Raw genomic sequence first — 57,671 nt, forward strand, 5'->3', positions numbered from 1 at the left:
GTTAATAAGCCAACTAAACGACAAAACCGAAGAGGACATAAGAGAAACTGTCGTTAATAAGCCAACTAAACGACAAAACCGAAGAGGACATAGGAGAAACTGTCGTTAATAAGCTGTCTTAACGGCAAAACCATGGATGAAACAGGAAACTGTCGTTAATCTTTAAAACGGGACGTTGAAGAAACCCTCAAGGCAGCTTGCAGCTTGCAGCTTGCAGCAAATATTAGTTTAAAAATTGATTCCCATGGAGGATATAAAATGAGAGCGAATATTGGAATTAGAGCCCATGATGTGCCGAATCTTCCTATAGAAACATTAACGAAAGAAATCGCTGCCAAAGGTCTTACGGGTGTACAGTTGGCACTGGCCAAATCGTTTCCTGATATTAACACAGGACTGGGAAGTTTAAGTCCCGGTCTGGCGAGGCATATCGGAGATGCCTTCAGTAACGAAAACCTGCAAATTGCGGTGCTAGGCTGCTACATTAATATGATCCACCCAGATGTTGCGGAAAGAAGAAAAGTGCTGGACCGATTTAAAGAGCATATTCGCTATGCCCGGGATTTTGGCTGCAGCATTGTCGGAACCGAAACCGGAAATATCCATGCAGAAATCCATTATACGGAAGATAATTTTACCGAACAGCCATATCAATTAGTGGTAGAAAGTGTCCAGGAACTTGTCAGCGAAGCGGAAAAATTCGGTGTAATTGTCGGGATCGAAGGCGGCATCAATCATCCGATTCATACACCGCAGCGGATGAGGCGTTTGCTCGACGATATCCCGTCCAACAATCTGCAAGTCATTTTTGATCCGGCCAATTTTTTATCCATGGACAATTACCAACATCAGGAGCAAGTCTTCGAAGAAGCGTTTGAGCTGTTTGGTGATCGAATTGCAATCCTGCATGCCAAAGATATTGTAATCGAGGATAACTGGATAAAAATGGTCCCTGTCGGCAAAGGGCTCTTAAACTATGATGCGGTCTTTAAATATATTAAATATCAAAAGCCCTATATCAATATTTTATTAGAGGACACAAGGGAACCTTATATTAACGGCAGCATTGCTTATTTACAAGAAAAATTTGAGAAAGCATAAGCGTAGAGTCATAGGGTTTGCAGCCTCAGGCTAGATTATAAGCTTGGGGCTGTAAACGCTTTAAATTTATTTCAAATACGTATTGCGATTTTTAATCGGCCAATGTAAAATAAAGAAGAAAAGTTAATGTTAACGTTAACAAAACTTTTTTAAAAATAATTGTTAACGTGAACATTTTGTGAAAATAGTATTCCAATTTATTGAAAGCTGGTGCTTGAAATGAAGAAATTCATGGATGAGAACTTTCTTTTAGACAATGAAACTGCCATCCGCTTATACCACGACTACGCGAAAGATATGCCAATCATCGATTACCATTGCCATTTAAGTCCAAAGGAAATCTACGAAAACAAAACTTTTAAAAACATTACCGAGATTTGGTTATATGGTGACCATTATAAATGGCGGGCAATGCGTGCGAATGGTATTGAAGAAGAATATATTACCGGTAATGCAAGCGATTATGACAAGTTCCTTGCTTGGGCAAGAACCGTTCCAATGACAATCGGAAATCCTTTATATAACTGGACACATTTAGAACTGCAACGCTTCTTCGGTATTGAAGATATTTTAAACGAAAAAAGCGCCCCGCAAATTTGGGAAAAAGTAAATGCTCTGCTTAACAGCAATGGTTTTGGAGCAAGAGATCTAATCAAAAAGTCCAAGGTTGAAGTCGTTTGTACAACCGACGATCCAGTTGACAGCTTGGAATACCACTTAAAGTTAAAACAAGACGCTGATTTCGACGTATTGGTACTGCCAAGCTTCCGTCCGGATAAAGGCTTGGAAATTAACCGCGATGGTTACCAAGAATGGGTGCAAAAGCTCCAAGAAGCAGCTGGCATCGAAATTACTTCTTATGACCAATTCTTGAAGGCAATTGAACAGCGTATCCGCTTCTTCCATTCAGTAGGCGGCCGGGTTTCTGACCATGCAATCGATACAATGCTGTTTGCTGAAACAACAAAAGAAGAAGCTGCAGCGATCTTCGCAGAAGCTCTTAAAGGGAATAAAGTTTCACTCGAAGATGAGAAGAAATACAAAACTTTCACTATGAAATTTTTGGGAAGCTTGTACTCCGAACTAGGTTGGGCCATGCAGTTCCATATTAATGCACTGCGCAATAATAACACCAGAAGATTTAATCAGCTTGGACCAGATACCGGATACGATTCTATCAACGATGACCAAATCGCCAAACCGCTTGTTCGTTTATTGGATGCAATTGAGCAGGAAAGCGGCCTGCCAAGAACGATTATTTATTCATTAAATCCAAGCGACAACACCGTGATTGCAGCGATTATCGGTTCGTTCCAAGGCGGCGGCATCCCAGGGAAAATCCAATTTGGTACTGCTTGGTGGTTCAACGATAACAAAACGGGTATGCTCGAACAAATGCAAGCTCTCTCCAACTTAGGTTTATTCACCCGGTTTATCGGCATGCTGACTGATTCAAGAAGTTTCTTATCTTATACAAGACATGAATACTTCAGAAGACTGGTCTGCTCCTTAATCGGCGAATGGGTTGAAAACGGGGAAGTGCCATATGATCTTGAGTTCTTAGGTGAAGTCGTACAGGGCATTTCTTACAATAATGCGAAGCAATACTTTCAGTTTCAAGAAAAAGAATCAGCAGTGAAGTAAAATAATAGGCTGAGCGGCTATCAAATGTAGACCTTCCTGATATGATAAAATGTAGGACAGCTAATGTGCAAAGGGTGAAAACATGGTTACTATTAAAGACATAGCCAAAATCGCAAATGTTTCCCATACAACGGTGTCACGGGCGCTGAATGACAGCCCGCTTATCAAACCAGGGACCAAGAAAAAGATACTTGAGATAGCCACTCAGCTGAACTATACACCAAACTATAATGCCAAAAGTCTTGTCATGCAGAGATCTTATACGATTGGACTGTTTTTGACGAGCATTACTCAGGGTACTTCATCGAGCTTTTTTGTAGAGACGGTAAAAGGTGTTAATCAAATCATTAACCAGAATTATAACTTGTTTGTAAGAGGAATAGACGATATACACGACTACTCCATGATTCACAACAAACGGTTTGATGGCATTATTTTAATGAGCCAGAGCGAAGTGGATGATGATTTTATTGCCTACCTTAAAGAAAAGGACATTCCATGTGTGGTATTGAACCGAGATATTGCTGACCCGTCAATCATCAATATTCTGTCGAACGACCGGGAAGGTTCTACACAGGTGGTTAAGCACCTGCTGCAAAACGGTCATCGTGACATCGGCTTAATCGAAGGGATTAAAGGCTTCAAATCCACCATGGAGCGGAGAGAAGGATATTTGAAAGCCCTCATCGATTATAACGTTCCAATCAAAAACGAATATATCATTCAGGGAAATTATGATATGGAAAGCGGGTATAACGCGATGGAAAAATTATTGGCACTGGACAATCCGCCGACAGCCGTTTTTTGTTCCAACGATGATATGGCCATCGGTGCCATCAATGCTGCGTTTGCTCATGGCGTAAGAGTCCCGGAGGATATCTCCATTGTCGGGTTTGACGATATTGAATTCGCCCGCTATACCAATCCGTCTTTGACTACTGTAAAACGTCCGATTGAAAAAATAAGTGCCCTCGGCGCTAAGAAGATCTTAGAAATGATGAATACCGAAGATGATCATGCTGGTGAAAAAATCTTTGTGGAAACGGAACTTGTCATTCGGCAATCCGTAACACCAGTTGAACGGTGAAACCTGCTAACCAACTGGCAGGTAGACATGAATTTGTTAACGTGTGCATGCATAGATTGTATAAAACATTAGGGGGATTTACCAATGGAAAAGCTAACAAGAAATTTAGTAAAAGATGCTCCCACATATCCTGAAAGAGTGCTTCAATTTGGAGAAGGAAATTTCTTACGGGCGTTTGTTGACTGGCAGATTGATGTATTGAACAAAGAAGCAGATTTTAACGGCAGTGTGGTCATTGTGCAGCCACTAGGACAAGGGATGACAGAAAAACTGAATGAACAAGACGGACTTTATACACTTTTCTTGCAAGGCATGAAAGAAGGAAAAGCGGTTCGTGAGCATACAATCATTTCCAGTGTCAGCAGAGGTTTAAATCTTTATAAAGAGTACGACCAATACTTGGAGCTAGCCGCCAATCCAGATTTGCGGTTTATTTTTTCCAATACAACTGAAGCTGGAATTGCATTCGCTGAAAATGACCGCTTAGAGGATCGTCCGCAAAGCAGCTACCCAGGTAAATTGACTGCGTTCTTATATCAGCGTTATCAAGTGTTCAACGGTGATAAAGAAAAAGGTTTTATTATCATTCCATGTGAGTTAATTGACCGCAACGGTGAAAAATTAAAGCAAATCGTCTTGCAATACGCAACGCTTTGGAACCTTGGTGAAGGATTTGTTCAGTGGCTAGAAGAGGCAAACACGTTCTGCTGCAGCCTAGTAGACCGGATTGTCCCTGGATTCCCTCGTGATACGATTGAAGAGATTACCGAAGAAATTGGGTACAAAGATGACATGGTTGTTGTTGGTGAGCAGTTCCATTTATGGGTGATTGAGGGTCCGCAATGGATTCGCGAAGAATTCCCAGCACATAAAGCAGGGCTGAATACCTTGTTTGTTGACGACATGACTCCTTACCGTACGAGAAAAGTTCGGATTCTTAACGGAGCCCACACCGCTATGACACCAGTATCTTACTTATACGGCTTGGATACAGTGGCTGATGCAGTGGACCATGAAGTGGTTGGCCAATATATCAAAGAATTAATTTATGAAGAGATTATTCCTACCTTGGATCTGCCAATTGATGAATTAAACTCATTTGCTGATGCCGTGCTTGAAAGATTTAGAAATCCATTTATTCAGCACTTTTTAATGAGTATTGCTTTAAATTCAATGTCTAAATTTACAACTAGAGACCTGCCATCTTTACTGGAATATATCAACCGCAAACAAGAATTGCCTAGAAAACTCGTATTCTCCTTAGCTGCACTGATTGCATTCTATAAAGGCAAACGTGGGGAAGAAGAAATCAAGCTTGCTGATGACAAGGATATTCTAGAATTATTCGCTGAACAATGGAGCGGGTACGACGGAACAATCGAAAGCACAGAAGCTATTGTCAAAAATGTGTTAGGTTACGAGAAAAACTGGGAAATGGATTTAAATCAAGTGCCTGGATTAACAGCGGCTGTGACCAAGGATTTGTTTGACATTCAAACAAAGGGAATGCAACAGGCTGCTCAGGCTGTATTGGGACAAAAAACAGCAAACTAATAGGGGGGATTTTGATGTTGGATTTTACACAAATTAACGAGATTGATAATGTGGTTGTCGCGTTAAGAGATTTACCGGCTGGCCATGTTATTACTGTAAAAGGGGAAACCATTGAACTGAAGCAGGAGGTAAGCAGAGGCCATAAGATTGCGATTCAACCGATTGCCGTAAATGAGTATGTCATTAAGTACGGTTATCCAATCGGGCATGCGATTGCAGACATCTCTGTTGGGGAACATGTTCATACCCATAACACGAAAACAAACTTGGATGGAATAAAAGATTACCAGTACAATCAAAAGCTTAATAGCAACCCGTACCAAAAAGAAAACCTAACCTTCCAAGGCTTCCGCAGAAAGAATGGAGAAGTGGGGATCCGTAATGAGCTATGGATTGTACCGACAGTAGGCTGCGTAAATGGTATGGCAGAGCGAATGATCAAGCTTTTTGAAAAAGAAGTCGGTGATATTAGCCCGTTCGATAATGTCATGGTAGTGAAGCATAATCTCGGCTGCTCCCAATTAGGGGACGACCACGAAAATACGAGGAAAGTTTTACGGGATGCTGTGCTTCATCCAAATGCAGGCGGCGTGTTAGTACTAGGCCTTGGCTGTGAAAATAACAATTTGTATGAATTCCAGGAAAGCCTTGGCGAATATGACCAAGACCGCGTAAAGTTCTTGGTTTCCCAAGAAGTAAGCAATGAAATTGAAGCTGGCGTAGAGCTGCTTAAAGAAATCTATGAAGCTGCGAAAAATGATAAGCGTGAAACAGTACCATTGTCTGAATTAAAGGTTGGCTTGAAATGCGGCGGTTCCGACGGGTTTTCTGGGATCACTGCCAACCCACTTTTGGGTAGATTCTCAGATTTCCTTGTTGCACAGGGAGGAACGACTGTATTGACAGAGGTTCCGGAAATGTTCGGTGCGGAAACCATTCTAATGGAGCGGGCAGCAGATGAGGAAGTATTTGAGAAGACTGTTCATTTAATTAATGATTTCAAAGAGTACTTCCTAGAAAACAAGCAGCCTGTTTATGAGAATCCGTCTCCAGGAAACAAGGCCGGCGGGATTACGACATTAGAAGATAAATCGCTTGGCTGTACACAAAAAGCAGGTACTTCTACCGTAATTGATGTCGTTAAATATGGTGATCGTTTAGAGAAAAAAGGTTTAAATCTGTTGAGTGCGCCAGGAAATGACTTAATTGCTTCTTCGGCTTTGGCTGCTGCTGGCTGTCAATTGGTTCTATTTACGACAGGACGCGGAACTCCGTTTGGTTCGTTTGTGCCAACAATGAAGATTTCCACCAATACACCGTTGTATGAAAACAAGCCGCATTGGATCGATTTTAATGCTGGGGTATTACTGGAGCAAGAATCCGATGTTGTGCTAAAAGACTTTATTGATTACATCATTAGCGTGGCGAGCGGTGAACAAGTTAATAACGAGAAAAATGATTTTAGAGAGATTGCTATTTTTAAAACAGGAGTTACTTTATAAAAAGCAGTGTGGAATAGTTGATAAAACGATAGAACTTTGTTTCTATCGTTTTTCAACATTTTTGGCAGGTACTGTTAATATTGTGAACTTTGCCGGTAAAATTGTGAACATCGCCGGTATATAGGAGAGAAGTGCCGGTAAACTCGCCGGAAGAACCGGTAAATGAGAAAAAACGCCGGTAAACCTAATAAAACTGCCGGTACGAAGAAAAAGTGTTTTACGAAAAGAACAAATCGCCGAGCGTAATCTTTTATAAAGAACTGCAAGGGTAATATGGTTCCAGACTAAACAAAATCTATCAATGGAGATGTAAAAAATGAGAATTTCTCATGATGTGGGCAAGAGCGTCTACTTGAGATTGACTGTAGCTCAAGACAGTAGGGGTAACTTTCACACCGTTCAGCAAGCAATCGATAGCATCCCTGAAAATAATACCACTCCAGTCGAAATTTTTATAAAAAACGGCGTATATAAGGAAAGGATTACGATTCCAAAGGATAAACCATTTATTACGCTAATCGGAGAAAGTGTTGAGAGTACGATTCTAACATATGATAACCATGCCAAACTGCCAACCTCAGAAGGCGGCATCATCGGAACCGGCAAAAGTGCGAGTGTTTACCTGTATGCCAATGACTTTACAGCTAAAAACCTGACGATGGAAAATTCGTTTAATCCAAAACGACTGAGTGGGGAGACACAGGCTGTAGCTGTCTATGCCAGTGGTGAGCGGATGTCCTTTTATCATATCCGGTTTCTTGGGAATCAGGATACGCTTTACGTAGGGTCAGGAACTCAATATTTCAATCAATGCTATATTGAAGGGGATATCGACTTTATTTTTGGCGGGGCACGAGCCGTTTTTGAGGAGTGTGAGATATTTTCCTTAGACCGCGGATCCGATATTGATAATGGATACATCTCTGCTGCAAGTACACCTATCGATGAACCGTTTGGATTCCTGTTTATCAACAACCGATTTACCAGCTCAGCTCCGGCAGGAACCGTCTATTTGGGCAGACCATGGCATCCAGGCGGCGATCCCAATGCCATTGCCAGCGTTGTCTTTAAAAATAACTATCTTGGTCCCCACATCCACCCAGAAGGCTGGACAGATATGTCCGGATTCAGCGCCAAAGAGGCGAGATTCTATGAATATCAGAACGAAGGACCTGGAGCCAATCCTTCTCGGCCGCAGTTAACAGACGAGGAAGCTAAAGAATTTACTGTTGAACATGTATTAAAAGGCTGGATCCCCGAAGCCAATCGATAAACCTACTTTTAAAAATATTTAAAAAGGCGAATTAGACATTTGTTTTAGTAGGGCTCTTATAGTAATAAAAATCAGTTGCCCATTGAGAAAGGAATAGCAGCTGGTTTTTGAAGAAGCCGACAGTGCCCGTTAAACTGAAAAAATCAGTTAAACGGGCACTGAAGGGCAATCATGAACCGTTTAACTTAAATAACGAGCAAACGGTCAATGAGAGGGCCGTCAATTTTTCTATTAAACCATTTTTATTAAAAATACCCCACAGAGCATCAAAATAAGGCCTACTACTTGGATTGGCGTTATTGAATTCTTCACAGACCTTAATAATCCAAACTGTTCTACCAAAAGGCTGCCGGCGATTTGGCCAAATAGGGCAAGGACTACTGTCTGTCCGGTGCCGATTTGACCGACAAGATAGACGTTAATCAGCACGTAGAGTCCGCCAATTAGCCCGCCAAGCCACACCCACCAAGGAGCGGATTGTTTGATGGGCTCCTTGATGCGTGTGTAACTTCGCTCTTTTATGCCCACAACGATAATTAATGTCGCAGAACCAACAAAAAATGAGACGAAGGCAGCATGAGTTGGAGAATGGAGTACAGCACCTAACCGTCCATTGATAGCAGATTGGATGGACATTAACATTCCGGCCCCGATGCCAAGAAAACGCCATGGCCATGGGTTTCCCTGGCTTTGCCCTGCTGCTGCGTTCATCCGGCGTTTAGAAATGATTTCTGGTACAACTACAGCTAAACCTACGCCAATTAAGACTAAGACCACACCAATAGCTCTGGTCAGCCGGAAAGTGTGTACTATGGAGTGAAACCAGCCGAAGTTATCAATTAACATCCCCATTAAAATCATTCCTAAAATAGGCATAACCGTCGTTTGGACGCTTCCTAGCTTAGGAAAAAGGAGGATATTGGTGGTTAGTCCAATCACGCCACAAACACCACCAAACCATAACCAAATAGGCTGGCTAGAGAACAGGTTCAAAGGAAGTCCTAACGGCGAACCACTAAAGAGTGTAGTAATAGCCAAAAAGAGGGTTCCCACTAAGAAGGAAACCATGGAAGCTAAAAAGGGGGAAATAACAAATTTTCTCAATTGCGAATTGATGGCTGTTTGGATCGCCAAGCTAAACCCAATCCCGATGCCTAACAGAGCTGCAAACATGATCCTTCTCCTTTATCGATAAACAGCTTTATCTTCAGTTTTGTCATACGTATCTCATTATGACACAAATTTTATTATTAAATAAATAGAATAGCTTACCAAAGGGGTTCTGTTTCGATAGTAAAAAAGCCATCCCCAAAAAAAGGGGTTAGACCCCTAATAGGGACAGCCTTTTCACCAAGTGCTTTCAACAAAAACGTTGCTGTGCGAGCCAGCTGGGACATAAGTTAGTCCATTGGCCAACCACAGGATCTTCTGATGCAAGCCCTAGTCCATGACGTCCATGCGGGAAGATATGCATTTCATAGGGGACATTTACTTTGCTTAGCGCCGCCGCATACGAAAGGCTATTTTCAACAGGAACCGAGGCATCAGCAGCTGTATGCCACAGGAACGTTTGTGGTGTGTCTGTGGATACATTCTGCTCACAGGACAATAACATCCGCAGTTCCTGACTTGGGTTTTCACCGAGCAGATTCACCATTGAGCCCTCATGATAATGCTCCAAAAAAGAAATAACCGGGTAACATAGTACCGCGAGATCAGGACGGGCGCTTTCTAGCTCAATTACATCCTCCCTGTCTGTTGTCCGTAGCTGAGACAAGGTAGATACTGATGCGGCTAAATGGCCGCCGGCCGAAAAACCAAGGATGCCAATTTTTTCTTTATCGAGATTCCATTCCTTTGCGTGAAACCGGACAAACCGAATCGCCCGCTGCGCATCTGCTAATGGCACGGGATGCTGATAGGGAGCTGTCCGATAATGCAACACAAACGCCGAAATCCCAAGCGAATTTAACCAGCAGGCAATCGGGTCCCCTTCATGGTTAGCCCGGTGATGGTATCCGCCCCCGGGGCAGACAATCACGGCCGCCTTGCTAGCACTACCCTCGGCAAAGAAAGGTACAAGTGTGGGGGAATTTTCCTGGTCTCCCGGATGGAGACAGGGGACCTGTTCTCCCCAGATAGAGTAAGTCATCATAACAACCCCTTTTTAAAAAAGATTATTGGACAACAAAACAACTGAGAAATTATCTCTTACATCACAGCTATTCTATTAAATAAATTATATAGCAGCCTATGTGACACAAGGGATAATCATTATATTAAGCTATGTTCATTTCATCAGTTTTTTGTGAAAATATCCGATGGTAAAGGCCTGATGAAATGATTATATGTGACAAACGACATTGACATAAAATCCAGAATTCTTTAAGGTGAATATATGAAAGCGCTTAATGATTATGTTGGGAGAGTCGAAAAAGTGAAGCATAAGCCAAAGTATTTTTATAGAATTTTTATCCCATTTATACTCGTCGGAACTTTAGGGATGATCCTGTTTAATGGATTTGCCTATTTATTCACAAAAAATTCCTTTGAGGATAAGATCACAAAGGAAAAACAAGAATCAGTAGTTCAAACCATGAATACTCTTGAGCAAAAGCTTCAAACCTTGGATTATACGTTTAACTCCTATATACATGATACGGCATATAAATCGTATATACGGCAGCCGTTAACCGTCAGTCAATTTGATCAATATCGATCGATACATGAACAATTAAATTATATATCATCTTTTGGACCAAACCAAACTTCCGTTGATTTGGTCAGCCTTGAAGGAAATTGGAGAATCAATGAGAAAGGGCTGAAACAGCTGACCGAACAAGATAGGTCAGAAATAGAGGCTGCCTATTTGTCACTTCCGCATGATTCAACCTGGATAAAAGAAGAACAACAAGATAAAACCATCAAATTGATCAAGCGAACTCCTTTTTATCAATCGAAAAAATACGGTGTCATGATTATCGATATTCCCCTAAAGTCATTTTCAAATCTTATCTATCAATCTAGTGAAAACAGTCCAATTTATATTTACAGTAAGGATGGGCAGCTGCTTTTTCCAAACAGTATAGAAAAGGATGATAGCATAAATCAAAAGGTAATTAAAAGCTTATTAAACCAACATGAACGGACAGGCATAACAGATATAAACCTGAAAGGAACAGATAAGTATAAAGTGGTCTATTCAAAATCAGACTACAATGGCTGGCTGTATGTATCCAAGATCAGCGATGCTGACCTGGCCCAGAATATGAAAGCCACGATGATTTCTTCTATATTAATGAGCAGTTTTCTGTTACTAATCACTCTAATTATTGCCTACGTGAGTTCAGATTATCTTTCAAAACCAATTCGGGAGCTACAGAAATTCATCCCTTTGGTTAAAAAAGAGGGGGTTAAGGATGAGTTTGAGCTGATTGGCAACTCTATCCGTGAAGTATTGGCGAAAAATCAATCACTCGAAGATATGGTGACCAGTCAACAGGAGCAGTTAAAGACCTTGTTTATGTTCCATTTGTTCCATGGGCGGATGGATGGACAAGAAATTCAGGAAGAAATGCAAGGCTTTGATTATACTAAAACATGGGCCTGTCTATATGTTATTGCTATCCAATTTGACAGTCTAGAAAACAGCCAATATACAAGAAATGACAAAGATTTGTTACTGGTTTCGACCAATCAAATTGTGTCTGAATTAATTGACCCAAGCGAGCGTCTGACACCAATCGTTTATGACTCAGAAACACAAGCCACTATTTTTATTTGCCATGATACAGATTATGAACAACATGTGTTAGAGATTAATCAATTTGGAGAAAAAATTCAAAGCCGAATTAAAGAGATATTCAATTTATCAATCAGTATAGGGATCAGCAAACCTTTTGAAAACTTAACCGACAGCAGGACCGGCTTGCTTCAAGGCATCGACTCCTTAAAGTACCGTCTAAAAGTTGGCAAAGGCTCGATTATCTTTTATGAGAGTATTTCGGGCACTTATAATAACAAGCAAATTAATACGTATTTTCCTAAAATGCTGGAAAACCAATTGTTCGATACGATTAAATTAGGGGAAAGTGAAAAGGCTAAAGAAATATTACATCTGCTGCTAGCCGACATGTACAAGCATAGCCCAACGCCGCAAGAGCTTGAACTAAACATGATGAGATTTGTTAACGATTTAATGGGTTTAATGCAAGTAATGGGAATGGATACCATTGAAGTTGATGGCCAGAAAACCATCTATCAGGAGATATCGGAAATGAATACAGCGGAGGAAATCGAGCTGTTTATTAAAAATAAAATCGTTTATCCGTTGACCGATATGATTGTTGAAAGAACCGACTCACAATTTAAAACCATAGCCGATAAGATGCTTTATATTATCCATCATGAATATGATACCGAACTATCATTAGAATCCATCGCTTCACGCCTGCATTATAATAAAAATTATTTAAGCAGTATTTTTAAAAAGGAATTTAACCAGTCCTTTAGTAAGTATTTATCACTATATCGTTTCGATATGGCGAAAAAATGGCTGAAAGAGACCAACTTGTCAGTGAAAGAAATATCCGAAAAGCTTCAATATAATAACTCTCAGAATTTTATCCGATCGTTTCAAAAAATTGAAGGAACAACCCCTGGAAAGTACCGTGATCTTCACCGGGATGATTCGCTTTTCTCTAGTTGATAAAGATAGGGAGTCCAATCAAAAACAGCAGCCATTGGCTGCTGTTTTTGATTGCTTAACAGGCATTATGCCTTTACAGAACCGACCATGGCACCCTTTACAAAGTACTTTTGCAAGAATGGATAAACGATTAGCATTGGAATGGTTGCCACGGTAATGACGGCCATTTTAACGGTTTGTGCTGGCGGTATGACGTCCACAGCTGCGGAGTCAGCCTGCATGCCGCTTGAAACAATAACGATCTGGCGCAGTAATACCTGGATTGGCCATTTCGTTGAATCTGTCAGGTAAAGAATGGCGTTTGTATATTGGTTCCAATAAGCAACTGCATAGAACAACGAAATGGTTGCAATCGAAGGAAGTGATAATGGCAGCATAATTTTAAAGAAGATCTTCAAGTCGTTACAACCATCCACTTTCGCAGATTCTTCCAAACTATCAGGAATTCCAGAAAAGAAGTTTCTCATAATAATCAGGTTAAAGGCATTAACCGCGACCGGGAGAATTAAGGACCAGTAGGAGTTGATCAAACCTAAACTCTTAACAACTAAGTAAGTAGGAATCATACCGCCGCTAAATAACATGGTAAATACGATTAAGAAGTTAATCATGCCTCTTCCATATAAGTATTTACGGGATAGAGCATAGGCCAAAAAGGCTGTTAAAACCATACTAACGAACGTTCCAACTACCGTGACCACGATGGAGACACCCATACTTTTAAAAATCGTCGGGGTCGACAAGATATATTTATAGGCCCCCAGGGAAAAAGTAGTCGGGAACAAGATAAAGTCCTTTTGGATCACCTCTTCAGTTGTTGCAAATGAGCTTGCAATTACATTTAAAAAGGGAACCAGACAGGCCAACGCAATGAGCAATAAAATCGCATGGTTAACATAATCAAACATACGATTTCCAAATGATTTGTCTTGCATTTGTAAATCCCTCCGTATAAAGTTAATGATTTCTTGATTTCACTATAGCAACGAAAAAAACAGTACGTCTATAATCATTTTTTCACGATCTAATAATTGGAACTTCCTTGATAATCATTTTGTAAGCGGAAACATTTTTACCTTGCCAATGAAAATACTCATTTATGAAAAAAGATAATCATTTTTATCGATAAAGGAGAGAAAGCGCATTCAAATGGCGGTTATCTAGACAATCTAACCGGATGATTGTAGACGTTATGCCTCTTTTTTTATACCTTTGAAGAGTAATCAAAATGAAAGCAACGTGAAAATTAAATGAAGGAGGAATTCTTGGTGAGAGAGTCCACAGCTTTAGCAGATGATCAGCAAAGTGTGCTGCCGGATCTTGAGAAGAACGCTATGAAAAAAAGAGCCAGGGCTAGAACACTTGCTGGCATTGTGAGAAATAAATGGCTGTATATCATGAGCCTTCCCGGTATCTTGTACTTTATCATCTTTAAGTACCTTCCTATGGGAGGCATTATTATCGCCTTTCAAGACTATCAGCCGTTCTTGGGAATTGCCAATAGTCCTTGGGTAGGGTTAAAGCACTTTGTGCGGTTATTTACGGAACCTACATTCTTTATGCTGCTCGGGAATACGCTTTTGCTATTTGCACTAAACTTATTCATATTCTTTCCAATCCCGATTATCTTGGCACTGATGTTAAATGAAGTGAAAAACAAATATTTTAAGAGTGGGATTCAAACAATTATCTATATTCCGCACTTTATGAGCTGGGTAATTATCGTTTCCATTTGTTATGTGTTTTTAGCTCAGGATGGCGGTGCCGTCAATGCATTGATTGCCAGTATGGGAGGAGAAAAAGTTCCTTTCTTGACTGATGGAACCTGGTCCCGGATTGTGTACATCCTTCAAGTAATATGGAAGGAAATGGGCTGGTCTACCATCATTTATTTGGCAGCAGTAACGGCAGTAGATCCAGGATTATACGAAGCAGCAAAAATGGATGGGGCAAGCCGATTAAGACAAATCTGGCATGTGACCTTACCGGCCATCCGCCCGGTTATTATTACCATGTTAATACTGAAGATTGGTCACACATTGGATTTAGGCTTCGAACATGTTTACCTTTTAGTGAACTCTATCAACCGAAATTTCATGGAAATTTTTGATACTTATGTTTATACGGCTGGTATGAAAAATGGACAATTAAGCTTCAGTACAGCAGTTGGATTATTTAAGGGTGTTGTTGGTTTGATTCTCGTTATGGGTTCGAACAGACTTGCTAAAAAATTTGGTGAAGAGGGATTATATTAATCTACTAAACTTATACATGGGAGGAGGTCCAGAGGGTTATGAGTAGAATCGGAGAACGGTTTAACAATTTTTGCATCGTGGTCCTTAAGTTAGTCTACATCCAACTATTATGGCTCTTATTCACATTGCCGGGATTCATCGTATTGGGGGTTGGACCTTCTACTTATGCCATGTTTACGGTTATAAGGCAATGGATCAGAGGAAATAAAGACATTCCTATTTTCGAGACATTCTATCAATCTTATCGGACAGGTTTTAAAGAGTCCGCCTTGATTGGCTTGCTATACTTGACAGCAGGGATCATTCTTTACGTTGATTTGCTCTATATCGAGTCACAGGTGCTAAGAGGTGTGCTGATTGTTGTCGGCATCCTATACTTAATCTCTCTCAGTTACATTTTTCCAATATTGGTTCATTATGATTGGAAGGGTGTCAAGTTAAAACTGAAATGCTCCTTGTTATTCGGTATATCGTATTTACAGTATACGTTGATGTTGTTTGTGGTTCTTGCCGCTGTGTATTTTGCCCTTTTGATGGTTGTCCCGGTCACTATGGTTTTGTTTGGAGTCAGTATTGGCAGCTACATCGTCATGTGGCTGACCCACCAGGTATTTAATAGAATTGAAATGCAAGCAGGGGCTATGGAGGCCAAGGATCCTAACCAGCCCCTTGAAGGAGGTGGTGGGGCTTAAACGCCTTCTTCAGTCAAACTATTAACCGAGGATTTTTTTAAATTTGCTTTTTTCAACAATACTTTATTAGGAGATGTAAAAATGGCGAATTACAAGAAATATGGAAAAATGTTAGCAGCCGGCACACTTTTAGCTTCATCACTTGTACTTGGTGCTTGCGGTAAAGAAGACAAAACAGCAACGACAAGCAAAAAGGAAAGCTCAGAAAAAGTTGATTTACATGCTAAAGCAGATATCAGTTGGAGTCCAATTTTATATGTTGCAACAGCTCCAACAGACGTAGTTGAGAAAAAAATTGAGGAAGCAACCAACACTAACCTTACCTTTAACTGGATTCCGGATGCCACCAAGGATGAGCGGATGATCGCTTCCATTGCATCTGGTGAATTGGATGATATTATTTCTATACCACAGACACTAATGACAAACTCTTCAATCCGACAAGCATTAAAATCCGGAGTATTCTGGGATGTTGGCAAATACTTGGATGATTATCCAAACTTGAAAAAGATCTCCCAAGACCGTCGGGAAGCATCTTCTATCGAAGGTAAATTATACGGCGTTCCATTCCAAAAAGACTTTGCTCGTGGCGGCGTGTTGATTCGTAAAGACTGGCTTGATAATCTTGGCATGAAGGTTCCAACTAACTTGGATGAATTATACGAAGTTGCTAAAGCGTTTACAGAAAAGGACCCAGATGGAAACGGCAAAAATGATACCTTCGGATGGAGCGACCGGAACGAGTTAAGGTACGGAAGCTTCAAAACACTTGCTTCTTACTTTGGAGTTCCGAACGGATGGGCTGTGGATAAAAACGGTAAATTTACTCCTGAGTTTGAAACGAAAGCATACAAGGAAACGATGGAGTATTCCAAAAAGCTATATAAAAATGGCTACTTGGATAAAGACTTTGCTGTCACTTCCAAAGATGACCAGCTGCAAAAATTTGCTCAAGGCAAAGCAGGTATTTATGCAGGGTTAATCAGTATCACACAGCTTAAAAACATGGCTCAAGGAATCAATAACAAAATTGAAATTGTTCCGCAAAACAAAATTGCCGGTCCTGATGGTGAATACCGTATTTGGTCTGAAGGTAACGGTGTAAACGGATTACTGGCATTCCCTAAATCTGCAGTAAAAACAGAAGCAGAATTAAAACGTGTCCTTCAATTTGTTAATGACCTGATTAATGAAGATGTCTTTATGCTCATGACTGGCGGTATCAAGGAAACCCACTATACTATCGATGAAAATGGTGCATACAAAATCCTCGATAATCCATTATGGCAGAAAGAGGTTCAAGGCTTCTCCGGTTCAAGACCAAGTGAAATCACTTATAAACTAAAAGATGCAGATCCAGATAAACAATTAGTAAATGACATGATTTCCGAAAATGACAAATTCTCCCAAATGGATCCTACGGTTCCACTTGAGTCACAAACCCGCACAGAGCGCGGCACCGAGCTAGACAAAATTATCATCGACGCCACGATTAAGTACATCATGGGTGAAACTGACGAAAAAGGCTTTGATGCTGCCGTTAAAACTTGGAAAGACTCTGGCGGCGACCAAATGAAGAAGGAATACGAAGAAGCCTACAAAAAGGCTAACAAGTAATCATTCCTAGTTTAATAGACGGTCCTTTCTTTTTACACTCTTAAACATAAGATTGAAGAAGGAAGGACTTGTTGTTTTTCACGATAACAATGAACATGATGATTCTTAAAAAAGGCAGTGTCATTATGTTTATTTTTATCGATTGTTGGATGAAGGAAAGGGAAAATTCTCTGGAATCGTTTACCCCATTTACCTATAATGAACACAACAAGGAGGAATACACATGGAATTAAGCGCACCAACTAGCATTTACAATATCCGTGATTTTGGCGCAGCAAGTGATGGAGCCACTTTGAATACATTAGCCATTGCAAAAGCGGTTCAAGCCTGTTCAGAATCCGGTGGGGGAACTGTATATGTACCGGCAGGCACATTCCTGACAGGGGCAGTCATTTTAAAAAGCAACGTCAATCTGTATTTAGAAGCAGGTGCGACCCTGCTATTTAGTAACGATGTAAATGAGTATCCTGTCGTTGAATCCCGCTGGGAGGGGGTAAAAAGACAAGTATATGCTTCCTGCATTTACGCTGAACATGCAGAAAATATTTCCGTAACAGGCCGAGGAACATTGGACGGAAATGGAGCATTTTGGTGGGATATTTTCCGCCGCAAGGAAAATGAGTATCCAAGACCAAAGCTAGTTAGTTTTGACCACTGTACCCACGTGCTAATTTCCGGCGTCAAAATGGTCAATTCACCAAGCTGGACAGTCAACCCGATTTGCTGTGAAGACCTGACGGTTCACAATATAAGCATTGTCAACCCGGCCAACTCACCAAATACAGATGGAATTGACCCTGAATCTTGCCGCAATGTCCGCATTTCAGATTGCCACATTGACGTCGGCGATGACTGTATTGCTATCAAAGCAGGTACAGAGGATACGGCAGAACGGGTTCCGTGTGAAAATATCACGATTACCAATTGTACGATGATTCATGGTCATGGCGGTGTCGTTCTTGGCAGTGAGATGAGCGGCGATATTCGCAACGTCGTGGTTTCAAACTGTGTGTTTGAAGGAACCGACCGCGGCATTCGGTTAAAGTCACGTCGCGGCCGTGGCGGAGTGATTGAGGATGTACGGGTCAACAATATCGTCATGAAAGGTGTCATTTGCCCGTTTATCGCGAACCTTTACTATTTCTGCGGACCACGAGGCAACGACAAATATGTTTGGGACAAGAATCCATACCCAATTACCGAGGAAACGCCTGCATTCCGCCGAATTCATTTTTCTAATATTACGGCCCGTGAGGTTAGTGCGGCTGCCGGATTTTTATACGGATTGGCCGAAATGTACGTAGAGGACATTACCTTTGACCAAATATCGGTTGCTATGGCAGAGGATGCTGAGCCTGGCATGCCAGCAATGATGGCAGAACTGGAACCAATGAAGCAACGTGGTTTCTTCTGTTCCAACGTCAGGGATGTTCGCTTTAATCAAGTAACGGTTTCGAACCATGAAGGTCCAGCTTTTTACGTAGAAAACGGTGAGGACATTGAGGTAACAAGCTGCCGCACGAGGTATGCCCGTACGAATGACCCAATGGTTGTATATAAAAATGTTATCGTTTCAAAATAGAGGTGAATAAAACGATGAAATCACAAGAAACAAAACGCCAGAAATTATTCTCGCTGTTGGGCGACCTGCCAAATAGTGACTTTCTTAGTGCCGAAACGATTAATGAAATAGATAAAGGGAATTATATTCTTGAAGTGTTGCTGTTAGAACCCTATGAAAATGAGCAAATTCCTGCCTATTTTGCCCGCCCTAAAAAGAAAGATGGGAAGCTGCCAGTCGTGTTATTTAATCACTCCCACGGTGGACAATATCATGTTGGAAAAAATGAACTCATTCAAAGCAGTGCCTATCTCCAGCCTATCTCGTATGCCGAGCAGCTGACTTCGATGGGTTATGGTGTTTTATGCATTGACATGCTGGGATTTGGGGAAAGACGCGGCAAGGCAGAGAGTGAAATTTTTAAAGAACTGCTTTGGAAAGGGCAAGTCATGTGGGGCCGAATGGTTTTTGATAACATCCGTGCTCTGGACTATTTAGAAACAAGGGACGATGTTGATCCATCAAGGATTGCCACGCTGGGAATGTCGATGGGCGGCTTGATGGCTTGGTGGCTGTCGGCTCTTGATGAACGGGTGAAGGTTTGTATTGATATTACGGGTATGGTCGATGCCGAAACCCTGGTGGCAAACCGTGGTTTAGATCACCACGGATTTTACTCCTATGTTCCCGGACTATTAAAATATTTCCGTACATCTGACATTCAGCGTCTGATAGTGCCCCGCCAGCATTTAAGTTTGGCCGGAAATGACGACCGGCTGACGCCTTTGGCCGGGTTGATGATTATTAATGAAGAATTGACGGAAGCCTATGCTGAGGCAGGGGTTCCGGAGCACTGGAAGATGGTGCGCTTTAACTGCGGTCACATCGAAACGGCCGGTATGAGGGCAGAAGCATGTAAGTTTTTGCAAAAATATTTATAAGGTGTGATGGACATGATTGTAGCAAAAGATGGGTCTGGTCAGTTTACTACGATTCAACAAGCGATTGATAGCATTCCAGCAGACAACACTAGCCGCGTGGCCATATATATCAAGGACGGAGTCTATAAGGAAAAGCTGGAAATCAATAAACCATTCGTTTCGTTGATTGGCCTGCATCGTGATCAAGTGAAAATTACCTTTGATGATTATGCCTTAAAGCTGTTGGAAAATGGAGATAAAATGGGTACGTTTGGCTCCTATTCCTGCATTGTAACCGGTGATGGGTTTTTAGCCAAAAATATCACGTTTGAGAACAATGCCGGCATGGGCACCGTTGTCGGCCAGGCGGTTGCCATGTATGTCGATGCCGACCAGGTCGAATTTCAGGATTGCTCGTTTTTAGCCCATCAAGATACACTGTTTACGGCACCACTGCCACCCAAGCCAATCGAAGGAAACAAGTTTGGCGGGCCGCGTGATGGCGTAGAGAAACGTCATTGCCGCAGTTATTTTAAAAACTGCTACTTAGAGGGCGATGTCGACTTTATTTTCGGCTCGGCCACAACAGTCTTTGAAAATTGCGAGATTCATAGTTTAGATCGGCAGATGGAAGTGAACGGCTATGTGACGGCTGCCTCGACACCGCTTGGTCAAAGTTATGGCTACGTGTTTTTCAATTGCACGTTGTCTGGCAAGGCGGCAGCGCAAACGGTTTATTTGGGTAGACCATGGCGCGATTATGCTAAAACGGTGTTTATCAATACCTGGATGGGTGAGCACATCAAAGAGGAAGGCTGGCATAATTGGGATAAACCGCAAGCGGAACAAACGACCTTCTATGCAGAGTATAACAGCCGGGGGCCTGGGGGTAACATGGATAACCGTGTACCATGGGCCAAAATCCTGACTGATGAACAAGCGAAAGAATACACGCTGGAGAATATCTTCGGGTCACTGGAAGGCTGGCCAACATTGGGTGGCGGGACTAACCCTCAGCGCGTCTTTTTGGCTGGTGATTCAACCGTTGAAGATGTGAAGCCGGAACAGGGAATCAAAAAAGGCTGGGGGCAACAAATCCCGCCATTTTTCACGGATGAGGTTGAATTCATCAATAAGGCTGCCGGCGGTCGCAGCACGATGAGCTTTATCAATGAAGGACGGTTAGCAGAAATCCTTGATGAGATTAAGGCAGGCGATTTCTTGTTCATTCAATTTGGCCATAATGATCAAAAAATGGAGGATGAAACACGGGGTACGGATCCATTTACGACTTTCCAAGAGTATTTAACTCAGTTTATTAATGGGGCAAGGGAAAAAGGAGCCATCCCGATTCTCTTAACACCGGTCAATCGCCGGACGTTCGATGAGTCCGGAAAAGTCCTCAACTCATTGGGCGATTATCCTGAGGCAGTGCGCCAACTGGCTGTTTCCCAGGGTGTTCTACTGATTGATTTGTTTGAAAAATCAAAGGCTCTATTTGAGAAGGTCGGAGCTGAAGCGGCCAAGCAATTTTTTGCTTGGTATGAGCAGGAACCCAAAAAACGTGACCCGAAAGTGGATGACACCCATTTTAGTGCCTTCGGGGCGACTAAGATAGCCGAATTGGTGACTGAGGGGATTAAGGAGCTCGGGCTGCCAATAAGTGATTATTTAATTGAAAACAAGATTAGTAGATTGATACTAAAAAGATAAATTGATAAGTGCTGATTCAGTGGGGAATGGCGTTCCCTGCTGAATTTTCTATTTAATCCAAATGACCGGGAAGGTAGAAAAAGAGCAGTTAAGGGAAATAGAAGCTGCTGCTTCCTTTTATAAAAGGCTCTGTTTTTATTATTCTGTTGATTGGAGCGGAAGTCACTCGACGTCTGAGGGTCGCTGAGCGACTGGAGCGGAAATCAACTGCCAAATTTAACAGAGCCTTATAAAACAGAATGAAAGGATTTTGCTCCATGTCTGATCAGGAAACCAAGTTAGTTTGGCAAAGTATTACTTTCGGCCAGTCCACTGATTTAAATTATGCAGGGAAAGCCCTACCTGAAAAAATAGGTGTCAACTATGCCGCACCAGAGTACCCTGGCACAATTGAGGGAAAGATTATTTTGGAAAGCCGTGGCGGAAAAATGGCTCCCGGACATGACGGGATGACCTTTTATTATACAAAATTGAAACCTAACAAGGATAATTTTGTCTTGGAAGCTGATATCACGATTGAACAGTTTGGTCCTGAAAATGGCGCCGGGCCAAACCGACAGGAAAGTGCAGGAATAATGGTTCGGGACGCCATTGGTGCCCCACGTCAGGATCCGATGATTTTTGGCTATGAAGAAGTTCCGGCTGCTTCCAACTTGTTTGCGGTAGGGATGATGCGACACGGGGTTAGTCCACTGTACCGGACAGGAGTTGTCTATCCTTGGGGAAACACAGGCAGTATCTTGATTGATGATCCATTCACCAATGATTCGGCTTTTCAGGTTCCTTGCGGGATACCTTTCAGGGCACGATTAGAGAGAACAGATACAGAATTTATCATGTCGGTTACATTCACGCATCTGTCGGAGGGAAAGAAGTTTGAGCATCGGGTCAAAGGAGCCGATTATGTCCAGGTCTTGGACCCAGAACATATGTATGTCGGCTTTTATGCTGCTAGGAATGCTAGGATGGTAGTCGAGAATGCCCGATTAACGTTAAGCGAAGCTCATACGGTACCGTCCCCGGCTGCTGAGCCGAAGCCCGTTGCACCGTCTATAAATCTGGTTTCAGCTCCTACTTGTGGTTCTGAAAATTATGAGGTAAAAGTTGTTGCTAACGCAGAAGGTACTTTAAAGCTCTTAAAGGACGGAATTGAAGTGGTAAGAGGTGCTTTGGTTGCCGAGGATAAATTCTTTTCTTTTCACACATTATTGGAGAAAGAGATCACTGAGTTTATAGTGATTTTTACAGCAGCCGATGAAGCAGCCGAACCGATTAGAAAAAGTTTGACGGTGACAAAGAGAATTTTTCAAAATGGAGCAGGCCTGTTTGTATCCCCTAACGGGACTTCAGGTGGCAAAGGGACATTGGAGGAGCCATTGGACCTAGAGACAGCCATTCAATACGTGCTTCCGGGCGAGATCATTTATTTGTTGGAAGGAACCTATAAGCCGTCGTCTACGATTATAATTCCAAAAGAGTATAGCGGTACACCGGATAGGCTGAAAACATTGATGGCCTATGGGAACGGCAAAGTGGTCATCGATGGGCAAGAAAAGCTTCCAAATGTCATCTTTTTACAAGCTGACTATTGGCATTTAAAAGGTGTCGAGGTCACAAGGGCCGCAAGGAGCGGGATGAGACTAAGCGGGGACCATAATGTGATTGAGAGTATGATATTCAGCTATAACGGGGATACGGGATTCATTCTTAGTGGAGTCGGCTCGGCCCCTGAATGTTGGCCGAAATATAACTTAATTTTGAACTGTGAGTCCCATGATAATCGCGATGCCACTGATGATAATGCCGATGGGTTTGCCGCCAAACTCGGTGTTGGGGAGGGCAATATTTTCAGAGGAAATATTTCGCATCACAATATTGATGATGGCTGGGATTTATTTAACCGGGCTAATGAGGGTCCAAACATGCCAATTACATTGGAAGGCAACATTTCTTATTCCAATGGCAAGCTCAGCAATGGCTACCGAAAGGATGGAAATTCCGGCAGCGGGTTTAAACTGGGCGGAGAAGGCCTGCCGGTCAACCATATAGTACGCGGTAATATTGCCTTTGATAATAACCTCGATGGGTTCACCGATAACTTTAATCCAGGACAACTCCTGTTGGAGGACAATATAGCGTTTAACAATAAAAGATGCAATTTCATCTTTCGAATTAGCCCTTATTTTAAACCGGAACAGCAGTCGGTGTTTAGAAATAACCTTTCGATTCGGACGAGTACGGGCGCACCGAAGGATTTTATTAGCGGAACTTCTGATGAGACTAATTTTTTCTTCGATGGAACCCAAACGATGAATAGTTTGGGAAAAGTCATCTCTCCGGAAGAGTTCGTGAATCTGGATATGCCGGAAAAATTTAATCGCAATGAGGAAGGAAATATCATTGTTGGGGATTTTTTACGCAGAGGACAGAATGCTTAGGATAAAGGCATAAGAAGGTGAGGCTGACGAGAGTGTCAACCTCACCTTTTATAATACTTTTTCTATTTCAGGTTCAATCTTTTTAGGCTCTGTCGTCGGGGCAAAACGTTCTACCACATTTCCGCTGCGGTCCACCAGGAACTTAGTAAAATTCCATTTGATATTCTTCGATAGAACTCCTTTTTTCTCATCCTTTAAAAATTGAAACAATGGATCGGCATTGTCTCCATTAACATCTACTTTCGCAAACATTGGGAATGTAACCCCATAATTTAACTGGCAAAACTGTGTGGTTTCCTCAATATTTTCGAATTCTTGGTTATTGAATTGGCTGCACGGAAATCCCAGCACCTCTAAACCCTGGTCGTGATATTTCTCATACAACTCCTGCAACCCATTAAACTGTGGCGTAAACCCACACTTACTCGCCGTATTCACAATCAGCAACGGTCTACCTTCATACTCTCTTAGAGACTTATCTGTACCGTCAGGCAGCTTAACCGTAAAATCAAAAACCGTCGTCATCAAAAAACCTCCCGTGTTTCCAATTATTTCAAGAATATTATAACACACATTACTATGGTGGGGGCCAGTCCCCCATCCTGATAAAGCGGTACTCCACTGGGGGTCAGTCCCCCGTCCTGATAAAGCGGTACTCCACTGGGGGCCAGTCCCCCGTCCTGTTAATGCGTTACTCCGTTAGGGGGACAGTCCCCAATTGGATTCTGTTGAATATGAATAAAATTGGGGGATAGGTGGAATTCCCTAGACTGCTGTTTGTAGGAGGGAAAGTTTTGAGGTTTGAATATGGTTATACGTTTGGTCTGCCGCGAAAAATTGTGTGGAAGTATATAAAGGATGAAGAGATTTTAAGAAGGTCGATTCCTAACTGCAAGTCGTTTGTTGAAACTTCTAAAGGTACGTATCATGCTGCCCTTGACGTAAAATTAGGTCCAATCCAGGACCAGTTTAGATTGGTAATAAAACGTCATACGGAGACATCTCCATCGTATTACCGGCTCCTTGTTAAAGGCAAGGGAAACGTAGGGGAAGTGGACGCCATTGCCGATATCTACCTCGAAGAAGAAGGGCAGGGAACCACTAAGCTGACTTGCAAAATGGAAGGCAAACTGACTGGCGCACTTTCCATGGCGGAGAAGCACCTGACAGGGGGGAACTCCAACAAAGGACTAGAAACATTCTTCCAAACGATCGAGAAAGAAATAAAAAGAAGTTTATATTATATGAAGAGAAGGTAATGGGGCCAATCCCCCGCTGCATTAAAGTGGTAAAGGAATGCCCACAATTAATTGGTTAATGGCGTTTTCTAGTTCAATGTTTTCTGATTCAAGCCATGTGGCCGGAATAATGGTATAGCGGCAGTTGCCGCTCTGTAGGTAGCTGTAGATGATTTGTGCAGCGTCAATTTCGGGCTTGCTTAGATTTGGGCTGTCCTGAGAGATAATTGTCTTAAAATACTTATGCATATTCATCTTAATTGAAGAGAGCATTTTTTCGTACTCATGAGGTATCATAGAATACTTTTCACTGAACAATACTTTGTTTCGTTTAATAAGGAAAAGTTTAAAATGGTCGTCATCAAGATATTCAAGGATGGCGATATTTTTATTTTCTTCTGTAAAGCCAATGACCTTTTCTTTGTTTAATAGGAAGTGAATGGCATCCAGATCATCCCGATACTTCCTGGCGGTTTCAAAATCAAGCTTAGCGGAGGCCTCGTTCATTTTGTTGGTCATCTGGTTAAGCAGACTCTGGTCGGTGCCATTTAATAAACCAATAATATTATTAATAATCGTTCGATATTGATTCGCCGCTGCATCGCCGGCACACATTCCAATGCACAATCCCAGGGAATAGTTCAGGCAAGTTGAATCCTTTTTGGAAGGCTGAGTGCAGAGGATACGGCAAAATTCCTTTAATCCAATGAGGGCTTTTGCTACCGTATTCTTATTGATAAATGGTCCAAAGCATAATGTATGATCATCAGATGAGGGTTCGGGCGTCATAGTTATTTCAGGGTACTGGTGGTCCATTTGTATCGTGATATAGGTATAGCCTTGCGGGTTTTTCATTTTTCTATTAAAAAATGGCTTTAAGCTCTGGATGAATTCACACTCAAGCATAAAAGCTTCAAATTCAGTATCCGTTAATCTGACTTCGATATCATCAATATTATTTTTTAGTTTGATAATCTTTTTTGAATGTGAACTGGAATTTTGAAAATAAGATTGGACCCGCCGCTTGAGATTTTTTGCCTTCCCTACATAAATAACATTGCCAAAACCATCTTTCATGAGGTAAACCCCTGAAGTCGAAGGAAGGTGCTTGACTTTTTCTTTCAGCATCCACATCAATCCCCTATTTCAATATATATCTATATTCTAACATGAAAGGGGCCAGTCCCCCACCGCTTTAAAGCAATGGGGGACTGACCCCCAAGTACTTTTGATATATAATGGAAAGGCAAATAACTAATCCAAATTTCTACATTAACATAAGATGTTATGGAAGAGGTGATTTCAGTGTTGAGGCTAGGTTTGAAATGTTCTTATGAGCCGGAACAGCTCAATGACCGATTAAAATATAACCCAGATATAATTGAGCTTCATTTGTATGAAGATGATTTGTTTGGTGAAAAAAGACAGCTCCTGGAAAATACTATCTCTATGCTAAAAACAAAGGGGATCCAGGTATTTTTGCATCACCCTACCAAGTACCATGGCAGTTATTTAGATATCAATCACGAGCAGGAAGAAGACTATCTTTACTTTCATTTGTCGACAAGAATTCTTGCAGATATATGCAAAACCTATTCCATTCAATGTGTGATCCACCCACATTACATATTAACTCGTACGTGTGAGATCAATAAAGAAAATACAGAGAATGTCAGAAACGAAATAAACAAGATTTTGTCCTATGGAAGAAATATTTTCTTATGGGAAAACTCAATAAATGGTGTGTTTACCGCTCAAAATCCTAATTGGTTTGAGGAAGTGGTTAAGCCATTAAATCTGCCGCTCACTTACGACATTAGCCACGCGTTTATCTCGTTTAAAGGAAATAATGATTTATTGATCAATCAAATCAAGCAGCTCGATACTCATATTCAATATTTCCATGTTGTTGACAGTGAGGGGAAGCGGCATGATGGATTGCCGCTAGGAGCTGGAAGAATTGACTGGAAACCAATTATTCCGTATCTGTTAACCAGGCCATATATTTATGAGATTGTCTTGAAAGACAGGACCAATGCAAGCGAGATGGTGGATAGCCACGAATATTTACTGAGTATGATAGAGTAAACTTTACAAAAAAAGGCAACGGTTGCAGCTGTTGCCTAAAAATATACATAAGGTGTAGACCGGAAAACAAAATTAAAATGATTTAATCATCATGGGACCAACTAATGATTCTGGTTTTCGTCAGACCAAATGGACAAATTGTTTTATCATAAAAATATAATAAAATGGCTTAGAAAATGATTCTAAGCCATTTTGGGTTTTATTGTAAGTTGATTTTTTCCGTTTCCGTTCCAAAGAATCCGGTTTGCACTTGCAGGGTATAGGCAGCATTTGGGTCAGCGACATCAAAAACGACTTTCCCTTTTAATTCAAGATTCGGGTTTACACTTTCCAAGAAAAATCCTTTCCCTGACTCATTTGCGTAAATCGTTCCATCTGTGCTTGCTTCATACTCTGTGTCGCCTTGATACAATTTAAAAAAGGATGAATCCACTGTTAATGCTTCTTTTCCTTCATTCCTTACGGTTACATCCAGTATTAAAAAAGTACCGCTTGCATTAGCTCCGTATTGTCCTCCAACATTTTTTGCCGAGGATTTGTCGTTAACCGTAAATACGACATCCCCAACCTTTACCGGTTCTCCAATGCCATATGTTTTTTGGGTATCTTTTGTTTTTTTAGTATTAGTGTCTTTTTGTTCTGTCGCCGTATCTGATTTGTTATCCTCTGTATCATCCCCGCCGCCGCTTGCAATAGCAATTACGATAATTACAACAATCAGCCAGAACCACCAACGTTTATAAATCGGCTTTTTCCTTTTTTCATCAGCCATTACCTTCACTCCTTTTTAGGTTTAGTAGTGGTTATGTATATAAGGTTTACAAAAACGTAACTAATTATGTTTTTTAAGAATCATCAGGCATTTTATAAAGGAAAAACTTTACCTATAAAGTGATTGTGTTTTTAAATATTATAGTGTTATAATGTAGTAGCATGATAATATGGTAACGCACTAAAGCAAATTTAAAACACAATAAAGGGTGGTTTTTTATATGAAACGTTTAGCAGCTATGACTCTAGCAATTGCTGCAGTTTTTTCCATTCTGACAGCATGCTCGAGCAACACATCAGGAGCAAAAGCAAAGGATGATCAAACCCTTGTAATCGGTATTGACGATGCATTTGCACCGATGGGTTTTAGAGATGAGAATAACAAAATTGTTGGTTTCGATATTGACCTTGCCAAAGCAGCCGCTAAAAAGATGGGCATGACCGCGAAAATTCAGCCAATTGAATGGAAAACCAAGGAATCGGAATTAAGCAGCGGACGGATTGACCTGATTTGGAATGGTTACACTATTACGGATGAACGTAAGAAGAAAGTTCTTTTTACAAAACCTTATCTAAAAAATGCTCAAGTAGTTGTTACTAAAAAGGATTCAGACGTAACAAAACTTGCAGACTTAGAAGGCAAAGTAGTCGGGCTTCAAGCACAATCTTCTGCTGCAGATGCATTGAATGCCAACCCAATAAAATCTAAAGTAAAAGAAGTTACCGAGTTTGGTGACAACGTAATGGCTTTAAACGATTTAAAGAGCGGACGTTTGGATGCCGTTGTCATTGACGAAGTTGTTATTGATTATTATATGACAAAACAAAAAGATACATTTAAAGTCCTTGATGAATCACTTGCACCAGAGGAATACGGTGTGGGTGTGAAAAAAGGCAACGAAGAGTTACTGAACAAGCTGCAAAAGGCATTGGACGAAATGAATGAGGACGGAACGGCAGCTGACATTTCTAACAAATGGTTCGGGGAAGACAAGGTTTTAAAATAATGATTATATTGCAAACAGGATTTCCAAAGGGAACCCTGTTTTGCTTTTTGGAGGATTCCTTCTATGTCGTTTGATTATTTTGTATCCATTCTAATGCCCATGCTTGAAGGGGCAAAAATGACGATTCTTTTATTCTTTGTCAGCATTATTGTCTCCATTCCGCTGGGCTTTTTGCTGACTTTGGCAGTCAGGAGCAGGTTCAAGCCGCTTTCTTGGCTGGCGCAAGCTTATATCTATGTTTTGCGGGGAACGCCGTTATTGCTTCAGCTATTATTTATCTGTTTTGGATTACCAATGATTCCTGGCATCGGGGAGTATTTAGTGTTAGATCGGTTTGTAGCCGCTTGTTTGGGATTCATCCTCAACTATGCTGCCTATTTTGCGGAAATTTTCCGCGGTGGGTTGTTGGCGATTGATAAAGGCCAGTATGAAGCAGCCCAGGTTCTTGGTTTCAATCGCTGGCAGATGACGACTCGGATTATTTTGCCGCAAATGTTCCGGATTGCCCTTCCTGCTGTTGCCAACGAATCGGTGACATTGGTGAAAGACACGGCACTCCTCTACGCCGTCGCCGTACCGGAGCTGCTGCACTATGCTGAGACCGCGGTAAATCGTGATTTTACCATTTTCCCATTTGTTGTGGCAGGGGTCATTTATCTGCTCATGACGCTGATTTTAACGCTTATTTTTAAATGGGTTGAACGGAGATTTACGTTTGAATAAGGAAGGGGGGATAAGCATGGCTATAATCGAAGTTTCCAATCTGAAAAAGTCTTATGGCAATCTGGAGGTGTTAAAACAGATTACCTTTGATGTGAATAAAAATGATGTCGTCGCTGTGATCGGCCCTTCCGGTTCCGGGAAAAGTACGATGCTTCGCAGCCTGGTCCATCTTGAAAAAATTGACGGCGGCAGTGTCCGGGTTGGTAATGATTATCTTGTAAAGGATGGGGCTTACGCCAAGCCGCAAGAAATCAAAACGATCACGTCCAAAATGGGCATGGTGTTTCAGCATTTTAATCTGTTCCCGCATTTGACGGTTAGAGAGAACTTGGAACTGGCACCTAAGTTGGTAAAAAAGGAGACGGCGGCTGAAATTAGCAAGCGCAGCACGGAACTGCTTGGGAAAATTGGACTGACAGACCGGGCGAGTGCGTATCCGTCGAATTTATCGGGCGGCCAGAAACAGCGGGTGGCGATTGCCCGCGCACTGATGATGAATCCAGATATCATGTTGTTCGATGAGCCAACGTCAGCGTTGGACCCCGAGCTGACTGGTGAAGTGCTGCAGGTAATGAAGTCGTTGGCCGAGGAACATATGACGATGATTGTTGTAACCCATGAGATGGGGTTTGCTATGGAAGTGGCCAACCGGGTCATTTTTATGGACAACGGAGAGATCATCGAATCTGGCCATCCATCCGAGGTGCTGTCTAATCCGCAACACGAACGGACTAAGGCCTTTTTGAACCGAAGCTTGAAATAAACTTTAGTTTGTTAAAAGGGGCTGTCAAAAGTCAGGTAACTGATTTTGAATAGCCCCCTTTTTTAAATTTTTTGGCTGGTTCAATTGCCTGTTGATTTGCGCTCCAGGCGCTTCGCTTTCCGCGGGGAGGTTCCGGGAGCCTCCTCGGCGCTTGCGCCTGCGGGGTCTCCCGAGACCTCTACATCCCGCAGGAGTCTTCGCGCCCTCCGCTCCAATCAACAGGGTGCAATCTATAAGTTTTGGGCTCCAAATAGCCAAATTTAAAAAAACAAAAAAAATCGTCTTTTTGTAAAATGAAATTACCACACCACCATTTCAGAAAGGCGACTTTTATGAGCAATCAATTGACTCTACAGAAAATTATAACACCCAAATGGCACTTCTTCCGACCGGAACAGCTATTCCAAAACGGACAAAGACGCAACCTTAATGATAATGGAAGAAGATCATATGAAATATGGCAACTTAAGCCTGGGTATATTGTGCAAATGGGGACAGAAAATCAATTTATCTTGTTTTACTCCATCCATTAACGGCCTACAGACACACGTTGTATAATCCTGCATTTAGAGAAATTGGCGGCATCTTCGTTACCGATGCCCAAAACAGTTATAGCTGATGCGGGTTACGAAAGTGAAGAAAATTATGTTTATGCGGTTGGTGACGAGAAGGAACAACGATTTGATTTTCTTATTCCATATGGAACCCACTTACATAAACAAACGAGGAAATATAAAAAGATATCAAGAATGCGAAAAACTGGATTTATCAAGAACAGGATGACTGTTTTGTTTGGCCAAATATATGGCCCACAACATCCTGAAAGTAGCAGGCATTCGCCAGCTATTTTCAGGAAATAATCCTAATAACATAAAAGAAGGTGGAGAAGAACGACTCCTCCTTCTTTATTTTAGGGACTTATGGGACAGTTCCTTTTTCCTGCGGGATAGTCTATGTGACTGATAACGATGACAGGAAGGGACTTGGGTCACGTAGGAATGTACTACGTGACCCAAGTACAGAAAAAGAGGAATACGTGGTAACCTAGACCACAAATCTTATAAGCTGCTGTTTCTAGTCCACATCAGCAAGAATGAATCATTCAAATAGACACTCGTCCAGTGGGGCCGCCAAGTATATAATGAGAAAAGAAGGATAAACGAACGGGAGGTAACCTAAATGAAATCACAAAACAAACCAACCATCTATTGGTCCTTGCTGCGTCATAAGGACTGGAACATCTATCTAGCAGCAACCGACTCTGGTCTATGCTATGTTGGTTCACAAGATCAACCGTTAGATGAGTTGACAGAATGGACCGCCAAACATTTTCCCGATAGCCATTTAGAGGAAGATGAGCAAAAATTAAAACCCTATCAAGAAGAGTTAGTGGAATACCTAGAAGGAGAGCGGACAAGCTTTACCCTACCATTTGATTATCATGGCACAGAGTTTCAGCAGAACGTCTGGCAAGCCCTCTGTAACATTCCATATGGGGAAACCGTTTCCTACTCGGATATTGCCCATGCTATTAACAAACCTGCTGCCGTTCGGGCAGTCGGTGCTGCCATTGGAGCCAACCCAGTGCTTATAACGGTGCCTTGCCATCGTGTAGTCGGAAAAAATGGTTCTTTGACAGGGTATCGTGGCGGCTTACAGATGAAGAGTCGGCTGCTGGATTTAGAGAGCAATCGTTCCATAGTAAAGCAATAATTTAACATCTTGAAAAAATGGAACTCCTAAAATTAAAATTAAATTAATTGAGTAGTTAATTAAATTTCACGTCCATTCTATCCAACATAAAAAAAATGAAAGTACGCTAATTTCCAGAAACAAACATATTAACTTCGCATGCCGAAAGAATATTTGTTTGATATAATAATAGTTGGACTAATAAAAAACTGGAGTGAGCATCAATGCAGATAACAAACGCAGAAGTCATTAATACCCAGCCGCAAAATTCAACTTTTAATGTTCTTTTGAGCTTTAAAAATGATCGCAAGGCAATGTTGAACTGCCGGGTTGAAGGAGGAAAAGTGGCGGCATATAATATTTCAGTCGTTGGCGGCACATGTCCTTGCTGCTTGAAGCCAAACTGTTCCAGCCTATACGCAAAGCGTCATGAATTGCTTGTGCAAGCACAGCAGTTTACCAATTTTCCAATGGAATTAACAGAAAAGTAAATAGCTAATTTGAAAAAAAGGGCCTGGCTCTTATCCGTAACATTTACGGATGGGACCAGGCCTATTTTTCTATGGAAACTTCTTATTATTTGAATTTTATGCCAACTTGGAATACATTGGTTAGGTTAGCAATATGAAAGAAGGGTTTATGTTGAACAAACTGCAACAAGGGACACCCGCGTTTCGTAAGGCCAATTTTGCCTTATTTGCCGGAGGATTCATCACATTTTCGATACTTTACGACGTCCAGCCTTTGATGCCGATTTTTTCAAAAGAATTTCATGTATCGGCAGCGACAGGAAGCCTTACCTTATCGGTCACAACCTTCACACTTGCTGTCGCGATGCTGATTACCAGCTCGCTATCAGAAGCCTGGGGGCGCAAAATCATTATGGCGGCTTCCTTGCTTTTATCGTCACTCCTTGTTATTTTTACTGCGTTTAGTTCGAACTTTGGGTCACTATTAGGATTTCGTGTCGTCCAAGGGGTGGTCCTTGCTGGACTGCCGGCCATCGCAATGGCCTATCTCGGGGAAGAAGTCGAGCCCAAAAGCTTAGGTGTAGCCATGGGCATTTATATTAGTGGAAATTCAATTGGCGGTATGGCCGGTAGAATCATAACCGGTGCGATTACCGACTTTTTCTCTTGGCGAATTGCAATGGGGAGCATCGGCTTAATCAGCTTCATCTTAAGCATTTGGTTTTGGCGTCACTTGCCGAATTCCAAATATTTTTCACCGAAGCCGTTGAAACTAAAGCAGTTATTTACCTCATTGTTCCGCCACCTTAAGGATCCGGCGCTGCTTTGTTTATACGTGATTGCCTTTATATTAATGGGCAGCTTTGTCACCTTATATAACTACATCGGCTTCCAGCTCCTAAATCCGCCCTATAATCTGAGCCAAACCATTGTCGGCTGGATATTTATTGTCTATTTAACCGGGACATTCAGTTCCACCTGGATGGGGCAGCTATCGGACAGGCTTGGCCAAAAAAACGTATTATCAATGGGACTAGTGATGATGATTAGCGGTGCAGCCATAACACTTGCCAGCCCGTTACTCGTAAAGATTGCCGGTATTGCCCTGTTTACCTTCGGCTTCTTTGGCTCTCATTCGATTGCTTCAAGTTGGGTAGGCAGAAGAGCGACATCGGAAAAAGCGCAAGCTTCGTCGTTATACTTGTTTTTTTACTATAGTGGATCAAGCCTTGCCGGGACGACTGGCGGATTTTTCTGGACTCATTTTGGGTGGTCGGGGGTAATCGGGTTTATTGTCCTTTTGCTTCTATTCGCTTTCCCGCTTACTCTCAGGCTTGCTGCCATACCTGCCAAAATGGTGCAGTCCAAATAAATTCTATTGAATCGTTTCACCTAGGTGCGGTAAGCTTTTGAGTAAACGGGTGAGGAGAGGGTTTTTTTGGATTTAACTTAAGAAGGTTAAATGAATTCCATGGGTCAGTCCATATGCTTGGATACGTAAAAGATGCCAGCTGAACTCTAGCTGGCATCTTTCTTATGGCTGAATTGCGGGAAACTTCATTTTTACCGTAAACTCTTCATCTTTATGGACAAAATCTAAAAACCCCTGATGGCTTTGAACGATATCATAAATGATTTTTGTGCCAAGCCCTTCATGACCTTCCTTCGTTGTCTTCCCAAAAGACTCAAACAACGAATCCAATACCTTGGTAGGAACCGGCAAACTATTATTTTTACAAACTAACAAATACAGCCCGCTTCTTTTATAAAACTGAAGGGTTATAACAGCCTGGTCGCCGCGTTCCTTTTGCCACTCTTCACTCGCATCAATACTATTCGTTAAGAGATTGCCTAGGAGAGCTACGGCGTCTTGGTCGGATAATGGCAGAGTCGATAAGGGGAGGTCAAAGTCATAGACCAAACTAATCCCGTTTTCCTTGGCGCGGCGGTACATTTGGTGCAGGACACCGGCAACCGCTCCGCGTTCTCCTTTAATCGAAAGGTTCGTTTCTTCATAACCGTCTACCAAATTATCAAGATACATTTTTGCCTCGCCATATGTTCCGTTTTCGAGCATAAAGTGAATCGCCGAAACATGCTTGAGAAAATCATGCCGCTCACTGCGGACAATCCGGAAGGTTTCGTTAAAATGTTCCGTTTGTCCTTGCAGCAACTGAAGCCCATGAGTAATTGAAGCCAGTTTCTTCGCTACATTCAACCTAACCATTTCCAGACCGAGAAAAACAATAAACGGCACTAAGTATACCCAAGAAGGACGTACCATGAGGTAAATGACTAAAAGAAGAATCTGCAGACAAAAGAGTGTCCCGTTCCATGCCAGGCTTAAACTAGATAAAGACAAATGTATAGTTTTAAAAAAATAATAACCAGCCCCTAAAACGATGATACATGTTATATAAAATGGAATTGTCCATGGCAGGTTCGCAAGCAGTGCCTGCAGGTGGACAAATCCCAACACTATCACCATTCCCCAATAACACAGTTTTTTCTTCAACAGCTTCCCGCCTTTAAAAATAGTTTTCTTGTAAGAAATCAACCTTTTCTTTTGTAATCATTGCTTGTTCCTTGATGCCTTCAAAAGAAACGACATAGGAATTTTTCGCATAAAGCGAGAAGTTTTTCACGTAGTGGATGTTAATGATGAACGAGCGGTGCGAGCGGATAAAGTCCCGCTCTCGTAATTCACCTTCTAATTCATTAAGCGTTTGGTAGGTTTTGATGCTCCCAGACTTCGTATAAATAGTCGAGGAACGTCCGGATCGTTCGATAAAAATAATATCCTTCTTTTGGATAATATGAATATCGTTTTTATGCTTGATATACAGCCTGCCGGCAATCTCGGCAGATTGGTTTTTCTCCTTCAGCCGCTCAATTGACTTTACCAGCCGGTCCTTAGGGTAAGGCTTCATAATATAGTCATGGACATTCAATTCAAAGGCATGGACGGCATAGCCGCTGTTGGCGGTTACGAAAATAACCGCAATGCTTAGCGCATGAGAATGGATGATATCGGCCAGTTCAAACCCGGACAAACTAGGCATCTCGATATCGGCAATCAGTAAATCAATCGTTTCTTTTTTTATATGTTCATAAGCCTCTTCGGCTGATGTGGTGGAGAACACAATCTCAATGTCAGGAATCCCGCCGACAATCGCCGTCAATTTATCTAAATCTATGTACCGGTCATCGACCAGACCGACCTTCATCATATGCTCCTCACCGATCCTGCCAAAATAATAAACTCGTAAGAACATTTTACCATTTTCAAGGGCAATTTTGGCATTTTCACGACATAAAACGGACAATTCGCGACCGAACTGCTGTATTCAATTTGTTTTCTTTGTATGATGACATCAGAAGCAAACAAGGGGTGGGAGAGAAATGATTGAAATCCATGAAGTCACGAAGAAGTTCCAAGATAAAAAGAAGTTTGTCACGGCATTAAAGCATGTAACTTTTACAGTTAAAGAAGGCCAGGTTGTCGGTCTGCTCGGCGAAAACGGCGCCGGAAAGACAACGTTGCTGCGAACGATTGCCACATTGCTGACACCGACAGAAGGGATGGTCACAGTTGCTGGTTTTGATACAATGAAGAATTCAAATGAGGTAAAAAAAAGAATCGGTGTCCTGTTTGGCGGGGAAACCGGCCTATATGACCGGTTAACAGCTCGGGAAAACTTAGAATATTTTGCGTCGCTTTACGGATTGAGCAAACATGAAACAAAGGTGCGCATTGACGATTTATCGAGAATGTTTGGGATGCGCGATTATTTGAACCGGAGAGTCGGTGGATTTTCCAAAGGAATGCGGCAAAAGGTGGCGATCGCCAGAACCTTGATCCATAATCCCGAAATTATTCTGTTTGACGAACCGACCACTGGTTTGGACATTACTTCTTCCAATGTGTTCCGTCAACTCGTCCATCAGTTAAAACGCGAAGGGAAAACGATTATTTTCTCCAGCCATATTATGGAGGAAGTTTCAATGCTGTGCGACTCAGTGGCGATGATGCATAAAGGCGAACTGGTCTACCAAGGCAACCTCGAGTCACTGTACAAAACCGAAGGCAGCCGTGATTTGAACTATATTTTTATGAGCAAACTCGTAAGGGGGAACGAACACTATGCTTCTTAATATTTTTCTAAAAGAAATAAAAGACTGCTTCCGTGACCGCAGAACCTTATTGTTGACGGTCCTGCTGCCGGTGATTATGATGACAGGTTTAACTTTTTTCTACGAAAACATGATTTCTGACAATGGAGATGAAAAGTATCGGCTAGCTGTATCCGAATCAATGAATCAAGACCTGAAGGGGATTTTTACAGGCTTTAAAAATATTGATTTGGTTGAAGCCGCTGACCCAGAGGCAGCATTGGAAGATGGAAAAGCGGAAGCCGCGCTGTTGCTTGGCAAAAGTTTTTCGAGCCAGATTAGCACTGGAGAAAAGGCGAAAGTGACGATTGTCGGCGATACCTCCAGTCAAAAGTCATCGGTGTTAAGCAGCATGGTACAAACAGCTTTGAGCGTCTATGAAAAATCAATTATTGCCCAGCGGATGCAGGCCAATGGAAGTGACCCGAGCTTGGTCGAGCCATTGGAAATTCAACAAAGAGAAATGGCGGATCAAAACGAAAACACTACACTATTGGCGATGCTCATCCCATTAATTTTATCGATTGCGATCGGAATCGGCTCCAGTCCGGCTGCTGCGGATTTATTTGCCGGGGAAAAGGAACGGAAGACGATGGAGGCTTTACTAATCACGCCCGTGAAACGCTCGACACTGCTGTTCTCCAAATGGCTGACCATTGCCACAGTTGGAACAGTTACAGGTATTGTGACATTAGCGGTGGTGGTTGTGGAGATACAAATGCTGACAGAGCATTTAAAAAAGGCGCTGTCCTTTGGGGATCAAACTTTCACTATTATTGGGCTGGCAGTTTTAGTATCGGTCATCTATGCTATGTTTAATGCTTCTTTATTAATGCTGGCTAGTATTTTTGGGAAAACGGTGAAAGAGGCACAGAGCTATAGCACGCCGGTGTTAATGCTAGCCATGTTTCCGGCCATGGGCTTATCTAGTAAGGGAATTAACGAGTTATCATTCCAGCACTTTGCGATTCCAATCATGAACCTGTTCAGCCTGCTGAAAGAGCTGGTCTTCGGCATCGTCGACTACCAGCATATCCTTATCGCATTAACAAGCAACCTGATTTGTATGATCGTTCTGTTTATCATTGGCAGAATGATGTTCCTGAAGGACAAATGGGTAATGAATTAAAAGAGGTGCCAAGCGCAAAAATGCGCTGGCACCTTTTTGGAGTATTATGAAACATGACCCTGTATAATGGAGGGATAGGTCGAAGGAATGTTGTCCTTGAAGGGAGAATCAGAGAATGAATGAATTATTGAACTCGTTTAAACAGACAAAGTTTCAGTTAGCGGGACATGGTTTCCGTAATGTTGGGGTAATGAAGCAAGCCTTGGCAGGCATTGAAGACAATCAGGAAAGCGATATGTATGGCAACGGGAATTTTATCGAGGATTTCCAAACCAAGCTTGCCGCTTACCTAGGCAAGGAGTCAGCCGTATTTTTTCCAAGCGGTACGATGGCACAGCAAATCGCTTTACGAATCTGGTGTGATGAGCAGGGATTAAAGAGAGTGGCGTATCATCCGCTGTGCCACCTGGAGATTCATGAACAGGATGGGTTAAAGGAACTGCATCATATTGATCCCGTGTTACTGGCTGATAAAAACCGGGTCATCCAATTGGAGGACGTTACCGGTCTAAACGAAGAGATTGCTTGTTTACTTTTAGAATTGCCGCAGAGGGAAATTGGCGGCCAGCTGCCGGATTACGAAAGCCTTGCGAGAATCTCAGCCTACTGCCGGGAACAAGGCATCAGATTACATTTGGATGGGGCTCGGTTGTTTGAAATTCTTCCCTATTACGGAAAGACTGCCGCTGAAATCTGCAGCCTGTTTGACAGTGTCTATGTGTCGTTTTATAAAGGAATCGGAGGCGTGGCAGGTGCTATTTTAGCTGGAGATAGTGCCTTTACGGAAAAATCAAAAGTCTGGAAACGCCGGCATGGCGGGGATCTAATTAGTCTTTATCCATATATCATCAGTGCCGATTATTTATTTGAAAAAAGGGTTGGGAAGATGGAGCAGTATTATCAGGAGGCACTGGAATTAGCCAGACTTTATAATCAACTTCCTGGCGTGGCCACAAGACCAATAGAGCCGGTGTCGAATATGTTTCATGTCCGTATAAAAGCACCAAAGGATAAGCTTGAGTCCGTTTTTGTGGAGCTGCATGAACAAACAGGGATTGGCTTCACTGGGAGTCTAAGAGAAATAAGTGGGGAAGAAGTTTATTATGAGGTTAGCATTGGAGATCTGTATGAACAGGTTCCACAACCAGAGTTAACCGAGGCATTTCAATTACTTGGACAAAAGCTGAAGGAAATATAACAATTAAGGGTGTCTGGCCCAGTTAGTAAGCCTGGCACCCGGTGTTTCAACTGGAAAAATTTTAAAATTAATTGTTTACAAATGGAAATTCTGGTGCTATATTATTTATATAAGTTAAACTATTCAACGTTGAGTATATGTACTCAACTTTTTATTTACACTATTACCCAACGTTGACTATTTAATGATGAATATATTGAAGGAGGTCAAAAAAATGACCAATATTTTAATGGAAGCACATGGTCTCATGAAGCAATACGGCACAAGGACAGTGGTAAATGGCGTTTCGATGAAAGTTTATGAGAATGAGATTCTGGCAATCATCGGACCAAACGGTGCAGGGAAATCTACTACGCTTGAGATGATTCTTGGACTGAGAAAGCAAGATGCAGGTGAAGTCTACTATTGGAATAAGGATTTTCAGAAGGAGGTCGGGATTCAATTGCAGGCCACTCCGTTTTTCCCTGGATTAACGGCATTTGAAAATTTGCAATTGTTTGCTGCTTTTTACAAAAAGAAGCTTTCCAAACAATTGGGAATCGAACTGCTTTCCTTATGCGGGCTGCGTGACGTGATGAAAACGGAAGGTTCCAGGCTGTCCGGCGGCCAGCAGAAGCGGCTAGCAATTGCTGTGGCCCTTGTCCATAATCCAAAGGTGGTGTTCTTGGATGAGCCGACAGCCGCACTAGATCCCAAATCCCGCCGTGAAATCCACCAACTGCTCACGGAGTTGCATAGAAGGGGAACAACGGTGGTCTTTACTTCCCATGACATGGATGAGGTCGCCAAGCTTTCCCATCGGGTCATGATGATTGACCAAGGAGCGGTAATTACGGAAGGGGACGCCAAGGAATTGTGCGAAATACATGGGGTACAAAACTTAGAAGAATTGTATTTACATTTAACTGTTGGAGGGAACGAACAATGAAGACTATTTTTAAAACGATGCTGGTAACGTCTCTAAGAGATAAAATTACTATGTTTTATTCAGTGATTTTTCCAGTCGCACTGCTTATTGGTTTGGGATATTATTTTGATAATCCTGCCTACACACCTCGTCTATTAACAGGAGTCATCGCCTTGAGTTCTTTATTCTGGGGAGTATCCGGTATTGCCTTCCAGGTACACTGGCAGCGCAGCCGAGGCGTGTATAAGCTGTTGAAATTGACTCCATTTCCGACCATCAGCTTTATTTTTCTGATGACCGCAGCCAGGACATTGCTGGGAATTCTGATTAACTTGGCGGTGCTGGGAACCGGCGTGATTTTCTTTGATATGGCGGTGACCATTGGGGCAGTGTTAGGTACGATGGGGATGATGTTTATTGGCATCCTATGCTTCACTTGCTTGGGCTTTCTGATTTCCAATTTTGCTGGCAATGAAGCGCAAATTAATATGATATCCAATTTGTTTTTCTTCCCAATGATCTTTGGCGCTGACACCTTTTATTCACTTAAGAGTGCTCCTGAATGGGTATCGACAATGGGTGGCTTATTTCCATTTGGCTATTATGTGCACGGTATAAGGTCTGTCCTGGGAATTTCAAGTGAGTCGCCTTTAGCCTCGATCATGGTGCTACTGATCTATACTGCGGTGCTGCTCATATTAGCTGTTCTGACTTTTAAGTGGGAAGCTAATGCCAATGGTCAAATCCAAATGAAGAAAGCCAAAAAAAGGCAGCGCGCTGTTGTTTAAAAGAGGTAGTAGTGGTATATTATTTTTAAGGTAATAGTCAATGTTGATTAAATAAACTTGAGGTGTTAGCAATGGTGCGTCTAATGGTATTGGGTCTGCTGCGAATTAAAGCGCTGTCCGGCTATGAAATTCAGCAGATCCTGCAAACCAATCAATCGGATATTTGGGCAGGAGTTTTGCCAGGTTCCATCTATCATGCGTTGAAAAAAATGGATAAGGAAGGCCTGGTAGAGGTTGATTCTGTAGAACAAACAGGCCACCGGATCAAGGCGATCTATAAGATTACCGAAAAAGGGAAGAAAGAGTTCTTCCAGTTAGTGAAAGAGAGTCTGCGGGAGAAATCGGTCAGCCTGCCGAGCACTTTATATGCGGCGATGTCATTTATGCATGAGCTGACATTAGAAGAGAAGCTTGCAGGGCTGGAGGAGCAATTGCAGATTCTTGAAAAAGAATTGGGGCTGCTCCAGTCAGGGCAAAAGGTGAAAGAACAATACGTCACTATTGACCCCATTAGTAAATTACAGTTTGAAAACATGTTTGCCCATTACCAGCTGCAAATCGATTTTATCCACAAGCTGATTGGTGAGCTCAAGGCTCATCAAGATGTTCTGCCTAAAGTAACCGGGGAAGATTTACAAAAGTATTTTGATTAAATTTAGTGGGTGTCACATACTAGTCGTTTGCTGACTGGTTAGAGATGCCCTTTCTTTTTGCATTAATAAGTGGATTCAGTTACATTAATAGGTACGGAAAATACAAGCGAAGCCGCATCTGTCTGCGGTTCGTATGCTAGGTTTGAGGTGAATGATTTTGCAGCTCCCAGAGCCATTTTTAATTAAAATAAAGGACCTTTTAAAAGAAGAATATGATGATTTTATTGCAAGCTATGAGGAGAGCCGTGCTCAAGGCCTTCGAATCAATACTTTGAAGATATCACTAGAGGAGTTTCAAAACATCAGTCCGTTTACATTGAAAAAGATTCCTTGGGTAAAAGAGGGATTTTATTATAGCGATGAGGATCGTCCCGGAAAGCATCCATACCATGATGCCGGATTGTACTATATTCAGGAGCCCAGTGCGATGGCTGCAGCTGAAATGGTCGACCCCCAGCCAGGCGAGCGGGTTCTTGATTTATGTGCGGCCCCTGGTGGGAAAACTACTCATATTGCTGAAAAAATGCAACAGCAGGGGTTTCTGTTAACCAATGAAATTCATCCCGCCCGGGCTAAGATTCTTTCGCAAAATGTCGAGCGAATGGGTATTACCAATGCAGTGGTGACAAATGAAGCACCTGCCAGGCTAGCCCAACGATTTCCTGCCTATTTTGACCGTATAATGGTGGATGCACCGTGTTCCGGGGAAGGAATGTTCCGAAAAGACCCTGAGGCATGCGCTGAATGGAGTCCGGAAAATGTGGAGGTTTGCGCCGTCCGGCAGCAGGATATTCTAGCATCAGCAGCCATCATGCTACGTCCAGGCGGCCGACTGGTCTATTCTACCTGCACTTTTTCACCGGAAGAAAATGAGGGAACCATCAGTCAGTTTTTAAATCAGAATCCACATTTTGAAATCGAGCATATTCAAGCGTATGAAGGCTTTGCCAAGGGACGCCGGGAATGGGCAGTGGATGCCCCAACAGATATTGACCAAACGATTCGAATTTGGCCGCATCAGGTTCAAGGTGAAGGCCATTATATTGCCGTATTGAAAAAAAGAGATGGAGAGGAACCGGCCAAACGGAAATATGCCAAAACGCTGGCTGACAAAAAGCTGCTAAAAAGTTATCAGGAATTTGCCGATGAGACGCTAAAGGTACAGCCCAAAGGGGAGTACCTATTGTTCGGTGACCAATTGTACCTGATCCCGGAGGAAATGCTGTCGCTCGATCAGTTAAAGGTCATCCGCCCAGGCTGGCATTTGGGCACCATCAAAAAAAATCGCTTTGAGCCTTCCCACGCACTGTCATTGGCATTAACAGGGGACCGGGTAGTCCATAAATGGAATTTGAGTAGTCAATCCCGTGAACTTACCGCCTATTTGAAAGGCGAATCTTTACCGGTCGAAGGGCCGAAGGGATGGTACCTGGTGGAAGTGGATGGCTATTCACTGGGATGGGGCAAAGTATCCGGAGGAATCTTGAAAAACCATTATCCGAAAGGGTTAAGATGGAAGGGCGTGCTTTGAAGATTAACGCAACTTCTAGGATAAATAATCATTAGTAATTAAGCTAGGTACAACATCTGTTAAAGGGTTCACGCTCAAAAAGAGCGTGAGCCTTTTTTCTTCAGCCGGTTTAGTTTACCGTACCGCAATCCTTTATACCGTAAATATATCCAAATACCTATTTTTAATATTATATCTCTTTGTTATATACAATGTAGAACAGATTTGTTATAGTGAAAGTAGAACAAAGGTTGGAGGTGCCTGAATGGTTATCCTTGATTCTGAATCAAATGTTCCATTATATTTACAGCTTCGTACGCAGATCATTGAATCGATTGTCCGTGGAGAACTAGCGAAGGGCGACACCTTGCCCTCAGTACGGGCATTGGCTGGCGATTTAGGAATCAATATGCATACTGTGAATAAAAGTTATCATGAACTTGAATCGAAGGGAATTATTAAAATTGTGCCCAAAAAAGGTGCAGTAATCATTGCCGATGCAAAAAAGCATGCTCTGAAACAACAATATGAAAATTTAGTTGAGGATTTAAGACCAGTTGTTGCAGAGGGATTAGTATATGGTTTGAGTGAAGCAGATTTCCAACAGTTAATTTCAAGTATTATTTCAAAAATTAAGGAGGAATCGTCTTAATGGACATGGAATTTATTATTCTCTTTTTAACTATTCTTTTTGTAAGTGTGCTTCAAATCTTTATTCCGTTTATTGCTAAACGTGCTGTTGTCTTTGGAGTCTCGATTCCTTATGAACAAGTGAAACATCCACAAGTGATCCGGTATAAGAAGTCTTATGCCATAATAACTGGAATTTTTACACTTGCTGTTTTAGCAGGTTTGGTCCTTCTGATTCAAGAATTCAATTTTAATGAGACGAACTTAGCTCTTGTTGGTATAACTTTTCCTTTTATAATTTTATTAGTTGGAATGTCCCTTTATTTTTATTTTCACTCTAAGATGACAAAACTAAAGAGAACCGAAAAATGGTTTGGTACGGTAAAACAAGTCTACTATGCTGATTTAAAAATCCGTTCTAAAGACGAAATGCTTGCTTCATTTGTTTATCTCATTCCTATCATTATCTCTTTAGGTTTAATTGTATTAACTGCGAATTTGTACGAACAATTGCCTAGCCGAATTCCAACACACTGGGGTGCAACTGGTCAAGCGGATGCGTTCAGTGATAAAAGCTGGATGGTCGTGTTGAGCATGCCATTAATCTTAGTTCTGATGCAATTGATGTTTTATGGAGTAAATGTTTTTACAAAACGCTCAGGTATTAAAATAAATGCTGGAAATATTAAATCATCAGAATTAAGGCAATTAAATCTCCGTAAATATACTAGTTGGTTCCTATTTATAGTTGATATTTTAATCACTTTGCTGTTTGCAGTATTACAACTAAATATTCTCTACGAAAATATCATTAATGATTTACTAATGATGCTTGCGCCAATATGTCTGTTGGTCATTGTGCTAGGGGGTTCCGTTTGGCTAGCAGTAAAGGTTGGCAGTGTAGATTCAGATTTAGAAGGAACTGAAATCGTTGGTGACACTAATTCAAATTTTGTTCAAGGTATGGATGAAGATCAGTATTGGAAAGGCGGTTTATTCTATTTTAACCGTAACGACCCCTCTGTTTTTGTAGAAAAGCGCTTTGGGATTGGTTTTACCATGAATTTTGCAAATCCAATTGGGTATCTAATCCTAGGTGTTCCGATTATATTAATTATTATTATTCCATATCTTTTATAAAACTTACTACAAAATAGCAAGCTAATACTCCATTACACAATTGCATGGGCGGTTTTTAAGTCGGTTCCTTAAGGATTATTAAATACCATCCAACCGAATATGGATCACATGTGACTGATATCATCAGGCATGGCGGTAAATGACTAGGGTAACGAAACCCCCATTGACCCCCATGCTTTTTTTGTTGCTTTGGTCAGCACTGTAATAATAACTTCCTATCTTTTGTCATTAAATAAGTAGTAAAGGAAAAATACAATTCTAAATACACGTCAATTTGAAAATGATCTTAGCTTGTTGCAGGATACAATCTCCTTGTCCAAGAAAGCTTAACAAAAATAATAGGAGTTTCTCGCTATGTGAGACTTAAAGGAAGTGAGGTTTTTTCGAACTTTACCGGTATTATTCTTTTATTCTATTTTTATTAGTTAAAAATGAAGAAGTATCTTCAAAGACTGGGCCGCTCGTTGATGCTGCCTGTGGCAGTATTGCCGGCTGCCGCTATTTTGATGGGGATTGGATACTGGATTGACCCTTATGGCTGGGGGCTGACAGTTCACTGGCTGCTTTCTTCATCAAAGCGGGCGGTTCCATTATTGACAATATTCCTATCCTATTTGCAGTTGGTGTCGCCTTGGGGATGGCAAAAGAAAAAGATGGATCTTCCGCACTTAGCGGCTTGGTCGCTTTCCTCGTGGTTACGACCTTATTATCAACGAACTCAGTTGCTTTGTTGGAAGGAATCAAGCCAGAAAAAGTCGACCCGGCATTCGCTAAAATCGGTAACGCATTTGTCGGTATCCTTTCAGGTATTGTTGCTTCGCTGATGTATAACCGGTTCAGTCGTGTAAAACTGAGGGATGCACTTGCCTTCTTTAGCGGCAAGCGTCTGGTGCCAATTATGACTGCTATAACAATGATTGTGGTTTCTACGATCCTTTTCTTTGTTTGGCCAATCATTTATACTGCATTAGGTTCCTTTGGTAAGGGGATTGCTGAACTTGGTGCCATTGGTGCAGGGTTATATGGCTTCTTCAACCGTTTGCTAATTCCAACCGGTTTGCACCATGCTCTAAACTCCGTATTCTGGTTTGATGTTGCCGGAATAGACGATATCGGAAAATTCTGGTCAGGAAAAGGGGTAAAAGGGACAACTGGAATGTATCAGGCCGGATTTTTCCCCGTGATGATGTTTGGTCTACCTGCTGCTGCGCTGGCCATGGTTCATACCGCAAAGGACAAAAAGAAAAAACAAGTCGCCTCGCTAATGTTAGCAGCTGGTTTTGCAGCCTTCCTCACTGGGGTTACCGAACCCATTGAGTTTGCCTTCATGTTCGTTGCTCCCATGTTATATCTTGTTCATGCAACCTTAACTGGTATATCTTTAACGATTGCAGCTGCTTTCCACTGGACAGCAGGCTTTGGTTTTAGTGCTGGCTTAATCGACTTTGGGTTAAGTTCAGGACTTCCACTTGCTAACAGACCGTACATGCTGCTTGTGCAAGGCTTAGTATTTGCGGTTATCTATTACTTCCTGTTCCGGTTTATTATCGTCAAGTTTAACCTGATGACTCCTGGACGCGAGGAAGATGAAGAAGAAACAGAAACAGCAGTACCTGCTGGCCAAAGTAAATTTACAGCCATGGCTGCCACCATTTACGAAGGATTAGGCGGCGCCTAACGTTACTTCCATTGACAACTGTGTTACTCGCCTAAGATTGGAAGTAAAAGACATGAATGCAGTGGACCAGAAGAAAATCAAGTCGACTGGGGTTCCTGGCATCAAGATTTTCGGGGAACACAGTATTCAAGTCATTGTTGGGACGAACGTCCAATTTGTGGCTGATGAAATGGCGAAAATCCATAAAAAGTAATGCATAAATAGAGAAACACCCCAGTGATTGACATACTGGGGTGTTTCCTTGTGTTGTGGAATGAAAAAAATAGCGTTGTTGGGATCATGATAATATACGATTAGAATGTTTGGATGAGTCGCTGGCTTAGGCGTATCATATTTAATGAGAGTATTCGGTAATGTCATTTTTTCAGACTCTCTACTACTCTGTGAACTTAGAAGGTATACAATGATAGGAGCTATCCATGAAAGAACATTATTATGATAAATTGCTGAATATAAAAACAAGAGACGAGCAGCAGGGCTTTCACAAGTCCTTGCATAACCACCGCTATGAGCCAACTCCCTATAGTGGATTGGAGGAGTTATTCCGGCATTTTCAACTGAATAGCAATGACCGAGTGGTGGATTTTGGCTGCGGGAAAGGGAGGCTAAACTTCTATATTCACTATTTTTTTCATGCCACGGTGATTGGCATTGAAATGAGTGAAGAACTCCTGGAGCGTGCGCTGGCGAACCAAACCAGCTATCTGAAAAAAACAAAAAATCGGGCGGACAAACTTCATTTTTTGAACTGCTTGGCCCAAGACTATCCCATCAACCCGCAGGATAACTGTTTTTACTTTTTTAATCCGTTTTCGGTACAAGTGTTCCAGAAAGTAATGAACAATATCTTGGTATCAGTGGAGCAATATCCCCGTGATATTAGTCTGATTTTATACTATCCCTCAGAGGATTATATCTATCATTTAGAAAGTTATACGGCGTTCGATTGTGAAAAAGAGATTCAGGTTCCGTATATGTATCAGCATAATCCAAATGAAAGATTTTTGATTTATCGATTGAAGTCATAAGAGGCGGGGTGTCTTACGTTTGTTTCTCTATTGGCGGATATTAGCGAACTATTTTTCCAAGGAGATCTCACTGTTGAGAGGTTGGCAAACCCCGTATGTTCTAAAAAGCCTTCATTGGTATAAGCATGATGCTGCTGCCAGTTGGACAGCCAGTGTAGGTGAATTGAGTTTATCTATTGGGTAATCGTGAATTCTTTCATGGTTATCCTTTTTTATTTGTGTACCACTGAAATGGCTTTCAATCCCCAGACTGGGTCAAAAATGGTCTTGAGATAGGTTGTCAGTACCCGGAAAGGATAAAAAATTAATCAGATAGTCATTGAGAGGGGCTGTCAATTCAAAAATTGGAAAAATAGGAGTGTTGGTAACTGAGGCAGACCAGTATAAATCAGCGTCAAATAGAGATATTATGGAAAATGTGTTAATTTATGTGCTAAAATAGCAAAATCTCTAATTTTTTATCGCCAAAATACTGGGGGAATGCTATTTGCAACGCAAAACCGTGATCGCCCTATTGACCGTAGGAACCATTTTATCTGCTGGGGCAGCTTACGCCCATTCGAGTGCCAATCATCAGGAACAACAGCAAAAATCCGCAACACTTCGCACGCCGGATGCCGATGCGATGTACAAGACCGTTGAATACCTATCGCAACAGCCGCGGGAAGCAGGAACAGAGGGTGAACTGAGAGCCGTCAAGTATATAGAAAAACAATTTAAAAGCTTAGGATATGATACAGAAATTCAACCGTTCCCTATTTATAACTATAAAACCAACAAAGTATCCGTCAAAATAAACGGGACGTCCTTAAACGAAACGCCAGAACCGTTTGTCGGGGATGCTTCAGGAATGGTTTCCGCACCCCTGATATTTGCCGGCAAGGCAAAAAAATCAAATATTAATGTAGAGGTTAAAGGAAAAATCGCTCTTGTTGAGAGAGGCGATATTCCCTTTGTGGAAAAAGTCCAAAATCTCATTGACGGGGGAGCCATCGGCGTCATCATGTTTAATAACAGCCCAGACGGGATTGTGCCCGGACAAATGCCAGAAAATACTACATTCCCAGCTGTGGCAATCTCCAAGGCAGCAGGGTTAAAACTAGTGGAGCAATTAAAAAACACGCCAATGAATGCAGAACTGGATGTGGATATCGCAAAAATAAAAAAAGAATCCTATAATGTCATCGCCTCACGTAAACCGGATAAAGACCAGGATACAGGTGAAATTGTCACGATTGGAGCCCATCATGATTCCGTTCCAGAGGCCCCAGGTGCCAATGATGATGCCTCCGGAGTCTCAGCTGTACTTGAATTAGCTAAGCTTTTGGCCAAAACACCCATAGATACCGAGCTGCGGTTTCTTACTTTCGGTTCCGAAGAACGCGGACTAATTGGTTCAACTTATTATGTAGACCATCTTCCTAAGAAGGAAATCAGCCGGATTAAAGCGCATTTTCAAATGGACATGATTGGGTCGAAAAACGCTGGCCGTAACCATCCTGTAGGCGGTTTAATTATGTATACACTAGATGGAAGAAAAAATCTGGTCACTGACCTTAGCGCAGCCGTTTCGAAACAAATTTTTTCAAAAGCCATTCCATATGGGAAATCGGGACGAAGCGATCATGAACCGTTTCACCAAGTGGGGATTCCGACAGCATTATTTATGCACGCCCCAGCTGAACCCGATTATCATAAGCCGACCGATACGATTGATAAAATCAGTAAGGAAAAGCTAAAACAAACGGTTGAAATTATTGAGGACAGCGTTTATAGAATTGCTGATCCAAGTACACCCGCTATTTCAAAAGACAAAGTTATTCAAGCAACCGTTGACTATCCATTTGAAAACCGCAACCTCGACTAATTTTGATAGAATAAAGATAACGATATTAGCCGGACTGTAAGGTGTGAATTTAATGGAAGAAAACAAACGAATCGATGTCCTAGATTATTTGCGGGGATTTGCACTCATGGGGATCGTCCTTGTCAACGTCATCTCTTTGTTGTCGCTGGAACCCCTAGTGGATGATACCGCTGATACGGTATATTGGCGGTTTCTGTACCTGTTTGTGGAGGGCCGCTTTTATACAATTTTCACCTTCCTATTCGGGACCGGGTTTTATCTATTTTTGTCTCGGGCGTTTGCCAAAGGCAAGAATGGGTACATCTTATTTTTGCGCCGAATCCTAGTACTGTTTATTTTTGGATTGATTCACGTCCAGTTCCACCCAGGAGAAGCCCTGACCATTTACGCTGTGTGTGGTTTACTCTTATTACCGTTTTATAAAGTAACAAAAGAAATCAACCTGTTCGTCGGTTTCTGCCTGCTGATTATATTGAGCTACTTTTCAATAAAGATCTTAATGGTCATCCCGTTGATGCTGCTTGGCATTGCTGCGGGCCAATATCATATTTTCGAAAAAATAAGTGATAAAAAGCTTGTTGGATTTATTGGGGTTATGTTTGCCTTAGGTGGTGCAGGAATCATGTATCAGAATCACTATGCCCCTCGAGAAGTCGAGCACACCTATGTGGCCTTCCAACGGTTCCTTGAGGCTGGAATCATGATTGGACCAGTTGTGTCCGCATTTTATGCCAGTGTGTTAATCTGGCTGGTTAGAAGGCGTTTTTTTCAAAAATTATTTGCACCATTAAAAAGCTATGGCCGGCTGGCGCTAACTAATTATGTTTCTCAGACCGCCTATATATTAATTGCTGGAAGCGTCTTTCACCTTTCTGGGAACATTGGTTATTTGCAGTCACTTGCTTTATGTATCGTGATTTATATCATCCAGCTCAGCTTTAGTGTCCTTTGGCTCCGATATTTTCGTTTTGGTCCATTGGAATGGGTTTGGCGGATGATTACCTACCTGGAAATTCTGCCAATCCGAAAAGTTAAAATACGAAGAGGTCAGCCATAACGTGGGCTGGCCTTTTCATTTTTTTGGCAAAAATGGGGCATGCTAATGGTGAAGATGTCTTTGGATTTTAGAATACCTGACCAAAGCTTGATTGTTTAATTGAAAGAAATTCTCATTTAGCCGTTGAACAATCTATATATGGGTGTTATAATCAAAATTAAAGGTAAATGATAATGATTTTCAATGTCATTAAAAAAGCTAGAAATATAGAAATGTTGGGGACAGCCATGAAGAAAAGATACTTACTGTTGGCTTTACTTGTACTATCTGCGACATCACTGTTTGTGGGAGTCAGCCGGATCTCACCGATTGACTTATTGAATATCCATTCAGAGGAAACACAGATTTTCCTTATCAGCCGATTGCCAAGGCTGGTGGCCATCTTGCTTGCGGGAGCCGGAATGAGCATAGCAGGTTTAATTATGCAGCAGCTCAGCCGCAATAAATTTGTTTCACCGACAACTGCAGGAACATTGGATGCCACAAGATTAGGAATACTCGTCGCTATGCTGCTGTTTGCAAACGCGACCACGATGCAAAAGATGCTGGTGGCATTAGTATTTGCTCTTGCCGGAACATTCCTTTTTATGCAAATTCTTGACCGCATCAAATTTAAGGATGCCATTTTCATTCCGCTTGTTGGTTTGATGTTTGGAAATATTTTATCCTCCGTTACAACGTTTTTTGCCTACAAAGCGGATGTGATTCAAAATATGTCGGCATGGCTGCAGGGTGATTTTTCGGCTGTTATGAAAGGCAGATATGAATTGCTCTACATAAGCATCCCTATTTTAATCATCGCGTATTTTTATGCGAACCGATTTACCGTTGCCGGGATGGGGGAGGATTTTTCTAAAAACTTAGGGCTGGCCTACAAACGAATTGTTAATATTGGGCTGATCCTAGTTGCGCTAATTACCGTCACAGTCGTTTTAACGGTGGGAATGATTCCATTTCTTGGCTTGATTATTCCGAATATTGTTTCGATATTTAAAGGCGATCATTTGCAAAAAACATTGCCGCATACCGCTCTTCTCGGGGCTATTTTCCTTCTGATCTGCGACATTTTGGGCAGGCTGATCATTTATCCTTATGAGATTTCCATCAGTCTCATGGTCGGTGTGATTGGAAGCGGAATTTTCTTATATTTATTGTTCCGGAGGAAGGCTTATGCGTAACTCAATAAAAATGATGATTCTAGCTCTTGTAGCCGCCGGATGCTGTGTCCTATATCTGTTCCACGATTTAAATGGCAGCTTTGATTATGCCCTGCCGCGCCGGGCGATTAAAGTGATTGCTATGGTCATTACCGGTTTTACGATTGCTTATGCAACAGTGGTGTTTCAAACCATTACTCACAACCGGATACTAACGCCAAGCATTATGGGATTGGACGCCCTTTATATGCTGATCCAAACCTTAATTATCTTTTTCTTGGGATCAGATCATATGGTGTCTGCCAATAAGCAAATCAATTTTTTAATCTCAGTAGCAGCGATGATGGTCTTCGCGATGCTGCTTTATAAATTTTTATTTAAAAGAGGAGATCAGCAGATTTACTTTTTGCTGCTGGTTGGAATTATTATCGGAACGTTTTTTACAAGCTTTTCGACGTTCTTTCAGGTGCTGATTGATCCAAATGAATTTCAAATTGTCCAAGACAGGATGTTTGCCAGCTTTAATAATATCAACGCCGATTTAGTCTGGCTGGCATTGGTGATCGTTGTTGGGGTCATTATTTATGCCTGGCGGTTAGTTAAATATTTGGATGTCTTGTCACTCGGCCGGGAGACGGCCATTAATTTAGGGGTTCCATACGATTCCGTTGTGAAGCAGATGCTGATTGTGACAGCTATTTTTATATCCATCTCAACGGCACTCGTTGGTCCGATTACGTTTTTTGGATTGATTGTTGCGAATCTATCTTATCAATTTTTCAAAACCTATAAACATAAAGTTCTGATTAGCGGGGCTGTCGTGATGAGTGTCATTGCTTTAGTCGGCGGCCAGTGGGTGGTCGAGCGGGTGTTCAGCTTTTCCACGACACTTAGTGTTATCATTAATTTTATTGGCGGTGTGTATTTCATCTATTTACTGTTGAAGGAGAGGAAAAAGGCATGATTGAAGTGAAGTCACTATCAAAGTTTTACGGAAAAAAAGCGGTTGTAGAAGATATTTCGGTTACGATCCAGCCGCGAAAAATCACTTCGTTTATCGGGCCGAACGGAGCAGGAAAATCCACCTTATTGTCAATGGTAAGCCGGCTCTTAGACGCAGACACAGGTGATGTGCTGATGGACCAAACGGATGTCCGGAAGATGAAATCAAATGAGTTCGCGAAACGAGTTTCGATTTTAAAGCAGTCCAACTATATGAATGTCCGTCTGACAATCCGTGAACTTGTATCCTTCGGACGCTTCCCTTATTCCAAAGGACGGCTGACTGAAGAAGATGAACGGATTGTAGACCAGTCGCTTGAATATATGGGGCTAACTGATATGCAGGACCAATTTTTAGATGAATTGTCGGGCGGGCAGCGCCAGAGGGCATTTATTGCGATGGTTATTGCCCAGGATACCGAATATATTTTGCTGGATGAGCCGTTGAATAATTTAGATATGAAGCATTCTGTTCAAATTATGAAGATTCTTCGCCGTTTAGTGGATGAATTGGGAAAAACCGTGGTTATCGTGCTGCACGATATCAACTTTGCCTCGGTTTACTCGGACTGGATTGTAGCGATGAAGGATGGGCGGGTCGTCAAGGATGGCCCTACCGAGCAAATTATCCAATCCGATGCGTTAAAAGAAATTTATGACATGGATATTCCGATTCAGCAAATGGGCGGATGTCGAATATGCGTGTACTTTAATTCATAAGAAACCTTTTTAGGGGGAGAAGAACGATGAAAAAATGGAGTTTACTTAGTATTCTTTTTTCCATCATTCTGGTGTTAGCCGCATGCGGCTCTAAGGATGAAGCACAAACGGACAAAACTTCTGGAGCGGGCAAAGATACGATTTCCATTACCCATAAATATGGAAAGGTTACGGTAAAGAAAAATCCCAAAAAAGTGGTTGTGTTTGATTTTGGTATTTTAGACACACTTGATGAATTAGGGATTAAAGTAACGGGTGTTCCGCAAGCAGTAGTTCCTCCTTATTTGAAAGAATATGCGGATCCAAAAAAATATACCAATGTCGGAAGCTTGAAGGAACCGGACTTTGAAGCGATTCATAAGCTGCAGCCAGATATCATCTTTATCTCAGCTCGTCAGGCGGAATTATATGATCAATTTGCTGAGATTGCCCCTACTGTTTATGTTGACTTCGATTACACGAAATACATGGATTCTTTTGAGAAAAATATGAAGTTGGTTGGTCAAATTTTCGGAAAAGAGGACCAGGTTGCTTCAGAACTTAAAGACGTGAAAGCAAAAGCAGATGAAGTAAGCAGCGATATTAAAGGAAATGGCCAGAAAGCTCTCATCGTATTGGCTAATGAAGGGAAAATCAGTGCCTACGGTCCCAATTCACGGTTTGGATTAATCCATGATGTGTTTGGTTTTGGAGCTGCGGATAAAAATATTGAAGTATCCACTCACGGTCAAACGGTTACGTTTGAATACATTATGGAAAAAAATCCTGATGTTTTGTTTGTAATTGACCGGAATGTGGCTGTGGGCGGAGAGGCCGGTGCCAAAAAGGCCGTTGAAAATGAGCTGGTTGAGAAAACAAATGCTTATAAAAACGATAAAATTATCTATTTAGATCCAGATACTTGGTATCTAAGTGGTGGCGGCTTAAAATCCTTTAAGTTGATGGCCGACGAAATAGAAGCAGCTTTATAAAAAGAATACTGCAGACAGCCAGGCTTGCCCCTGGCTGTTTTTATAAGGAGAGAAGGAGCAATGTTCTGCCAAATAAAAAGATTTGTCGTAAAAGAGGGATACTCACAGCAAATCGTGGAGCGGTTTTCCAATCGTGGCGGACTTGTCGAGCAGCAACCTGGGTTTATTGACCGGGATATACTTGTCAAAAAAGTTCGCCGCGGTGATGAAGAAGTGTTGGTGATGATGCGCTGGGAGTCAGAAGAGGATTGGAAGAATTGGGAGAAGAGCCCTGAACATATTGCCGGGCATAGGGCCAAACAAGGGAACGCCAAGCCCGAGTATGTGATTGAATCCAGTCAGGACGTTTATTTGGGAGTTTAACTTGTACAGCAAAAAGTAATGAGTCGAGATTGGTTCCAACTAGGTTCTAAAAAAAGGTCGTAAAGGTCTGAAAACAGGTTGTATAGGATTAGATAATGGACGCAAATGCTGAAAAATAGGTTGTAAATCTTTGAAATCAGCCGTTAATCCAGTATGATTCATAATAGGCCGCTGTTAACGTTAGAGCACGCTTGAATTCAAGTGTGTTTTTTTGTTTTTAAACCTCTCTTGTTTATTTCGTATAACGGTTGGCATAGCTGGAGGCAACAAAGGCATCTGGTTTGATCTTAGGTTCCACTCCCATCGATTCCATTCTTGCGACCATTTCTTTGACAAATTCGCTTGTCTTGTTACGATTACCAGAACCGATGTCAATATGTCCTTCCATTGTAAAAGTGGCCCCTTGATAAACATAAGGGAGGACAATATTGATCATGTCGTTTTTTCGCTGGTCCGTAAATAATGATACAATTTCTTCTGTTAATGAAAGTTCAAGCGAAATCCGCTCATGCAAGTGATTCATCTTTCGGGGAACCACCACTTTGCGAATACAGGCCCAAACCCCTTTTCCTACATTCTGGATGACAATTCCCGTAATAAATCGGGTGTAAGTTTTATGGACCTGAGAATCCGTCCCAACCATTAATCGATAATTACCGCGGGGATCATTTTGCATAAATTCGAGGATCCTCCCCATCACCTGATCAAATGAAATTCCTTTTTCGTGAAGATTTTGAAAATGAAGGCTAGAATGCCTGGGATTCTTCATCGTAAACCACCACAACTTTCCCTTCCTGAGAAGTAAATTCATCTTAATTTCTTACTGTTATCTTATGGAAGGAATAGTACATGCGTGCAGTAATAGAACTATTTATTGACTGTCCTAACCGTCTAGGCTAAGAAATACTCTGGCACATGCTTTGTTAAACCATATTATAAGCACCGCCCTGTTATGAATATTTTTGTATAACTTTATGGACTCTTAACAATGGTGTCAGGCACCATAATTTCCTGCAAGATCTGGCTGGGTGCCTGACAAGGATGCATTTTTAAAGGATTGAGGTCTTTATTTCACGGATTTGACTAATATGTCGTTGTTCGTGTAAATAAACGGTTTCAACCCATTGATTAAGAGGCAGGTTGCCAAGGAAGGGATGTTTGGCGGCTTTGACGCTTAACACAAGTTCATCCTCAACATTGTTAAGGGCATCCAGCAGCTTTTCCCTTGATTCTTCGAGCATTCGTGTAATTTTTTTTCTAGTGAAGGGTCCTGAACTGGGTGCCACGACATCGGGAGCTTCAATTTTAACCGACCGGTCAGTGAGGATATGTAATGGCTGTTGTTTTGGCAGCGAATCTTGATCAGAATTTTTGGCAAGTCCATACATAATAGCTTTGGTAAATACGATTTCGGCTAAATACAAGTGGTGGCATATTTGTCCAACACTCCAAGAATTAGGTACAGATGTGTTTAGTCTTTCATCCGTAAAAGCACTAATTTCTTTTAATAATAAAAAACGCGTTTCCGCCAATTTTTCCCGCATTGTTTCTAGACGGACCATCTAGATACCTCCTTCAGTACTAAATCCATAGTCCCTAATTTTATATTCGTCCACACAGAAAGTATTCCTTTTTTTGTTAAGCATTTGACGGATATGGCCTTCAGACACTATTCCATAGACAAGAATGAATTTTTCCTAAATCTTTTGTCCAAGGTAAATAGATAGAGTTGACCAAAGGTATAATGAAAGCGTATAATATAAACAGATGTTTATATTAAAAACAATTGTTTGTTGCGAGGGGAGAAGAGCTTGTCAAATGAGATGACAGATAAGGAACAGGTGATTTTTGATTTAATTTGCAAGAACCCCTATATCTCTCAGCAGGAACTGGCCGAAGCTGTTGGCCTATCAAGGCCCTCGGTTGCCAATATTATCTCCAAGCTGACAAAAAAAGGTTATATCGTCGGCAGAGCTTATATAGTAAATGGTTCACAGCAAATCATTTGTATCGGTGGAGCTAATTTAGACAGAAAACTACAGGTTAAAAATAAAGCGCTGCTAGGCACCTCGAACCCAATAAGCTCTTCGCAAAGTGTAGGAGGAGTGGCTAGAAACATTTCTGAAAATCTAGGCAGGCTCGGCATGGATGTGACTTTACTAACCGCATGTGGGGCAGATAGTGACTGGTCATTTATTGAAGAAGCATCTTCCCTTTATATGAATTTAGATCAAGTCACCAAATTTAATGGGATGTCCACCGGGTCTTATACAGCAGTGTTAGACAATGATGGGGAATTGTTAATTGCCCTTGCCGATATGGAAGTTTACGAAACGATTACACCAGAGCTGTTGATCAAGCAGGAAACTTTATTGAGCCTGGCAAGATGCATTGTGGCTGATTTAAATTGCCCAAAAGATACGCTCCAATATTTAACCTACTTTGCCCAAAAGCATGAACGACCATTGGTTCTAATCCCAGTTTCTTCTCCAAAAATGAATCGCCTGCCAGATGATTTAAATGGAGTAACCTGGTTAATTGCCAACCGTGATGAGTCGGAAACCTATTTTGACTGCGAAATAGCCAATCAGGACGAGTGGGAAAATGTAGTGGAAAAATGGCTTTCTCTTGGAATTTCAAACGTGGTAGTCACCAATGGCAAAAACGGGGCAATGATTGGGAATCGGCAAGAGGGTATTCTCCATATACCTGCAGTAGAAATTCAGGAAGTCGTGGATGTGACAGGAGCAGGTGATGCTTTTTCGGCGGCAGCAATCTTTTCCTGGTTAGAGGGAAAAAATCTAAAGGAAATTGCCCAAGCGGGGACGGTTAATGCAGCCAAAACCTTGCAATCAGCTTTTACTGTTCGTCAAGATTTAACAG

The 57,671-nt window shown here is 41.8% G+C and carries 50 protein-coding genes and 2 pseudogenes (1 of these 52 running past the window's edge); 42 read left to right on the plus strand and 10 right to left on the minus strand.

Features of this window, described 5'->3' with window-relative positions:
- Positions 1-258: 258 nt before the first annotated feature.
- The 6 genes from BN2425_RS01845 (at position 259) to BN2425_RS01870 (ending at position 8,161) form a co-directional block, all read left to right on the plus strand.
- Positions 259-1,101, plus strand: a complete 843-nt coding sequence (locus tag BN2425_RS01845) for a sugar phosphate isomerase/epimerase family protein (protein ID WP_042454447.1) — start codon at positions 259-261, stop codon at positions 1,099-1,101.
- Between the two features lie 219 nt (positions 1,102-1,320).
- The gene (gene uxaC, locus BN2425_RS01850) at positions 1,321-2,745 is read left to right on the plus strand and encodes a glucuronate isomerase (RefSeq protein WP_042454449.1); all 1,425 of its coding nucleotides are present in this window, start codon (positions 1,321-1,323) and stop codon (positions 2,743-2,745) included.
- Between the two features lie 82 nt (positions 2,746-2,827).
- A complete protein-coding gene (locus tag BN2425_RS01855) occupies positions 2,828-3,832 on the plus strand; it encodes a LacI family DNA-binding transcriptional regulator (RefSeq protein ID WP_042454450.1) in 1,005 nt (334 codons plus the stop codon).
- A gap of 84 nt (positions 3,833-3,916) precedes the next feature.
- Complete coding sequence (locus BN2425_RS01860) at positions 3,917-5,386, plus strand: tagaturonate reductase (protein ID WP_042454452.1); 1,470 nt, start codon at positions 3,917-3,919, stop codon at positions 5,384-5,386.
- A gap of 14 nt (positions 5,387-5,400) precedes the next feature.
- Positions 5,401-6,888, plus strand: a complete 1,488-nt coding sequence (locus BN2425_RS01865) for a UxaA family hydrolase (protein ID WP_042454453.1) — start codon at positions 5,401-5,403, stop codon at positions 6,886-6,888.
- A gap of 316 nt (positions 6,889-7,204) precedes the next feature.
- Entirely contained in the window at positions 7,205-8,161 is a 957-nt protein-coding gene (locus BN2425_RS01870) for a pectinesterase family protein (protein WP_042454455.1), read from the plus strand.
- Between the two features lie 231 nt (positions 8,162-8,392).
- On the opposite strand, the gene BN2425_RS01875 is transcribed toward BN2425_RS01870, so the two are convergent.
- Complete coding sequence (locus BN2425_RS01875) at positions 8,393-9,334, minus strand: DMT family transporter (protein ID WP_042454457.1); 942 nt, start codon at positions 9,332-9,334, stop codon at positions 8,393-8,395.
- Between the two features lie 187 nt (positions 9,335-9,521).
- Entirely contained in the window at positions 9,522-10,313 is a 792-nt protein-coding gene (locus BN2425_RS01880) for an alpha/beta hydrolase (RefSeq protein WP_042454458.1), read from the minus strand.
- 285 nt (positions 10,314-10,598) lie between these two features.
- Here BN2425_RS01880 and BN2425_RS01885 point away from each other — a divergent pair, with 285 nt between their 5' ends.
- Positions 10,599-12,869: a helix-turn-helix domain-containing protein gene (locus BN2425_RS01885; RefSeq protein ID WP_216628795.1), complete on the plus strand. Its 2,271-nt coding sequence runs from the start codon at positions 10,599-10,601 to the stop codon at positions 12,867-12,869.
- Between the two features lie 65 nt (positions 12,870-12,934).
- Here the strand turns inward: BN2425_RS01885 and BN2425_RS01890 are convergent, their stop codons facing one another.
- On the minus strand, positions 12,935-13,804 hold the full coding sequence (locus tag BN2425_RS01890; RefSeq protein WP_042454461.1) for a carbohydrate ABC transporter permease: 870 nt from the start codon (positions 13,802-13,804) through the stop codon (positions 12,935-12,937).
- A gap of 399 nt (positions 13,805-14,203) precedes the next feature.
- Here BN2425_RS01890 and BN2425_RS01895 point away from each other — a divergent pair, with 399 nt between their 5' ends.
- From BN2425_RS01895 to BN2425_RS01930, 8 genes and pseudogenes are all read left to right on the plus strand, one after another.
- On the plus strand, positions 14,204-15,124 hold the full coding sequence (locus BN2425_RS01895) for an ABC transporter permease (protein WP_042454537.1): 921 nt from the start codon (positions 14,204-14,206) through the stop codon (positions 15,122-15,124).
- A 38-nt stretch (positions 15,125-15,162) separates the two neighbouring features.
- Positions 15,163-15,816, plus strand: coding sequence for a YesL family protein (locus BN2425_RS01900; RefSeq protein ID WP_042454465.1), 654 nt, complete (start codon positions 15,163-15,165; stop codon positions 15,814-15,816).
- Positions 15,817-15,897: 81 nt separating this feature from the next.
- Entirely contained in the window at positions 15,898-17,433 is a 1,536-nt protein-coding gene (locus BN2425_RS01905) for an extracellular solute-binding protein (RefSeq protein ID WP_042454468.1), read from the plus strand.
- 223 nt (positions 17,434-17,656) lie between these two features.
- Positions 17,657-19,015: a glycoside hydrolase family 28 protein gene (locus BN2425_RS01910; protein ID WP_042454469.1), complete on the plus strand. Its 1,359-nt coding sequence runs from the start codon at positions 17,657-17,659 to the stop codon at positions 19,013-19,015.
- Between the two features lie 14 nt (positions 19,016-19,029).
- Positions 19,030-19,935, plus strand: a complete 906-nt coding sequence (locus tag BN2425_RS01915; RefSeq protein WP_042454470.1) for a dienelactone hydrolase family protein — start codon at positions 19,030-19,032, stop codon at positions 19,933-19,935.
- A 12-nt stretch (positions 19,936-19,947) separates the two neighbouring features.
- Positions 19,948-20,868, plus strand: a pseudogene (locus BN2425_RS22840) (pectinesterase family protein); the annotation flags it as partial.
- A gap of 39 nt (positions 20,869-20,907) precedes the next feature.
- A complete protein-coding gene (locus BN2425_RS22910; protein WP_235714553.1) occupies positions 20,908-21,627 on the plus strand; it encodes a rhamnogalacturonan acetylesterase in 720 nt (239 codons plus the stop codon).
- A gap of 257 nt (positions 21,628-21,884) precedes the next feature.
- Entirely contained in the window at positions 21,885-24,065 is a 2,181-nt protein-coding gene (locus tag BN2425_RS01930) for a right-handed parallel beta-helix repeat-containing protein (protein ID WP_052352748.1), read from the plus strand.
- Positions 24,066-24,113: 48 nt separating this feature from the next.
- Here BN2425_RS01930 and BN2425_RS01935 read toward each other — a convergent pair whose 3' ends face one another.
- The gene (locus BN2425_RS01935) at positions 24,114-24,590 is read right to left on the minus strand and encodes a glutathione peroxidase (protein ID WP_042454472.1); all 477 of its coding nucleotides are present in this window, start codon (positions 24,588-24,590) and stop codon (positions 24,114-24,116) included.
- A gap of 269 nt (positions 24,591-24,859) precedes the next feature.
- Here BN2425_RS01935 and BN2425_RS01940 point away from each other — a divergent pair, with 269 nt between their 5' ends.
- Positions 24,860-25,324, plus strand: coding sequence for a CoxG family protein (locus BN2425_RS01940; protein WP_042454474.1), 465 nt, complete (start codon positions 24,860-24,862; stop codon positions 25,322-25,324).
- Positions 25,325-25,345: 21 nt separating this feature from the next.
- Here the strand turns inward: BN2425_RS01940 and BN2425_RS01945 are convergent, their stop codons facing one another.
- The gene (locus tag BN2425_RS01945; RefSeq protein WP_042454476.1) at positions 25,346-26,431 is read right to left on the minus strand and encodes a GIY-YIG nuclease family protein; all 1,086 of its coding nucleotides are present in this window, start codon (positions 26,429-26,431) and stop codon (positions 25,346-25,348) included.
- Positions 26,432-26,608: 177 nt separating this feature from the next.
- On the opposite strand from BN2425_RS01945, the gene BN2425_RS01950 reads away from it, so the two are divergent.
- A complete protein-coding gene (locus tag BN2425_RS01950) occupies positions 26,609-27,391 on the plus strand; it encodes a sugar phosphate isomerase/epimerase family protein (protein ID WP_052352749.1) in 783 nt (260 codons plus the stop codon).
- 199 nt (positions 27,392-27,590) lie between these two features.
- Here BN2425_RS01950 and BN2425_RS01955 read toward each other — a convergent pair whose 3' ends face one another.
- Positions 27,591-28,163 carry a DUF4352 domain-containing protein gene (locus tag BN2425_RS01955; protein WP_042454480.1) on the minus strand — a complete coding sequence of 191 codons (573 nt, stop codon included), beginning with the start codon at positions 28,161-28,163 and terminating at the stop codon, positions 27,591-27,593.
- Positions 28,164-28,383: 220 nt separating this feature from the next.
- Here BN2425_RS01955 and BN2425_RS01960 point away from each other — a divergent pair, with 220 nt between their 5' ends.
- The 6 genes from BN2425_RS01960 to BN2425_RS01995 all read left to right on the plus strand — a co-directional run bounded on the left by BN2425_RS01960 (position 28,384) and on the right by BN2425_RS01995 (position 34,189).
- The gene (locus BN2425_RS01960) at positions 28,384-29,169 is read left to right on the plus strand and encodes an amino acid ABC transporter substrate-binding protein (RefSeq protein ID WP_042454482.1); all 786 of its coding nucleotides are present in this window, start codon (positions 28,384-28,386) and stop codon (positions 29,167-29,169) included.
- 63 nt (positions 29,170-29,232) lie between these two features.
- Positions 29,233-29,892: an amino acid ABC transporter permease gene (locus BN2425_RS01965; protein WP_042454484.1), complete on the plus strand. Its 660-nt coding sequence runs from the start codon at positions 29,233-29,235 to the stop codon at positions 29,890-29,892.
- Between the two features lie 16 nt (positions 29,893-29,908).
- Positions 29,909-30,655, plus strand: a complete 747-nt coding sequence (locus BN2425_RS01970) for an amino acid ABC transporter ATP-binding protein (protein ID WP_042454486.1) — start codon at positions 29,909-29,911, stop codon at positions 30,653-30,655.
- Between the two features lie 1,179 nt (positions 30,656-31,834).
- On the plus strand, positions 31,835-32,368 hold the full coding sequence (locus BN2425_RS01985; protein ID WP_042454492.1) for a methylated-DNA--[protein]-cysteine S-methyltransferase: 534 nt from the start codon (positions 31,835-31,837) through the stop codon (positions 32,366-32,368).
- 203 nt (positions 32,369-32,571) lie between these two features.
- Positions 32,572-32,838: a hypothetical protein gene (locus BN2425_RS01990; protein WP_042454494.1), complete on the plus strand. Its 267-nt coding sequence runs from the start codon at positions 32,572-32,574 to the stop codon at positions 32,836-32,838.
- A gap of 151 nt (positions 32,839-32,989) precedes the next feature.
- Entirely contained in the window at positions 32,990-34,189 is a 1,200-nt protein-coding gene (locus tag BN2425_RS01995) for an MFS transporter (protein WP_042454542.1), read from the plus strand.
- A gap of 162 nt (positions 34,190-34,351) precedes the next feature.
- On the opposite strand, the gene BN2425_RS02000 is transcribed toward BN2425_RS01995, so the two are convergent.
- Positions 34,352-35,332: a sensor histidine kinase gene (locus tag BN2425_RS02000; protein WP_052352750.1), complete on the minus strand. Its 981-nt coding sequence runs from the start codon at positions 35,330-35,332 to the stop codon at positions 34,352-34,354.
- Positions 35,333-35,345: 13 nt separating this feature from the next.
- Complete coding sequence (locus BN2425_RS02005; protein ID WP_042454547.1) at positions 35,346-36,047, minus strand: LytR/AlgR family response regulator transcription factor; 702 nt, start codon at positions 36,045-36,047, stop codon at positions 35,346-35,348.
- Between the two features lie 172 nt (positions 36,048-36,219).
- Here BN2425_RS02005 and BN2425_RS02010 point away from each other — a divergent pair, with 172 nt between their 5' ends.
- The 18 genes and pseudogenes from BN2425_RS02010 to BN2425_RS02095 all read left to right on the plus strand — a co-directional run bounded on the left by BN2425_RS02010 (position 36,220) and on the right by BN2425_RS02095 (position 54,788).
- Positions 36,220-36,972, plus strand: coding sequence for an ABC transporter ATP-binding protein (locus tag BN2425_RS02010; RefSeq protein ID WP_042454496.1), 753 nt, complete (start codon positions 36,220-36,222; stop codon positions 36,970-36,972).
- On the plus strand, positions 36,962-38,119 hold the full coding sequence (locus tag BN2425_RS02015; protein WP_042454499.1) for an ABC transporter permease: 1,158 nt from the start codon (positions 36,962-36,964) through the stop codon (positions 38,117-38,119). The genes BN2425_RS02010 and BN2425_RS02015 overlap by 11 nt, the downstream gene beginning before the upstream one ends.
- Before the next feature lie 115 nt (positions 38,120-38,234).
- Positions 38,235-39,317: a threonine aldolase family protein gene (locus BN2425_RS02020; protein ID WP_042454502.1), complete on the plus strand. Its 1,083-nt coding sequence runs from the start codon at positions 38,235-38,237 to the stop codon at positions 39,315-39,317.
- Positions 39,318-39,531: 214 nt separating this feature from the next.
- A complete protein-coding gene (locus BN2425_RS02025) occupies positions 39,532-40,245 on the plus strand; it encodes an ABC transporter ATP-binding protein (protein ID WP_042454504.1) in 714 nt (237 codons plus the stop codon).
- Positions 40,242-41,012, plus strand: coding sequence for an ABC transporter permease (locus BN2425_RS02030; RefSeq protein WP_042454505.1), 771 nt, complete (start codon positions 40,242-40,244; stop codon positions 41,010-41,012). Before BN2425_RS02025 ends, BN2425_RS02030 begins: the two co-directional genes overlap by 4 nt.
- A gap of 71 nt (positions 41,013-41,083) precedes the next feature.
- On the plus strand, positions 41,084-41,665 hold the full coding sequence (locus tag BN2425_RS02035) for a PadR family transcriptional regulator (protein WP_042454508.1): 582 nt from the start codon (positions 41,084-41,086) through the stop codon (positions 41,663-41,665).
- 151 nt (positions 41,666-41,816) lie between these two features.
- Positions 41,817-43,196 carry an RsmF rRNA methyltransferase first C-terminal domain-containing protein gene (locus tag BN2425_RS02040; protein WP_195891885.1) on the plus strand — a complete coding sequence of 460 codons (1,380 nt, stop codon included), beginning with the start codon at positions 41,817-41,819 and terminating at the stop codon, positions 43,194-43,196.
- A gap of 244 nt (positions 43,197-43,440) precedes the next feature.
- Positions 43,441-43,827, plus strand: a complete 387-nt coding sequence (locus tag BN2425_RS02045) for a GntR family transcriptional regulator (RefSeq protein ID WP_042454514.1) — start codon at positions 43,441-43,443, stop codon at positions 43,825-43,827.
- The gene (locus tag BN2425_RS02050; RefSeq protein WP_052352751.1) at positions 43,827-44,945 is read left to right on the plus strand and encodes a DUF1648 domain-containing protein; all 1,119 of its coding nucleotides are present in this window, start codon (positions 43,827-43,829) and stop codon (positions 44,943-44,945) included. The genes BN2425_RS02045 and BN2425_RS02050 overlap by 1 nt, the downstream gene beginning before the upstream one ends.
- 431 nt (positions 44,946-45,376) lie before the next feature.
- Positions 45,377-46,816 (plus strand): annotated as a pseudogene (nagE, locus tag BN2425_RS02055) (N-acetylglucosamine-specific PTS transporter subunit IIBC).
- Positions 46,817-47,042: 226 nt separating this feature from the next.
- Positions 47,043-47,651, plus strand: a complete 609-nt coding sequence (locus BN2425_RS02060) for an SAM-dependent methyltransferase (RefSeq protein WP_042454517.1) — start codon at positions 47,043-47,045, stop codon at positions 47,649-47,651.
- Between the two features lie 487 nt (positions 47,652-48,138).
- On the plus strand, positions 48,139-49,518 hold the full coding sequence (locus tag BN2425_RS02065; protein ID WP_042454519.1) for a DUF4910 domain-containing protein: 1,380 nt from the start codon (positions 48,139-48,141) through the stop codon (positions 49,516-49,518).
- A 52-nt stretch (positions 49,519-49,570) separates the two neighbouring features.
- A complete protein-coding gene (locus tag BN2425_RS02070) occupies positions 49,571-50,575 on the plus strand; it encodes a DUF418 domain-containing protein (RefSeq protein WP_042454521.1) in 1,005 nt (334 codons plus the stop codon).
- Positions 50,576-50,802: 227 nt separating this feature from the next.
- Positions 50,803-51,753 carry an ABC transporter permease gene (locus BN2425_RS02075; protein WP_042454551.1) on the plus strand — a complete coding sequence of 317 codons (951 nt, stop codon included), beginning with the start codon at positions 50,803-50,805 and terminating at the stop codon, positions 51,751-51,753.
- A complete protein-coding gene (locus BN2425_RS02080; protein ID WP_042454522.1) occupies positions 51,746-52,696 on the plus strand; it encodes an iron chelate uptake ABC transporter family permease subunit in 951 nt (316 codons plus the stop codon). The genes BN2425_RS02075 and BN2425_RS02080 overlap by 8 nt, the downstream gene beginning before the upstream one ends.
- On the plus strand, positions 52,693-53,454 hold the full coding sequence (locus BN2425_RS02085) for an iron ABC transporter ATP-binding protein (RefSeq protein ID WP_042454524.1): 762 nt from the start codon (positions 52,693-52,695) through the stop codon (positions 53,452-53,454). The genes BN2425_RS02080 and BN2425_RS02085 overlap by 4 nt, the downstream gene beginning before the upstream one ends.
- 26 nt (positions 53,455-53,480) lie before the next feature.
- The gene (locus tag BN2425_RS02090) at positions 53,481-54,425 is read left to right on the plus strand and encodes a siderophore ABC transporter substrate-binding protein (RefSeq protein WP_042454526.1); all 945 of its coding nucleotides are present in this window, start codon (positions 53,481-53,483) and stop codon (positions 54,423-54,425) included.
- 60 nt (positions 54,426-54,485) lie between these two features.
- Positions 54,486-54,788 (plus strand): antibiotic biosynthesis monooxygenase family protein, encoded by a 303-nt coding sequence (locus tag BN2425_RS02095; protein ID WP_042454528.1) that lies wholly within the window; start codon positions 54,486-54,488, stop codon positions 54,786-54,788.
- A 232-nt stretch (positions 54,789-55,020) separates the two neighbouring features.
- Here BN2425_RS02095 and BN2425_RS02100 read toward each other — a convergent pair whose 3' ends face one another.
- Together BN2425_RS02100 and BN2425_RS02105 are read right to left on the minus strand one after the other, a co-directional pair.
- Positions 55,021-55,557: a ribonuclease H-like YkuK family protein gene (locus tag BN2425_RS02100; protein ID WP_042454530.1), complete on the minus strand. Its 537-nt coding sequence runs from the start codon at positions 55,555-55,557 to the stop codon at positions 55,021-55,023.
- 280 nt (positions 55,558-55,837) lie between these two features.
- Positions 55,838-56,350 (minus strand): DinB family protein, encoded by a 513-nt coding sequence (locus BN2425_RS02105; protein WP_042454532.1) that lies wholly within the window; start codon positions 56,348-56,350, stop codon positions 55,838-55,840.
- Positions 56,351-56,611: 261 nt separating this feature from the next.
- On the opposite strand from BN2425_RS02105, the gene BN2425_RS02110 reads away from it, so the two are divergent.
- Positions 56,612-57,671, plus strand: partial view of a carbohydrate kinase gene (locus BN2425_RS02110; protein WP_154663443.1) — the 5' portion only. 38 nt of this gene lie beyond the right edge of the window; 1,060 of the gene's 1,098 nt are visible here — the first part of the coding sequence; its start codon is at positions 56,612-56,614; the stop codon falls past the right edge of the window.

It is taken from the genome of Neobacillus dielmonensis, from assembly GCF_000612665.1.
Lineage (GTDB): Bacteria > Bacillota > Bacilli > Bacillales > Cytobacillaceae > Neobacillus > Neobacillus dielmonensis.

What these genes read in the sequence shown, in the direction of transcription:
- BN2425_RS02010 (WP_042454496.1), top strand. Translation starts at nt 36,220, where the DNA reads ATGATTGAAATCCATGAAGTCACGAAGAAGTTCCAAGATAAAAAGAAG.
- BN2425_RS01915 (WP_042454470.1), top strand. Translation starts at nt 19,030, where the DNA reads ATGAAATCACAAGAAACAAAACGCCAGAAATTATTCTCGCTGTTGGGC.
- BN2425_RS02090 (WP_042454526.1), top strand. Translation starts at nt 53,481, where the DNA reads ATGAAAAAATGGAGTTTACTTAGTATTCTTTTTTCCATCATTCTGGTG.
- uxaC (WP_042454449.1), top strand. Translation starts at nt 1,321, where the DNA reads ATGAAGAAATTCATGGATGAGAACTTTCTTTTAGACAATGAAACTGCC.
- BN2425_RS01900 (WP_042454465.1), top strand. Translation starts at nt 15,163, where the DNA reads ATGAGTAGAATCGGAGAACGGTTTAACAATTTTTGCATCGTGGTCCTT.
- BN2425_RS01930 (WP_052352748.1), top strand. Translation starts at nt 21,885, where the DNA reads ATGTCTGATCAGGAAACCAAGTTAGTTTGGCAAAGTATTACTTTCGGC.
- BN2425_RS02060 (WP_042454517.1), top strand. Translation starts at nt 47,043, where the DNA reads ATGAAAGAACATTATTATGATAAATTGCTGAATATAAAAACAAGAGAC.
- BN2425_RS02105 (WP_042454532.1), bottom strand. Translation starts at nt 56,350, where the DNA reads ATGGTCCGTCTAGAAACAATGCGGGAAAAATTGGCGGAAACGCGTTTT.
- BN2425_RS01935 (WP_042454472.1), bottom strand. Translation starts at nt 24,590, where the DNA reads ATGACGACGGTTTTTGATTTTACGGTTAAGCTGCCTGACGGTACAGAT.
- BN2425_RS02085 (WP_042454524.1), top strand. Translation starts at nt 52,693, where the DNA reads ATGATTGAAGTGAAGTCACTATCAAAGTTTTACGGAAAAAAAGCGGTT.
- BN2425_RS02095 (WP_042454528.1), top strand. Translation starts at nt 54,486, where the DNA reads ATGTTCTGCCAAATAAAAAGATTTGTCGTAAAAGAGGGATACTCACAG.
- BN2425_RS01865 (WP_042454453.1), top strand. Translation starts at nt 5,401, where the DNA reads ATGTTGGATTTTACACAAATTAACGAGATTGATAATGTGGTTGTCGCG.
- BN2425_RS01990 (WP_042454494.1), top strand. Translation starts at nt 32,572, where the DNA reads ATGCAGATAACAAACGCAGAAGTCATTAATACCCAGCCGCAAAATTCA.
- BN2425_RS02020 (WP_042454502.1), top strand. Translation starts at nt 38,235, where the DNA reads ATGAATGAATTATTGAACTCGTTTAAACAGACAAAGTTTCAGTTAGCG.
- BN2425_RS01855 (WP_042454450.1), top strand. Translation starts at nt 2,828, where the DNA reads ATGGTTACTATTAAAGACATAGCCAAAATCGCAAATGTTTCCCATACA.
- BN2425_RS01875 (WP_042454457.1), bottom strand. Translation starts at nt 9,334, where the DNA reads ATGTTTGCAGCTCTGTTAGGCATCGGGATTGGGTTTAGCTTGGCGATC.
- BN2425_RS01985 (WP_042454492.1), top strand. Translation starts at nt 31,835, where the DNA reads ATGAAATCACAAAACAAACCAACCATCTATTGGTCCTTGCTGCGTCAT.
- BN2425_RS02100 (WP_042454530.1), bottom strand. Translation starts at nt 55,557, where the DNA reads ATGAAGAATCCCAGGCATTCTAGCCTTCATTTTCAAAATCTTCACGAA.
- BN2425_RS02075 (WP_042454551.1), top strand. Translation starts at nt 50,803, where the DNA reads ATGAAGAAAAGATACTTACTGTTGGCTTTACTTGTACTATCTGCGACA.
- BN2425_RS01905 (WP_042454468.1), top strand. Translation starts at nt 15,898, where the DNA reads ATGGCGAATTACAAGAAATATGGAAAAATGTTAGCAGCCGGCACACTT.
- BN2425_RS01965 (WP_042454484.1), top strand. Translation starts at nt 29,233, where the DNA reads ATGTCGTTTGATTATTTTGTATCCATTCTAATGCCCATGCTTGAAGGG.
- BN2425_RS01945 (WP_042454476.1), bottom strand. Translation starts at nt 26,431, where the DNA reads ATGCTGAAAGAAAAAGTCAAGCACCTTCCTTCGACTTCAGGGGTTTAC.
- BN2425_RS02035 (WP_042454508.1), top strand. Translation starts at nt 41,084, where the DNA reads ATGGTGCGTCTAATGGTATTGGGTCTGCTGCGAATTAAAGCGCTGTCC.
- BN2425_RS01955 (WP_042454480.1), bottom strand. Translation starts at nt 28,163, where the DNA reads ATGGCTGATGAAAAAAGGAAAAAGCCGATTTATAAACGTTGGTGGTTC.
- BN2425_RS02040 (WP_195891885.1), top strand. Translation starts at nt 41,817, where the DNA reads ATGATTTTGCAGCTCCCAGAGCCATTTTTAATTAAAATAAAGGACCTT.
- BN2425_RS02070 (WP_042454521.1), top strand. Translation starts at nt 49,571, where the DNA reads ATGGAAGAAAACAAACGAATCGATGTCCTAGATTATTTGCGGGGATTT.
- BN2425_RS01880 (WP_042454458.1), bottom strand. Translation starts at nt 10,313, where the DNA reads ATGACTTACTCTATCTGGGGAGAACAGGTCCCCTGTCTCCATCCGGGA.
- BN2425_RS02005 (WP_042454547.1), bottom strand. Translation starts at nt 36,047, where the DNA reads ATGATGAAGGTCGGTCTGGTCGATGACCGGTACATAGATTTAGATAAA.
- BN2425_RS02050 (WP_052352751.1), top strand. Translation starts at nt 43,827, where the DNA reads ATGGACATGGAATTTATTATTCTCTTTTTAACTATTCTTTTTGTAAGT.
- BN2425_RS02080 (WP_042454522.1), top strand. Translation starts at nt 51,746, where the DNA reads ATGCGTAACTCAATAAAAATGATGATTCTAGCTCTTGTAGCCGCCGGA.
- BN2425_RS01895 (WP_042454537.1), top strand. Translation starts at nt 14,204, where the DNA reads ATGAAAAAAAGAGCCAGGGCTAGAACACTTGCTGGCATTGTGAGAAAT.
- BN2425_RS01845 (WP_042454447.1), top strand. Translation starts at nt 259, where the DNA reads ATGAGAGCGAATATTGGAATTAGAGCCCATGATGTGCCGAATCTTCCT.
- BN2425_RS02015 (WP_042454499.1), top strand. Translation starts at nt 36,962, where the DNA reads ATGCTTCTTAATATTTTTCTAAAAGAAATAAAAGACTGCTTCCGTGAC.
- BN2425_RS01970 (WP_042454486.1), top strand. Translation starts at nt 29,909, where the DNA reads ATGGCTATAATCGAAGTTTCCAATCTGAAAAAGTCTTATGGCAATCTG.
- BN2425_RS02025 (WP_042454504.1), top strand. Translation starts at nt 39,532, where the DNA reads ATGACCAATATTTTAATGGAAGCACATGGTCTCATGAAGCAATACGGC.
- BN2425_RS01910 (WP_042454469.1), top strand. Translation starts at nt 17,657, where the DNA reads ATGGAATTAAGCGCACCAACTAGCATTTACAATATCCGTGATTTTGGC.
- BN2425_RS01860 (WP_042454452.1), top strand. Translation starts at nt 3,917, where the DNA reads ATGGAAAAGCTAACAAGAAATTTAGTAAAAGATGCTCCCACATATCCT.
- BN2425_RS02045 (WP_042454514.1), top strand. Translation starts at nt 43,441, where the DNA reads ATGGTTATCCTTGATTCTGAATCAAATGTTCCATTATATTTACAGCTT.
- BN2425_RS01890 (WP_042454461.1), bottom strand. Translation starts at nt 13,804, where the DNA reads ATGCAAGACAAATCATTTGGAAATCGTATGTTTGATTATGTTAACCAT.
- BN2425_RS02030 (WP_042454505.1), top strand. Translation starts at nt 40,242, where the DNA reads ATGAAGACTATTTTTAAAACGATGCTGGTAACGTCTCTAAGAGATAAA.
- BN2425_RS01870 (WP_042454455.1), top strand. Translation starts at nt 7,205, where the DNA reads ATGAGAATTTCTCATGATGTGGGCAAGAGCGTCTACTTGAGATTGACT.
- BN2425_RS01960 (WP_042454482.1), top strand. Translation starts at nt 28,384, where the DNA reads ATGAAACGTTTAGCAGCTATGACTCTAGCAATTGCTGCAGTTTTTTCC.